The 57,671-nt window shown below is 70.6% G+C and carries 45 protein-coding genes, 1 tRNA gene, 3 pseudogenes and 1 riboswitch (1 of these 50 only partly in view); of the genes and pseudogenes, 24 read left to right on the forward strand and 25 right to left on the reverse strand.

Going from position 1 to position 57,671, the window contains the following annotated elements; translation table 11 throughout:
• Window positions 1–155 precede the first annotated feature (155 nt).
• Both ACH427_RS08410 and ACH427_RS08415 read right to left on the reverse strand, forming a co-directional pair.
• Window positions 156–1,061 carry a transketolase family protein gene (locus tag ACH427_RS08410; RefSeq protein ID WP_398868645.1) on the reverse strand — a complete coding sequence of 302 codons (906 nt, stop codon included), beginning with the start codon at window positions 1,059–1,061 and terminating at the stop codon, window positions 156–158.
• A gap of 20 nt (window positions 1,062–1,081) precedes the next feature.
• A complete protein-coding gene (locus ACH427_RS08415; RefSeq protein WP_398868646.1) occupies window positions 1,082–1,789 on the reverse strand; it encodes a transketolase in 708 nt (235 codons plus the stop codon).
• Between the two features lie 148 nt (window positions 1,790–1,937).
• On the opposite strand from ACH427_RS08415, the gene ACH427_RS08420 reads away from it, so the two are divergent.
• Window positions 1,938–2,014, forward strand: a tRNA-Pro gene (locus tag ACH427_RS08420).
• A gap of 326 nt (window positions 2,015–2,340) precedes the next feature.
• Here the strand turns inward: ACH427_RS08420 and ACH427_RS08425 are convergent.
• Window positions 2,341–2,496 carry a hypothetical protein gene (locus ACH427_RS08425; RefSeq protein WP_398868647.1) on the reverse strand — a complete coding sequence of 52 codons (156 nt, stop codon included), beginning with the start codon at window positions 2,494–2,496 and terminating at the stop codon, window positions 2,341–2,343.
• A 379-nt stretch (window positions 2,497–2,875) separates the two neighbouring features.
• Between ACH427_RS08425 and ACH427_RS08430 the strand changes: the two genes are divergently transcribed.
• From ACH427_RS08430 to ACH427_RS08450, 5 genes are read left to right on the forward strand one after another with little or no spacing between them, the layout of a single operon-like run.
• Window positions 2,876–4,009: a ComEC/Rec2 family competence protein gene (locus ACH427_RS08430; protein WP_398868648.1), complete on the forward strand. Its 1,134-nt coding sequence runs from the start codon at window positions 2,876–2,878 to the stop codon at window positions 4,007–4,009.
• Between the two features lie 15 nt (window positions 4,010–4,024).
• Window positions 4,025–9,421: a DUF6603 domain-containing protein gene (locus tag ACH427_RS08435; RefSeq protein ID WP_398868649.1), complete on the forward strand. Its 5,397-nt coding sequence runs from the start codon at window positions 4,025–4,027 to the stop codon at window positions 9,419–9,421.
• Window positions 9,418–11,772 (forward strand): hypothetical protein, encoded by a 2,355-nt coding sequence (locus ACH427_RS08440; RefSeq protein WP_398868650.1) that lies wholly within the window; start codon window positions 9,418–9,420, stop codon window positions 11,770–11,772. The genes ACH427_RS08435 and ACH427_RS08440 overlap by 4 nt, the downstream gene beginning before the upstream one ends.
• Window positions 11,765–15,379, forward strand: a complete 3,615-nt coding sequence (locus ACH427_RS08445; protein ID WP_398868651.1) for a hypothetical protein — start codon at window positions 11,765–11,767, stop codon at window positions 15,377–15,379. The genes ACH427_RS08440 and ACH427_RS08445 overlap by 8 nt, the downstream gene beginning before the upstream one ends.
• 53 nt (window positions 15,380–15,432) lie before the next feature.
• Window positions 15,433–16,671: a hypothetical protein gene (locus ACH427_RS08450; RefSeq protein ID WP_398868653.1), complete on the forward strand. Its 1,239-nt coding sequence runs from the start codon at window positions 15,433–15,435 to the stop codon at window positions 16,669–16,671.
• A 197-nt stretch (window positions 16,672–16,868) separates the two neighbouring features.
• Here ACH427_RS08450 and ACH427_RS08455 read toward each other — a convergent pair whose 3' ends face one another.
• Window positions 16,869–17,015 carry a hypothetical protein gene (locus ACH427_RS08455; protein ID WP_398868654.1) on the reverse strand — a complete coding sequence of 49 codons (147 nt, stop codon included), beginning with the start codon at window positions 17,013–17,015 and terminating at the stop codon, window positions 16,869–16,871.
• Between the two features lie 122 nt (window positions 17,016–17,137).
• On the opposite strand from ACH427_RS08455, the gene ACH427_RS08460 reads away from it, so the two are divergent.
• The 3 genes from ACH427_RS08460 to ACH427_RS08470 all read left to right on the forward strand — a co-directional run bounded on the left by ACH427_RS08460 (window position 17,138) and on the right by ACH427_RS08470 (window position 19,834).
• Window positions 17,138–17,758, forward strand: coding sequence for an MAB_1171c family putative transporter (locus tag ACH427_RS08460; protein ID WP_398868899.1), 621 nt, complete (start codon window positions 17,138–17,140; stop codon window positions 17,756–17,758).
• Window positions 17,759–17,777: 19 nt separating this feature from the next.
• Complete coding sequence (locus tag ACH427_RS08465) at window positions 17,778–18,983, forward strand: cytochrome P450 (protein ID WP_398868655.1); 1,206 nt, start codon at window positions 17,778–17,780, stop codon at window positions 18,981–18,983.
• Between the two features lie 284 nt (window positions 18,984–19,267).
• Window positions 19,268–19,834, forward strand: coding sequence for an RICIN domain-containing protein (locus ACH427_RS08470; RefSeq protein WP_398868656.1), 567 nt, complete (start codon window positions 19,268–19,270; stop codon window positions 19,832–19,834).
• A gap of 332 nt (window positions 19,835–20,166) precedes the next feature.
• On the opposite strand, the pseudogene ACH427_RS08475 reads toward ACH427_RS08470, so the two are convergent.
• A pseudogene (locus tag ACH427_RS08475) lies at window positions 20,167–20,316 on the reverse strand (IS5/IS1182 family transposase); the annotation flags it as partial.
• Between ACH427_RS08475 and ACH427_RS08480 the strand changes: the two are divergent.
• Complete coding sequence (locus ACH427_RS08480; RefSeq protein WP_398868657.1) at window positions 20,316–21,911, forward strand: hypothetical protein; 1,596 nt, start codon at window positions 20,316–20,318, stop codon at window positions 21,909–21,911. The pseudogene ACH427_RS08475 and the gene ACH427_RS08480 sit on opposite strands and share 1 nt — an antisense overlap.
• Window positions 21,912–22,748: 837 nt before the next feature.
• On the opposite strand, the gene ACH427_RS08485 is transcribed toward ACH427_RS08480, so the two are convergent.
• From ACH427_RS08485 to ACH427_RS08505, 5 genes are all read right to left on the reverse strand, one after another.
• On the reverse strand, window positions 22,749–23,480 hold the full coding sequence (locus tag ACH427_RS08485) for a trypsin-like serine protease (protein ID WP_398868658.1): 732 nt from the start codon (window positions 23,478–23,480) through the stop codon (window positions 22,749–22,751).
• 84 nt (window positions 23,481–23,564) lie between these two features.
• Window positions 23,565–24,164 (reverse strand): RICIN domain-containing protein, encoded by a 600-nt coding sequence (locus ACH427_RS08490; protein ID WP_398868659.1) that lies wholly within the window; start codon window positions 24,162–24,164, stop codon window positions 23,565–23,567.
• A 1,419-nt stretch (window positions 24,165–25,583) separates the two neighbouring features.
• On the reverse strand, window positions 25,584–26,192 hold the full coding sequence (locus tag ACH427_RS08495) for a Fic family protein (RefSeq protein ID WP_398868660.1): 609 nt from the start codon (window positions 26,190–26,192) through the stop codon (window positions 25,584–25,586).
• The gene (locus tag ACH427_RS08500) at window positions 26,179–26,979 is read right to left on the reverse strand and encodes a hypothetical protein (RefSeq protein WP_398868661.1); all 801 of its coding nucleotides are present in this window, start codon (window positions 26,977–26,979) and stop codon (window positions 26,179–26,181) included. The genes ACH427_RS08495 and ACH427_RS08500 overlap by 14 nt, the downstream gene beginning before the upstream one ends.
• 108 nt (window positions 26,980–27,087) lie before the next feature.
• Entirely contained in the window at window positions 27,088–27,258 is a 171-nt protein-coding gene (locus ACH427_RS08505; protein WP_398868662.1) for a hypothetical protein, read from the reverse strand.
• Window positions 27,259–27,629: 371 nt separating this feature from the next.
• Here ACH427_RS08505 and ACH427_RS08510 point away from each other — a divergent pair, with 371 nt between their 5' ends.
• The 7 genes from ACH427_RS08510 to ACH427_RS08540 all read left to right on the forward strand — a co-directional run bounded on the left by ACH427_RS08510 (window position 27,630) and on the right by ACH427_RS08540 (window position 34,475).
• Window positions 27,630–28,589, forward strand: coding sequence for an acyl-ACP desaturase (locus ACH427_RS08510; RefSeq protein ID WP_398868663.1), 960 nt, complete (start codon window positions 27,630–27,632; stop codon window positions 28,587–28,589).
• Window positions 28,586–28,879: an acyl carrier protein gene (locus tag ACH427_RS08515; RefSeq protein ID WP_398868664.1), complete on the forward strand. Its 294-nt coding sequence runs from the start codon at window positions 28,586–28,588 to the stop codon at window positions 28,877–28,879. The genes ACH427_RS08510 and ACH427_RS08515 overlap by 4 nt, the downstream gene beginning before the upstream one ends.
• Complete coding sequence (locus ACH427_RS08520; protein ID WP_398868665.1) at window positions 28,869–30,092, forward strand: beta-ketoacyl-[acyl-carrier-protein] synthase family protein; 1,224 nt, start codon at window positions 28,869–28,871, stop codon at window positions 30,090–30,092. Before ACH427_RS08515 ends, ACH427_RS08520 begins: the two co-directional genes overlap by 11 nt.
• A 47-nt stretch (window positions 30,093–30,139) precedes the next feature.
• Window positions 30,140–32,284 carry an MMPL family transporter gene (locus ACH427_RS08525; protein WP_398868666.1) on the forward strand — a complete coding sequence of 715 codons (2,145 nt, stop codon included), beginning with the start codon at window positions 30,140–30,142 and terminating at the stop codon, window positions 32,282–32,284.
• Between the two features lie 49 nt (window positions 32,285–32,333).
• Window positions 32,334–33,398 (forward strand): type III polyketide synthase, encoded by a 1,065-nt coding sequence (locus ACH427_RS08530; RefSeq protein ID WP_398868900.1) that lies wholly within the window; start codon window positions 32,334–32,336, stop codon window positions 33,396–33,398.
• Window positions 33,399–33,447: 49 nt separating this feature from the next.
• A complete protein-coding gene (locus tag ACH427_RS08535) occupies window positions 33,448–33,987 on the forward strand; it encodes an isoprenylcysteine carboxyl methyltransferase family protein (RefSeq protein WP_398868667.1) in 540 nt (179 codons plus the stop codon).
• 158 nt (window positions 33,988–34,145) lie between these two features.
• Complete coding sequence (locus tag ACH427_RS08540; protein WP_398868668.1) at window positions 34,146–34,475, forward strand: hypothetical protein; 330 nt, start codon at window positions 34,146–34,148, stop codon at window positions 34,473–34,475.
• Here ACH427_RS08540 and ACH427_RS08545 read toward each other — a convergent pair.
• Both ACH427_RS08545 and ACH427_RS08550 read right to left on the reverse strand, forming a co-directional pair.
• Window positions 34,435–34,713, reverse strand: a pseudogene (locus tag ACH427_RS08545) (transposase); the annotation flags it as partial. The gene ACH427_RS08540 and the pseudogene ACH427_RS08545 overlap by 41 nt on opposite strands.
• A gap of 39 nt (window positions 34,714–34,752) precedes the next feature.
• A complete protein-coding gene (locus tag ACH427_RS08550; protein ID WP_398868669.1) occupies window positions 34,753–35,853 on the reverse strand; it encodes a bile acid:sodium symporter family protein in 1,101 nt (366 codons plus the stop codon).
• 110 nt (window positions 35,854–35,963) lie between these two features.
• Here ACH427_RS08550 and ACH427_RS08555 point away from each other — a divergent pair.
• Window positions 35,964–36,125, forward strand: a pseudogene (locus ACH427_RS08555) (IS630 family transposase); the annotation flags it as partial.
• 99 nt (window positions 36,126–36,224) lie between these two features.
• Here ACH427_RS08555 and ACH427_RS08560 read toward each other — a convergent pair.
• The 6 genes from ACH427_RS08560 to ACH427_RS08585 form a co-directional block, all read right to left on the reverse strand.
• On the reverse strand, window positions 36,225–37,016 hold the full coding sequence (locus ACH427_RS08560) for an enoyl-CoA hydratase (RefSeq protein ID WP_398868670.1): 792 nt from the start codon (window positions 37,014–37,016) through the stop codon (window positions 36,225–36,227).
• A complete protein-coding gene (mmsB, locus tag ACH427_RS08565) occupies window positions 37,013–37,960 on the reverse strand; it encodes a 3-hydroxyisobutyrate dehydrogenase (RefSeq protein ID WP_398868671.1) in 948 nt (315 codons plus the stop codon). Before mmsB ends, ACH427_RS08560 begins: the two co-directional genes overlap by 4 nt.
• Complete coding sequence (locus ACH427_RS08570) at window positions 37,957–39,033, reverse strand: enoyl-CoA hydratase/isomerase family protein (protein ID WP_398868672.1); 1,077 nt, start codon at window positions 39,031–39,033, stop codon at window positions 37,957–37,959. The genes mmsB and ACH427_RS08570 overlap by 4 nt, the downstream gene beginning before the upstream one ends.
• The gene (locus ACH427_RS08575; RefSeq protein WP_398868901.1) at window positions 39,030–40,178 is read right to left on the reverse strand and encodes an acyl-CoA dehydrogenase family protein; all 1,149 of its coding nucleotides are present in this window, start codon (window positions 40,176–40,178) and stop codon (window positions 39,030–39,032) included. Before ACH427_RS08575 ends, ACH427_RS08570 begins: the two co-directional genes overlap by 4 nt.
• Window positions 40,179–40,201: 23 nt before the next feature.
• The gene (locus tag ACH427_RS08580; protein WP_398868673.1) at window positions 40,202–41,701 is read right to left on the reverse strand and encodes a CoA-acylating methylmalonate-semialdehyde dehydrogenase; all 1,500 of its coding nucleotides are present in this window, start codon (window positions 41,699–41,701) and stop codon (window positions 40,202–40,204) included.
• Window positions 41,702–41,931: 230 nt separating this feature from the next.
• Window positions 41,932–42,110: riboswitch (cobalamin riboswitch) on the reverse strand.
• A gap of 83 nt (window positions 42,111–42,193) precedes the next feature.
• Window positions 42,194–43,597, reverse strand: a complete 1,404-nt coding sequence (locus ACH427_RS08585) for a short-chain fatty acyl-CoA regulator family protein (RefSeq protein WP_398868902.1) — start codon at window positions 43,595–43,597, stop codon at window positions 42,194–42,196.
• Window positions 43,598–43,976: 379 nt separating this feature from the next.
• Here ACH427_RS08585 and aceA point away from each other — a divergent pair, with 379 nt between their 5' ends.
• Together aceA and aceB are read left to right on the forward strand one after the other, a co-directional pair.
• Window positions 43,977–45,257 carry an isocitrate lyase gene (aceA, locus tag ACH427_RS08590; RefSeq protein WP_398868674.1) on the forward strand — a complete coding sequence of 427 codons (1,281 nt, stop codon included), beginning with the start codon at window positions 43,977–43,979 and terminating at the stop codon, window positions 45,255–45,257.
• Between the two features lie 162 nt (window positions 45,258–45,419).
• Window positions 45,420–47,012 (forward strand): malate synthase A, encoded by a 1,593-nt coding sequence (aceB, locus tag ACH427_RS08595; RefSeq protein WP_398868675.1) that lies wholly within the window; start codon window positions 45,420–45,422, stop codon window positions 47,010–47,012.
• A 344-nt stretch (window positions 47,013–47,356) separates the two neighbouring features.
• Here aceB and ACH427_RS08600 read toward each other — a convergent pair whose 3' ends face one another.
• From ACH427_RS08600 to ACH427_RS08610, 3 genes are read right to left on the reverse strand one after another with little or no spacing between them, the layout of a single operon-like run.
• Window positions 47,357–48,493, reverse strand: coding sequence for a bifunctional 2-methylcitrate synthase/citrate synthase (locus ACH427_RS08600; RefSeq protein WP_398868676.1), 1,137 nt, complete (start codon window positions 48,491–48,493; stop codon window positions 47,357–47,359).
• Between the two features lie 27 nt (window positions 48,494–48,520).
• Entirely contained in the window at window positions 48,521–49,426 is a 906-nt protein-coding gene (gene prpB / locus ACH427_RS08605) for a methylisocitrate lyase (protein ID WP_398868677.1), read from the reverse strand.
• Window positions 49,426–50,946 carry an MmgE/PrpD family protein gene (locus tag ACH427_RS08610; RefSeq protein ID WP_398868678.1) on the reverse strand — a complete coding sequence of 507 codons (1,521 nt, stop codon included), beginning with the start codon at window positions 50,944–50,946 and terminating at the stop codon, window positions 49,426–49,428. The genes prpB and ACH427_RS08610 overlap by 1 nt, the downstream gene beginning before the upstream one ends.
• A gap of 194 nt (window positions 50,947–51,140) precedes the next feature.
• Here ACH427_RS08610 and ACH427_RS08615 point away from each other — a divergent pair, with 194 nt between their 5' ends.
• From ACH427_RS08615 to ACH427_RS08630, 4 genes are all read left to right on the forward strand, one after another.
• Window positions 51,141–52,571 carry a short-chain fatty acyl-CoA regulator family protein gene (locus ACH427_RS08615; protein ID WP_398868679.1) on the forward strand — a complete coding sequence of 477 codons (1,431 nt, stop codon included), beginning with the start codon at window positions 51,141–51,143 and terminating at the stop codon, window positions 52,569–52,571.
• Between the two features lie 263 nt (window positions 52,572–52,834).
• Window positions 52,835–53,005 (forward strand): 50S ribosomal protein L32, encoded by a 171-nt coding sequence (rpmF, locus tag ACH427_RS08620; RefSeq protein ID WP_391906274.1) that lies wholly within the window; start codon window positions 52,835–52,837, stop codon window positions 53,003–53,005.
• 5 nt (window positions 53,006–53,010) lie between these two features.
• On the forward strand, window positions 53,011–54,192 hold the full coding sequence (locus ACH427_RS08625; protein ID WP_398868680.1) for a GTP-binding protein: 1,182 nt from the start codon (window positions 53,011–53,013) through the stop codon (window positions 54,190–54,192).
• A gap of 533 nt (window positions 54,193–54,725) precedes the next feature.
• Window positions 54,726–55,025: a hypothetical protein gene (locus ACH427_RS08630; RefSeq protein WP_398868681.1), complete on the forward strand. Its 300-nt coding sequence runs from the start codon at window positions 54,726–54,728 to the stop codon at window positions 55,023–55,025.
• A gap of 3 nt (window positions 55,026–55,028) precedes the next feature.
• On the opposite strand, the gene ACH427_RS08635 is transcribed toward ACH427_RS08630, so the two are convergent.
• The 4 genes in view from ACH427_RS08635 to ACH427_RS08650 are tightly spaced (at most 54 nt apart) and all read right to left on the reverse strand, a layout consistent with a single transcriptional unit that may run on beyond the window.
• Window positions 55,029–55,493, reverse strand: coding sequence for a Fur family transcriptional regulator (locus ACH427_RS08635; RefSeq protein WP_398868682.1), 465 nt, complete (start codon window positions 55,491–55,493; stop codon window positions 55,029–55,031).
• A gap of 54 nt (window positions 55,494–55,547) precedes the next feature.
• Window positions 55,548–56,417: a metal ABC transporter permease gene (locus ACH427_RS08640; protein ID WP_398868683.1), complete on the reverse strand. Its 870-nt coding sequence runs from the start codon at window positions 56,415–56,417 to the stop codon at window positions 55,548–55,550.
• Window positions 56,414–57,301, reverse strand: coding sequence for a metal ABC transporter permease (locus ACH427_RS08645; protein ID WP_398868684.1), 888 nt, complete (start codon window positions 57,299–57,301; stop codon window positions 56,414–56,416). The genes ACH427_RS08640 and ACH427_RS08645 overlap by 4 nt, the downstream gene beginning before the upstream one ends.
• A protein-coding gene (locus ACH427_RS08650) for a metal ABC transporter ATP-binding protein (RefSeq protein ID WP_398868685.1) crosses the window boundary here: on the reverse strand, window positions 57,285–57,671 show its final stretch. 480 nt of this gene lie beyond the right edge of the window; 387 of the gene's 867 nt are visible here — the last part of the coding sequence; its start codon lies beyond the right edge, outside the window; it ends in the stop codon at window positions 57,285–57,287. Before ACH427_RS08650 ends, ACH427_RS08645 begins: the two co-directional genes overlap by 17 nt.

Consider the following 57,671-nt stretch of genomic DNA (forward strand, 5'->3'; position numbering starts at 1 on the left):
GACGGCCCGATGGTTGCACGGGGGACGGGTCATGGGTCAACACCGCGCCCGACCGGTGCGGAGTCGCCCGCCGCCCCCGTCACGGGTGAGGCGGGGGAGACGGGTGCGGTCCGCTCATCGATTCATCGGACGGGGCGGCGTACCCGCCCACGCCCTCAGCGGTTCAGGAAGGAGACGATCCGGTCCCGGAGTGAGCGTGGGTCCAGGCCCTGCCCCTTCAGGTGCTCGTCGATCGAGCCGTAGCGGCGCAGCTCCCGCCGCCCGATGCCCAGGCCGAGCACGCGGTGCGGCAGATCGGCGAGAGCGTCGTTCACGGCCGCTGTGGACGTACCGGCCAGACAGGGCTCGACCAGCACGACGTCGGCCCCTTCCGCCCTCCCGCCGAGCGCGGCCCGGAGTGCGACGCCGTCGAAGGGCCGCACCGTCGCCGCGTACAGCACCGTCACGTCCAGCCCCTCGACCGCGGCCAGCACGTTGTCCAGCATCGGCCCGACCGCGACGACCACCCCGCCGCGCCCCTCGCGCTCGGTGTGGAACCCCAGGCCGGAGACCGGCCGGGCCGCCGTGTTCGCGTGCGCCGAGAGCCGTACGTACACCCGGTCGTCCCCCGCGGCGACCGCGTGCTTCAGAAGGGTCTCCGTCTCGTCCGGGTGGCCGGGGATGTGCACGGTCCAACCGTCGAGGGTGTCGAGCAGCGCCACGTCCCCGGGCGCCATATGGGTACGGCCACCGGCCGGCCAGTCGTACGAGCCGCCCGTGCTGACCAGCACCCCGCCGGTGCCCTGGTGCTCGAAGTCCAGCTTGACCTGCTCGAAGGCGCGCTCCACCAGGAAGCTGGCGAAGGTGTGCAGCACCGGCCGCATCCCGGTCAGGGCCAGCCCGGCGCCCGTGCCGACGAGCAGCTGCTCCCGGATGCCGACGTTGATCACGCGGTCGGGGTGGGCGCGCTGTGCGTCCGCGAACCCGGCCACGCCGATGTCGGCGAGCACGAGGGCGAGGCGGGGGTCGGTGTCGAGCAGCTGGGAGAGGGTGGAGGTGAAACGCTCGCGCATGGTGTCCATCGGGGATGCCTTCCTGGGCTTCAGGCGTTCTTGGGGGCGACGCGGGCGACCACGGCGTGGGGCCTGCCGGGGTGCGGCGCGGTGCAGGCCGCGTGGAGGGCGTCGTGATCACGGCCGTCGACGGTGGCGGTGGACCACCCGGCGGCCTCGAAGCGGGACGCGATGCCGCCGCGCCAGCCATGGGTGGCCGAGGTGTTGTCGATGATCAAGGTGTGGAGCGTGTCGAGCCCGGTGGCCCCGGCGTAGGCGAGGGCCTCGTGGTTGCTGCCCTCGTCGAGCTCCGCGTCCCCGATCAGCACCCACACCCTGGCCCCGCCCAGGCCCTGCGCCCGCAGCCCCAGCGCGGTCCCCACGGCCAGCGGCAGCCCGTGCCCGAGCGACCCGCTGCCGATCTCCACGCCCGGCACCAGCATCCGGTCCGGGTGGTGCCCGAGCGGCGACTCGTACCCCCCGAACCCGCTCAGCCACTCCACGGGGAAGAAGCCCTTGGCGGCGAGCACCGCGTAGTACGCCATGGGCCCGTGCCCCTTGGACAGCAGGAACCGGTCCCGGCCCGGCGCCTCCCGCAGCTCCGGGGAGACCCGCAGCACGCGGTCGTAGAGCACCCAGAGCGCGTCGAGCGTCGAGGTCGCGGCGGGCCCGTGCTTCTCGTCGCCACTCATCAGGGTCATGAGCCGCAGGAGGTCGTCATAGGTGAATACAGGGGTGGTGCCGGTCGATGTCGTCATGTTGATCAGCGTGCGACCTCAACCAAACTTGAGGTCAATCCCCGCCGACGATCAGACCCCCGCAAACCCGTGCGCGCCCACCCGCTGAAGTGCGGTATTGTTCTCGTGCGCGGTCGGCGAGGGATCGAAACCCGAGCCGGACAAGCACCGGGACGTGGCGCAGTTTGGTAGCGCACTTGACTGGGGGTCAAGGGGTCGTGGGTTCAAATCCCGCCGTCCCGACCAGCGATTTTCGCAGGTCGGAGGCCGTTCTCGCATGATGCGAGGACGGCCTTTCTGATGTTTCGTCGGCTTGTGATCGCAAGGTGGTCGCAGGTCCGGGGGATCTGCGGGGTTGGGCTGCTTCGGCGGTTGAGGGGCATTGCTCGTGTCTGCGGCGTCGTAGGGCGGTGGCGACGTGGCCGGAGATGGCGACCCAGTTCTTGCTGCTCCTGGTCTTCGGCGTTGTGATCACCAGGTGGCTGTTGTCGATCGCGGACAGCGTCGTGTGTATATAGAGGACGCGCTTGTCGAAGTGGATGTCCTCCCAGCGCAGGGCGAGCGCTTCCCCCTTACGAATGCCGGCCGATGAGGACTTCGACGAGGTCGGCCATGGCGGCGATGTGGCCGTAGCCGAGGTCGTCGAGCCTGATCTTCCCGAGCGCGGGGATGAGGTCATCGACGACGTAGTGGTGGTAGTGGACCGTGGTCGCCGGCTTCAGGGTCATGGCCTTGGCGTGGGCGTCTGACCTGCACATATCCCTTGGCGGCGCGACAAGCGCGCTGCCGAAAGGGGAGACCCGGTGTCGCCTCTATCGCTGGGTGTTCCGGTGGTGTACCCAAGGGGCGATGTTCGGTCAGGTTTCCCGAGGTGAGAGCGGAGGCCCCAGGCGTTGCCGTGAGCGCTCGGCCCAGTGGCTTCGCGGAAACCGTCGCGTCAACTGTCCGTGACGGTGCGTGCGCGCGTGCGGCAGGCATGGCCGAAAGACGGCATGGCCGTGAAACGGCCGCTCCGGGGCGGGTGATCATTCTGCCTCGGCCCGGCTCCGGGGGAGCGGTGGAGAGATCGGGCGGTCCCGTTTCTTTCCTCGTGGCACGGAGAGGTTCATGCCGGTTGAAGCCGTCTTCTTCAATGTTGGCCAGGGCGACTGCACGCTGCTGTGGTTCTACGACTGGCACGGAAACGTGAAGAAGGGAAAGCACGCGATACTGATCGACTGCGGCTCGACCGGGCCGGTGCCGCACCACGGTGCCCCGCCCTCGTCGGCGACGCCCAAGGATCAGCTCGTCGAGCGGCTGCGGAGCAAGATAGGCGGCTATCTGGCCAACCTGCCCACGCCGGACCTTCTGGACTGCCTGATCATCACGCATCCCGACGAGGACCACTTCAACCTGCTGCGGGACGTCCTGGAAGGCGTGAACCCCCAGTACACCCTGAATTTCAGCATCGACCGGATCCTGTACGGACTCGACCTACGGGACTACAAGGACCGCACGGAGTTCTTGGAGCGACTCTTCGACAACTGGCAGCGCTTCGAGGACCTCAACGGCCGTAAGGCAATCAAGAGTCGGCCTGAGGTCGTCAGCATGCCGTCGACACCGGTGGCTCTGCTACCAGGCACCGGCGCCAATCTGTACCTGGTCGGGGCCGCCTACGACGGTGGGGACAAGCCGGCAAAGTTCGAATCCGGCCCCAAGGAACCCATCGCCAACATGTCGAGCCTGGTGACCGTCCTCGTGGACGACGGGCCCGTGGGCAGTCGGCAAAAAGTGCTGCTGATGGCCGACGCGGTGGCACTCAACGAGCAATGTCTGGAGGGCGCGGCGGCCGATCTGGTCAAACGCGAGGGTGAGCTGTGGCTCAAGCTCGGCCACCACGGCAGTAACACCTCCACGACCGATGACTGGCTGGACTACACGAAGCCGAGCGGCCTGTTCGTCAGTACCGGGGTGAAGAAATTCCGGGGGTCGGCGACCTGCCGGGTCAAGAACATGAACCGTGTGATGCCGTACTGGAACAACGTACGGGCCAAGAACAGGATAGGTCTTCCCGTCGCCACGGTGCCGGCCTCCTGCGGATACGTCGCACAGGACGACCGGACAGGTCCCAATGGGCCCTTCGTCCACACACCCGCGCAGGGGATCTTCAGCTCGATGGCGGTGCCCAGCCAAGAGGGCGTCGACTGGCACCTGACGTTGGACGCCAACGAGCCCAATGGCTACGCCATCAGCTTCGCGTAGAACAGGAATCGGACCATGCCCCTCACCCTTGCCGAGCTACGCGACACCCTGACGCAGGCCCAACACGACGGCTCCCTGCACCTGAGCGCAGAGTTGCTCCAACTCGACGCCGCCGCCGACCTCTTCGCCCGCTTCCTGCCCGACGCGACCCTCACCGTCACCGACCCGACCGTCGACTCCGCCGCGCTCCAGGTCACAGGTCAAGCCACTCTGCAGGGCCAGGCCGCCGCCCCGGCCACCGTTGTCTTCCTGCCTTCACGCGACGGGAAGACCCTCGCCGGCGTACGCGTCGACGTCGTCCTCCAGGCGGGCGGCCCCGGGCTCCCGGACGATCTGGCCGGCATTCCCTCCGTGCTGGAGTCCATAGGACTGGGTCCGCAGCACCTGGTGTTCGGTGTCGAGCCTGCCGTCGACGGTACCCCGGTGGCCGAGGTCGGCTGCGGCGTCGAGCTGCTCTTCCCCGACCGGAACACCTCACCCCGGCCTTACCTCTGGGGCTATCCGCCTCAGAGCGGGCTGCGGAGCTGGCGGCTCACCGGCGACTTCCCCGGCATCCCGCTGACCGGTCCGGACGCGCTGCTGCCCTGGGCGCCGGCACTGAGCGGGGCCTTCGGCCTGCTGGACGGCATCGCCCCCGAGGGAGCCGCCCTCGAACTGACCGGGCTGACCGTCAACTTCGCACCCGACGGCGCCCAAGGCGGCTCCGGCGCGCGCCGGCTCGCCCTCGGGGTCCGGCTCGCGTTGAGCGGCTCGTGGACGGCCCTGCCGGACCTGCTCACGGTGGACGACCTGCACGCGGAGCTCGTCGTCGGGAACCCGCAGGGCAAAAGCCCCGCCTTCACGACCGTACTGGGCGGTCGGGTCACCTTGGCCGACGAGGTGGTCGTCGACGTTGCGGTGAGCCTGCCCGACCGCAACCTCACCGGTGTTCTGGAGAGCCCGCTGCCGCTGGGCAAGCTGCTCAACGCCCGCTTCCCGGCCATCCCCGTGCCCCAGGGACTGACCGTCGACCGCCTGACGGTGGGCGCGGAGCTCGGCCGCGGCTCCGACTGGGGCTACGGCATCGACGTGGAGCTCGGCAACGTCTGGCAGGTCAGCGACGATATCGCCCTCTCCGAGGTCACGCTGAGTCTCCTCCACGCTGGAGGCGCCTCGACGGCCGAGGCGTTCGCCACCTGGAAGTTGGGCGAGGCGACCGTGGACGTCCACGGGACCTGGGCGACCGGGAACGGCTGGCAGTTCGAGCTGGACGCCACACACCTCGGGCTGGGCGACGCCTTCGCCGCGTTCGGGATTCAGCCGCCGCCCGTCCTCCAGGGTGTCACCGTCGAGCAACTGCGGGTCACGTACGACAGCGCGGCCGAGAAGTTCACGCTTCATGTGAAGGCCGAGTTCCCGCTCGGAGCGATGGGCGCGGCCCTCGGCGTCTCCGTGGAGCTCACCAAGCGCACCGAGGGTGAGCCGGGCTACGACCAACGGTACGAGGCCACCCTCACCCTGGAGGTCGCCCCGGAACACGAGCTGACGTTCACCGTCAAGGATGTCGAGCAGGCCGAGTTCAGCGCGACCTGTGAGGACTCCAAGGGTGTGTCGTTCGCGGATCTCGCCGGGGTGCTGGGCGTGCCGGAACCGCCGGAGTTCCTGGACGATGTAGTCATCTCCGGCCTCACGGTCGGGTACGCATCCGCCCGCAAGTCCATCGTGCTCGCCGCGAAGGAGAAGGGCGGCGGCTCGCTCGTCGTCGTCTCGGACCAGCCGAAAGGCGGCACCCGGGCCTGGGCCGTGCGCGCCGGTGTCGGGCTGGACGCCAAGCTCTCGGAGCTGCCGTTGCTCCAGGGGCAGATACCCGAAGGCCAGGACCTCGGCGTGTGCGGACTGGGCGTGCTGCTCGCCTCCGACGAGGTGAAGGCCGACCGGATCACTGAGCTCAACAAGGCCCTCGCGGCGAGCGACGGGACGCTGCCCCTGCTGCCCGCCGACGGCCTGGGCAGGGGATCGGCCTTCACGGTCGACCTCCGGCTGCCGGGGCACTCGGAGACCACCTCGGTCGTTGTCCGGGGGGACCACCGGAAGACCAAGGCCCTCGCACGCCCGCGGCTGATCACGCAGGACGGCACGCCGGTCGCCGAGACCCTCACTGGGAACGCGGCAGCCACCGCCACCGGCCTCCCTCTTGTCGCCTGGCTCAAGGTCCAGCGCGACATCGGCCCCCTGCACCTCAGCCGCGTCGGCGCCGGCTTCGCCGACGACACCGTGTGGGTGCTGTTCGACGCCTCCCTCGGCATGGCCGGGCTCACCGTCGGGGTCGACGGACTGGGGATCGGGATCCCGCTGTCCAAGACGCTGAAGCCCATGTTCCGGCTGGACGGGCTGAGCGTTGGTTACTCCCGGCCGCCGCTGGCCGTCGAGGGCGCGCTCGTCGTCAAGGAGAGCGAGGACTACGACCCGCTGATCGAGGGCGTACTCGCCGTCAAGGCCGAGGAGTTCGGCCTCACCGCCCTGGGAGCGTACGCGAACCCCACAGACTCCGACCAGCCGTCGCTGTTCCTCTTCGGTAAGGTGAACGGCGAGTTCGGCGGGCCGCCGCCCGTCCAGATCACCGGTATCTCCGCCGGCTTCGGGTTCAACACCGATCTGCGGCTGCCCGAGGGCGACCGGGTGCTGGAATTCCCGTTCCTCCAGAACCTGGCGGCCACCGATCCGCTCCAGGTCCTGGAGCAGCTGATGAGCGGCGACAAGGACGCCTGGGTGCGTCCAGCCTCCGGGCAGCTGTGGTTCGCGGCCGGGCTCGAGTTCAAGGTTTTCGAGTTCGTCACCGGTCAGGCGCTGCTGGTATTGGAGGTAGGCGACGATTTCGCCGTCGCGGTGCTCGGCACGGCGGAGGCGCAGTTCCCCAAGGCGTCCGTGCACGCGTACGCGAAGGTGCGGCTGGGCCTGTCCGCCAAGTACCGCGCCAGCGAGGGCGTGCTGAAGCTGACCGCGCAGCTCGCGCCTGGCTCGTTCCTCCTGTCCGAGGACTGCGTGCTGACCGGTGGGTTCGCGCTGTACACCTGGTTCGACGGCGCGCACGCCGGTGACTTCGTCCTGACCCTGGGCGGCTACTACCCCGGCTACCCGGTGCCCGGCCACTACCCCCAGGTGCCGCGGCTGGGCTTCAACTGGCCTGTCACCTCCGAGCTGACCATCAGCGGCGGCTCGTACTTCGCGCTCACCCCCGGCGCGGTCATGGCCGGTGGCGCGCTGGACGTGAACTTCCGCTCGGGCGACCTGCACGCCTGGCTGACGGCGCAGGCCGACATGCTCATCGAGTGGGTGCCGTTCCACTTCGACGCCCGGATCGACGTGAGCATCGGCGTCAGCTACGTACTCGACCTCTGGCTGGTGCGCGAGACGATCAGCGTCGAGGTCGGCGCGTCCCTGCACCTCTGGGGTCCGCCGACGGGCGGCGAGGTCACCGTCCACCTCTGGTTCATCTCCTTCACCATCGGCTTCGGTAACGGCAACACTGACGGCGACAAGGCCGCGCCCTGGAGCGACGTGGTCAAGCAGCTGCCCGCCGCGCAGGACGCTGTCCGGCTGGTGCCCATGGACGGGCTGACACCGGTGAAATCCACGGACGAGCCGGACCTGTGGACCGTCGGCACCGGCGCCTTCTCCTTCGCGGTGCGTACGGCCATCCCGCTCTCCAAGCTGAGCCTCACCAAGGAGAGCGGCACCCAGGACATCACCACCGACCGGATCAACATCCGGCCGCGCCGCGACGACGGCAAGGACCTGGACTCCGTCCTCACCATAAAGCTCACCAAGGGCTCGGATACTCACGACCTCAGTGCCTGGTACGCCGGCGAGGCGGCACAGAACCGGGCGGGCATGCCCGCCGCGCTGTGGGGCTCGTACAAGGACAAGCTGGGCAGCAAGCAGCGCGTCGACAACCAGCTGACGGGCGTCGACCTGCGGCTGCCGCAGCCCACGCCGGGCAGTACGCCCGGCCCCGTCAAGGCCGGGACGATCGCGCACGACGACCGGACGCCGAACGGCAAGCTGCCGCTGGTGCGGCCGGCCGTGGTACGGGCCGTCACCGCCGCGCGGACTGTGCCCGCGCGGACCGGGGCACCACAGCCGGTCGCCGTCGAGCTCGTCGCCGAGGCCGCACCGGTGCCGCAGGCCCGTGCGAACGTGGCCGCCGTCACCGGCAGCCAGACCGGCGCACTGGTCGACCAGTCCCGCGACCGGCTCTTCGCCGCCATGGACTACCTAGGTGTCAGCCCCGGCACCAACGAGCGGCTCGTCACCACGGACGGGCTCGTCGCGGGCGACATCGACGCGAAGCCCGTGCACACCATCCCCGGCACACCAACTGCGAGCGAGCGGTTGTACGTGCTGGGCGCCGCGTCCGTGACACCGGTCGACGCGCAGAGCCTGACGGCGTACGAGCCCATCACGCTGAAGAACGCGGGCTCGGCGTACTTCTCCGTCCGCCCCGACGGAACCCGCCTGTGCACCGCGGCCCTGAGCTCGCAGCATGTCGAGTCCTTCGAGATCACGGCCAACCCACCCGGCAAGGCCGTCGACCTGAACGGCAACTCGCCTGCCTGGTTGCCCCAGAACGCGCGGGGCTTGTCGTTCTCACCGGACGCGGGCTGGGACTACGCCTACGCCACCTACGCGCAGCCGGACCAGATGGTGCTCCTCAAGTTCCAGAACGGAGCTCCGACGGCGGGCCACACGTACGGCACGCTGGCATCCGACCGGGTAACGATCACTGAACCGGCCGACGTGGTCCCCGCTCTGCCGTGGGACGAGACCGTCTACATCGCGCTGCCGCAGGACAACACCGTGGCGAAGGTGGACGTCGGCAACCTGGACAACCCCACCGCCCGGACGTACTTCCCCGCCGGCCTCTCCCCCACACGCCTCGCCACAGACCCCAAGGGCCGCTGGCTGTATGCGCTCAACGCGGGCAAGTCGACGGTGACTGTCATCGACGTCGCCGCGGAATCGATCGCGACCACCCTGCGAACCGGCACCGGACCCGTCGCCCTGGCCGCCTCCGCCGACGGCAGGCGGCTGTACGTGGCGAACGCCGTGACCGGCACGGTGTCCGTGTTCGACACCAGTGGCGACCTGCCGCGGGAAGCGGCCGAGCCCGTGTGGGTGGGGGCGCGGCCGATCGCGCTCGCGGTGTCCGCCGTGGGTGACCGGCTGTATGTCGCCCGGTCGAAGGGCCCGGACGATCAGGAGATCCCACCGCTCCAGGTCGTGGACGTCGCGTCGGACCAGCCCGTCCTGCTCCCCGTCACCGTCCCCCTCAAGGACGACCCGGTGGCGCTCGCCGTCACCGTACCGCCGACCGTCACCGGCCCCGCGGCAGCCCCCAGCGTCACCCGAATCACCGAAGGCGGTGCGGCATGAGCCACCCCCAGTACGCCCCGGACCCCGACCCGTCGCTGAACGTGCAGTTCGTCGACTCGCTGGTGCCCACGCTCACCGCGGGGCGGTACACGCTCACCGCCCATCAGTCCCTCACCAAGGGCGGCACCCGGGTCGACACGGACAACTACCTGGACGTCCACGCGACCGAGCAGCAGGTGGAGGTCCGCGCGCCGCGCTTCACCGTGCAGCCGGAGTGGATCCACGGCGCGTACCCGACTCCGGGCGCCAGTGGCCTGTACGACGACGTGCTGCCCCATGTCACGCTCGACCGGGCGACCCTGCCGTGGGAGCGGGAGGCGAAGGCGAAGGACGGCACACGCCTGCCGTGGCTGACCCTTCTCGTCTTCGGCGAGGGCGAGCTGCCCGACACCGACCCGCACTGCCTCGGGCGGACGGACGCGAAGACGGTGGCCGACCTGACCGGCTCCGAGAGCGGCGTCGTACTGCCCCCCTTCGACCAGGCCACGGACCCCATCACCGAGGACGACAAGCGGCAGGTGTGCCGCACCGTCCTGGTGCCCGCCGCCGTCTTCCACGCGCTGGCCCCGACCGAAGCGGAACTGCCGCTCCTGACCCACGTGCGCCGGGTCAACGAGCAGCACCAGCGCGTCGCGCTGGGCGACGACCTGATCCAGGTCGGCGACTACGCGGTCGTCGTCGGCAACCGCCTGCCCCGCGCGGCGGGCGGCCGCTACGTCGCCCATCTGGTCTCCCTGGAGGGCTGGCAGTCCCGCCTGCCCGACGGCACCAAGGAGGCGTACGACGGGCCCGACGAGAAGCTGCGGCTGATCTCCCTGTGGTCGTGGGCGTTCGAGACGATCCCGGACCACGCCCCCGGATTCGCCGCGCTGACCGAGCACTTCGTCGACACCGAGGGCACGGACGGCTCCGCGCTGCTGCTGCGCGTGCCGCTGCCCGAGCGGCCACTGTCCGGGAACGACCAGCAGGAGGTCGCCGACCGGCTCGGCCAGGGCTACCTGCCGATCTCGTGCCGCACCGAGTCCGGGCGCTCCACCTTCGGCTGGTACCGGGGGCCGTTCACCGCCCAGTACGTCACGCCGGAGACGGACCGTGAACGGCGCCGCTGCGCGGCGGAGGCGCTGATCCATCTGGAGCAGTACGGCGTCTTCGACGTGAGCCTCGCGACCGCGTTCACCGCGGGCCGGGGCGTCGCCCTCGCCGACCACCAGTTCGGCGCGGCGCTGCTGCGCCTGCGCGGCAAGGTGCAGCGGGCGGCGGAGAAGAAGAGCCGTGCGACGGCGACCGCCGGTGCCCGGGCCCGTATCGAGCAGCTGGCGGCGAACGGGCTCGCCGGCCACCTCGGCGAGGTCCTGACCGCACCGGCCCGTGCCGAGGGCGTCGCCGGCCCCGCGCGGCGCCCCGGTGTCACCCCCGGACCCGCCGCGACCGAACTACCCGCCACCGCCGGGCTCACCCTGGAGCGCCTGCGCGCCGACGCGGACCTGCACGCGCGCCTCACCTCGGACGACAAGCCCCTGGTGGACCCGCACGACGACGACCTCACCCTCGTCCGGAACCGGCTGCTCGACCTGCGGAACCTGACCGGCGTGCCGTTCGCGCACCTCGTGCCCGACACCCGGATGCTGCCGACGGAGAGCCTGCGCTTCTTCTACGTGGACGCCAACTGGACCGCCACGCTGCTCGACGGCGCCCTGAGCGTGGGGCTCGCCCACACCTTCGACCTGACTTCGGACGACCTGGTCTTCGGGCCCAAGGGCGTGGCCCCGCTGCCGCCGTCGGCCGCACCGGTCACGGGTCTTCTGCTGCGTTCGGAGCTGGTCAGCGGCTGGCCCGCGCTGGAGGTCCGCCCGTACGCGAACCCGCGGGCCACCGAAGGTGAGACGGCCCTGCCGGTGCTGCGCCGTGAGGCGCTCGCCGACGATGTCCTGCTCGTCCTGGTCGAAGGCGTGCCGGGCCGGGTCGAGCTTGCCGAACCGCAGCAGGGCGTCCACTTCGGCATCGACGAGCCGGAGGAGGGCGGCAGCGACGACCCCCTCGACGACGGCATCATCCGGCTGCGCGAGATCGACCCGCAGAGCGGCACTCCCCTAGGGAAGGAGACCGGCGAGCAGTTCCCGACGCAACCAGGGCTGCGCTCCTGTCTGCGTGCGACGGGCGCCGGCGCCCCCGACACCGTACTGAGCGTCACGCGCCTCGCCGACGGGCTGAAGGGAGCGTTGCGCCTGAACCGTCCGCTGACCCCCAGCGAGTTCGCCATCCAGATGATCAATGCCGCGCAGCGCCGCACCTTCACCACCGCTTCCACCGCGCATACCCCCTTCACGACAGGAGACCATCTCAATGGCTGACCGCGACGACACCCTCATCGTCCCGGTGAACGTGGACGCCCTGGTGGTCAACCAAGACCTGCGCCAGCGCGACGGCCAGGGTTTCCGGCGCTGGCGGCCCAACTTCAACCTGCTGCGCCACAGCCTCAGCCCCGAGGTGCCCCCGTTCACCAACGAGGACGAGTGGAACAACACGACGGGCGACGACGACGGTCCCTACAAGCAGTACGACGGTGTGTATGTGCGCTGGGAACTGCCCGACGCGCTGCGCCAGGGCGCCGCCCGGGCCGAGGGCGGGCGTACGGAGTTCCCGCTCGTGCCCAACCGCTGGCTCGTCGTCCGGCAGGTGCCGGACAAGCCGGAGCTGACCGCCGGCTGGGTGGTGGAGAGCGACTTCCTGGACCCGGAGGACGGCACGTCACGCTTCATGCACCCGGTGCGGCCCGAGGCCGGGGCTCCGGAGACGACGCCGTACCGCTCGACGATCGTCACGACGCGGATCGGCAGGAAGCAGAGCGTCAGCGGCGGCGGCACGTGGAGCGAGCCGACGGACGCCTCGCGCAAGGAGCTCTTCCTCACCGCGGTCGGCCCTGGCATCATGACTTTCCACGTCTACCAGCCGTACCACGAGAACGTCTTCTCGCTGCACGACCCGCTGGAAGGCGTCGTCAGCGCGACCGTGAACTACCAGGTCGTGGGCTGGTATTCGGACCCGAAGCAGGAAGAGCTGCGCCGCCGCCTCGACATCGCGGGCGCGACGGTCACGTCCGTACTGGCCGGGCTCGGCTGGACGGTCGCCGACCTGCCGGACACCTGGACGCCCGACAGCACCACCTACTGCGGCCGCGCTCTCGAAGTGAAGTGGAACCGCGACGGCAGCGCCCCGGACTCGGACCGCCCGGAGAAGACGGACGTCCGTGACCGGATCGCCGTCGGCAGCAGCGCAGACGAAGCGCACGCCGCACTGGTCGCCAAGGCCCGCGCGGCCCTGCCCGACGGCTCCGGCAACGCCATCGACCACACCACCGACCCCGCCCTCCTGCACGTCCTCGGCAAGGGCCTGCTGAACACGCTCGACGAGCCCGACGGCGACGTCCTCGCAGCCCAGGCCCTGCACAAGGGCTGGTTCCAGCAGATGCCGGGCGGCTATGTATGGCGGCTCGCCGACACCGCCGACAAGGGCATTCCCTCCGGCGACCCGAAGTCGGTGACGTGGTCCGGCGTCGCGCCCGAGCACGAGGCATGGCTGGCGGAGCTCAACGGCCACCAGAGCGCGTACGACGCGGCGGAACGCGAACTCACGGCCCTGCAACAGCGGCTGTACGCGCTGTGGTGGATGCACAGCCTGCCGCTGATCCCGCCGCAGTACCGCCGCGAGCAGCTGTACGCCGAGATCGACCCGAAGAACGCGGACGGCCTGGCCGCCCGCGTGGCCGCCGCGCAGGACGACCTGAAGAACAAGAAGCTGAAGGCCGTCACCGACTGCCTCAGCGGCCACCGGCTGCCCGAGGGTTACGAGCTGCGCAAGGAGACCTTGCCGCCCTTCTACCAGGTCACCGACCCCACGATGGTGCTGGCCGGCGCAAAGAGCCACACCGCGCACAAGCCACTGACCGGCGACGGGGCGCTCATCTGCCGCACGCCGTCGCAGATCGTCACCGACGGGCGCGCGAACCCCTTCACCTCGCTCCAGATGAGCGGGCTGCCGCCGGTCGCGTCGGCCCTGCTGATCGAGTTCGCGTGCGTGCTCGACCCGAAGAACGCGGGGAAGTACACGCCCGACATCGCCCCGGATGCCTGGCGGCAGCCATGGAAGCCGCTGCTGTTCCAGTGGCGGATCGAGCACTGGCAGGTGCCCTACGGCGACCTGAACAGCCCCAACTGGACGTTCGACGGCAGCCACTACCGGTGGACGAACGGATCCGGCGCCGCCAACGCCATCGAGGTGACCGGCCGTCGCTTCCTCGTACCGCTGCCGCAGCACACGGCGAGCAGCGGGCTCGAACAGCACGCCGCCGGCCACCCCGACGCGGCGACCGCCGAGGCACTCACCGCGGCGGCGGCGCAGATCAAGGACCTGGACCTGCTCTCGCAGCGGCTGGACGGGCTCACCGACGCCTTCGCCCTGCGCGACCCCGCGCCCGGCGTCAGCCCGCCCGGCGAGATCGGCAAGCTCATAGGCGACGCGTTCCGCCACCTGCCCGACCCGGGCATGCTGCCCGAGCCGTTCAAGGGCTGGCAGGACTCCGGCTTCACCCAGATCCGGTCAGGGCAGTTCGCGGTGAACAGACTGAGCGTCATCGACGAGTTCGGCCAGAGCCTCGACGTCCTGCTGCCCGGCGACGCGCCGACCTTCGCCCCCAAGGTGGGCGACAGCCTGCACCCCCACGACAGGTTCGTCCAGCCCACGGACACGGGGCGGTTCGTCCAGCTGCCGCCGCGCCTGCTCCAGGCCGCACGGCTGCGGTTCGACTTCGTCGCCGAGCACGACGACGAGCGGCTCGTCGACCTCACCGCGAACACCACGCCGGTGGGCGCGTGGATCGTCCCCAACTACGTCGACCGATCGCTGCTGTGCTACGCGCCGACCGGCGAGCCGCTCGGCGAGCTGCGCCTCGAGCTCCGCGAGGGCGAAGGCGGCAACGTGACGACCGTGGTCGGCTGGGGGCCCCTGCCGGATTCGCGGGTGAACACGATCGACGCCCTGCGGGACGCCCGGCCGCAGCTCTACGCGTTCACCCGCGAACTGACCGCGAAGGGGCCGGACGCCTTCGCCGACCTGCTGGCCACCGTCGACCACGCGCTCGCCGGCATCGACCCGGGCGACCCGTACGGCGACGAGGTGCTGGGCGCGCTGCTCGGGCGCCCGCTCGCGCTGGTCCGCGCCCGGCTCGGCTTTGAGCTGGACGGCCTTCCCGTCGCCGACGGGGGCTGGCAGTATGCGCTGGACTGGAAGACGCAGGAGGCGTGGGCCACACGTCAGGGCGAGAAGGCGCCGGCCGAAATGGCCCACCTCGACTACCAGTGGCCCATCCGGCTCGGCAACGCCGGGCAGAAGGGCGACGGCCTGGTCGGCTACTTCTCCGAGGCCGACTACGGCACGTTCTACTCGGTGGCCACACCGGGCGAGCACCCGCACACGGACTACGTGGCGCGGATCTCCGATGCCAACTGGCCCACGCTCCGGGCGGACTCGACGGACCGGACGCATCTCACGCTGCTGCTCGACCCGCTCGCCACCGTCCACGCGACCACGGACATCCTTCCCGTGACGGGGCTTCAGCTCCCGTCGCGCTTCACGCGGACGGCCATGGCCGCGATGCGGGTGGCGCTGCGGCTCAGCCCGGTGCTGACCACGACGCGAAAGGTCCCGGCCAAGGAGGTGGGCATGGGCGACGCGTCGTCCAGCTTCGTCAACGCTCTCGCCATGCCGCATCCCACGTCCCCGCAGGGCACGTGGGACTGGGCCGAGCTGGTCGTCCCGGACGCGCCCGCCGGCGCCGACCCCGCGCCGCAGTGGAAGCACGACTCGATCGTGCAGATCGACCAGATGGCCCGGCTGGACGAGAACAGCCCGACCGTACGCACCGGCTTCCTGCGCCTGTCCGGCGGCTTCGTCACCAAGTGACTCCGCTGCACCCGCACCCGATCCCGCACCCGATCCTGAAAGGAGCCGACTCCGTGAGCGAGCCGGACGCCCCCCTGCCCCTGCTGGACTACGCCATCATCAGCGAACCGTTCCCGCTGTACGCGACGAACGGTACCGACGACCCAGCCACCGCCCTGCACATCGTGGTCTCGAACGGCAGCGGCGACACCGTCTACTGCCGGGAGATCGTCTTCTCCCTGCCGGAGGGCGACCTCGCCCAGAGCCTGGTTTCGGCCGACGCGGGCGACGGACAGGCCCCGGGCTGGGACGTGACGCGCCTCCAGCCCGGCACGCAGACCGCCCTGCCGTCGGGTGACTACGCCCGCTTCCAGGCCACGCCCACGGGTGACGACAAGAAGAAGGGCGTCCCCGTGGACGCCTCCGGCCTCGTCATCACCCTGGAGAACCTGAAGATCAGCTCTCGCCCTGGCACGGCGAGGATCGAGATCCGCGAGGTTGCCACCACCGACACGAACAAGTGGCCCGAAAACCCGCGCTTCAAGAAGCTGGAGATCACGAAGTTCCCGGCGCCGAAGATCCCGGCCATGGCGGTCTCCGACTTCACGGCGGACGACCTTGAGGTCGAGGTGAAGGAGAACGCCAGACCCAACGTCCGCCTCACGTGGAACGGCCCGTCCACCCTCGACTACACGGTCTCGCACGGCGGCAGCGCGTACCCGGTCGGCAAGAACCACGAGTACAGCGCGACGATCGACCGTGACACGACCTTCCAGCTCTCGTACGTCACGGGCGAGCCCGAGACCACGCACTACCTGACGACCACGGTCACGGTGAAGAACCCGAAGCTGACGGGGCTGGAGGTGGATGGTGACGTGACGGTCACCGGTTCCACCGGTGTCCAGGGGCTGACGGTGGCCAAGGACCTCAGCGTGACGCAGGCGCTGACGGTGACCGGCTTCACAGACCTTCAGGGTCTCACCGTGAACAAGGACCTCGACGCCAAGGCCGCGCTCACGGCGGACCACGCGACCGTGAGCAATGCCCTCACTGTCGGTGGTTTCCTCCAGGCGAACAGCGACATCACCGTGTCGTGGGGTGGGACGACCAAGTTCACGACGTCCGGCCTGACGGGCATCAAAACACCGGGCATCTCCGTGGACGGCAAGAGCATCGTCTTCACGGGAGAAGCTCGCCGTTTGATCTACAGTGGCTCATACGGCAAGGGCACCGGAATGAACGTCAACTACATAGGTGCCTCCATCTACATGGACGAAGCTGGCGATGGCGCCACCCGGTTCTATTTCGAGTAAAACCCCTATCGGGGACGAGCACTTCGCCCTCAGCACGTCAACACCGCCGGAATGTTCCGCCCAGCAGCCCCCCGTATTCGGCAGAACCCATAACCCTCCCCCCGGAGGTTGCCGATGATGTCCGGCAGTACCTCTGGGTAACGGTGACATAGGCCCGAGCACGACCCTGCCCCGCTTGTCCGCCGCCGGGGCGTCCCTCACCGCCGCGCGGATCTGGGACGCCGTCCGGCCACCCTCCGGCCGTCCCAGTCGGGCGTGTCGATGGTCCAGGTGCACATGCGGTAGCCCGGCTCCGCGGCGACGCGGGTCTCGCGCTCGCCGAAGTCGTGCCGTTGCCGTGACACGGGCTGCCGGGCGTAGCGCAACACATGCCGTGCCCGGTCGTGGAGCGGGCTCGCGTTGCCGGAGTACGTCGAGATTGCCGCTTACTGCGGGACGGCGTCATGCGAAGGCACTCGGCGGTTCGATGCGGGCGGCGTTACGCTGGACTTGTGGCTGGCTGACAACCCCTACCCCTACGCGTCGCACGTTCAGCGTCGTGGCTCCGGTCGTCGGCGTTCTGCTGATCGTCGCCGGTCTGACGCTGCCGGCCCTGGCCTGGCCCGTCAGCCAGCCGGCCCGCAAGCGCTGGGAGGCACGGTCCTACAAGGCCCTCGGGCCCTTGTGGAACGAGCTGGTGGAGGTCAGCCCTGACATCGTGCTCACCTCCACCGGCACCGGTGAAGGGGCGGAAGCCGACTCGGACTTCATGCTCCACCGCCGGGTCATCGAGATCAACGACGGCATTTTGACCCTGCGGGCCTACCGCTCAGGCCGCGTCCAGCAAGCCACCCGACACGCCCTGGCCCAGCTCGACGAAGCCGATGCGCTCCGGGGGCGTGCCACGGTGGAAGCCGCTGTCTCAAGGACGCCGTCAGGGCCAGGCACCGCGGCCTGCGACCCAACGGCGACATCGCCCGGCCGGCACCCGGCACCGATGAACGCGAGGGCAACCTCCGGGCCGAGACCGAGTGGCTGCTGCTTGTCTCGCAGGCGTACGCCAACAGCGACGCGGTACGCGCGGCCCCCGATGAGACCGCACAAATGAAGGAGGCTGTCCCGACACCATGAGCGACCCGCTGTCCTGCCCGGAGTTCCTCCACAACCCGTATCCCGTCTACGACGCACTGCGGTCCGCGGCGCCCGTGAGCCGGGTGACCACCGGATCCAGCAGCCGGCCCAGCTACCTCGTGACCGGCTACGCCGAAGCGAAAGCGGCCTTCACGGACCCGCGCCTGTCCAAGGACACCGCGCGCTTCTTCGCCGGCCTCCCCTCCCACCGCAACCTGCACCCCGCCGTCGCGCACACCATGCTCGCCACCGACCCACCGCAGCACACCCGGCTCCGCCGCCTGGTGACCAAGGCATTCACCACCGGCGCCGTCGCCCGGCTGCGCCCGTACATCGAGCACACCGTCGACCGCCTCCTCGACGACCTCCCGGTGGAGGGCGAAGCCGACCTCGTGGCCGCCCTGGCCATCCCACTGCCGGTCACGGTCATCTGCCAGATGCTCGGCGTACCCGAGTGCGACCGCGCACAGGTCCGTGCCTGGTCGAACGACCTCTTCGCCGCCGGACAGCCCCAACGGATCGACGCCGCCTCCCACGCCGTGGCCGGCTACATGGCCGACCTCATCGCAGCCAAGCGGACCGAGCCGGACAACAGTCTCCTGCGCGACCTCATCACCGTCCGGGACGAAGGAGACCAGCTCAGCGAGGAAGAACTCGTCTCCCTCGCCGTCCTCCTGCTCGTCGCCGGCCACGAAACCACCACCAACTTCATCGGCAACGCCATCCTGGCGCTCCTCCAGCACCCCGATCTCCTCGACCGCGCACGCGCCAACCCCGGCCGGATCGGCAGCATGCTGGACGAACTGCTGCGCTACGACTCGCCCGTCGGTATCGCCACCTTCCGCTACAGCACCGAGGCGCTCACCCTTGGCGACACCGAGGTCCCTGCCGGAATCCCGGTACTCATCTCGCCCGGCGCAGCCAACCGAGACCCTTCCCGGTACCCGAGGCCCGACCATCCCGACGCGGACCGCGACGCCAGGGCGCACCTGGCCTTCGGCCACGGCATCCACCGATGCCTCGGCGCGCCACTCGCACTGGCCGAGGCAGAGATCACCCTCCGCGCAGTCCTGACCCGGTTCCCTGGACTTCGCCTCGCGGTAGCGCCGGAAGGTCTTCAGTGGCGTCGTACGCGACTGATGCGAGGACTGGAATCGTTGCCGGTGATCAGGCAGGTCGAACGCCCAGTGCCGCTTGGCTAGAGGGCGTCTCTGAAGCCCTGAACAGGGCATCTCGGACACCTTCTCGGCCGTGTGCACCGCTCCAAGGTCACCCGTCGGACAACGACCGTGTCCTTCTGACGGGGCTTTGCGCTCTGCCGCGCTGCGAGCCAGACGCTTTCCTTCGCCGCCCCTGCGGTCATGTAAGCGCACTTTCGCACTCTTTGGGGTGAATTGCATGCGCGACCCCTGTTTATGGTTGCCGAGAAGCACTGTTCTGGTCCTGCTCCCCGGAACAGGGGAGTCCGCAGGGGAGAGGGCCGGTCATGAATCTCAGGTTCAGGGCGCAAAGGCATGGTTTCGCCGCGGCGACAGTGCTGTGTGCAGCCGCTTTGACGTTCACCCAGGGGGCGGCGTTCTCAGCCGCCCAGGCGTCCACTGCCGAAGCCGGCAATGGCGAATCTCGCAGCGCGGCGCAGTTTCCCTTCCAGGTCATCTCGCTGGTGAACGTGCAGTCGGGACGCTGTCTGGACATCCCGAACTCAAACACCAACAACGGGACCCCGATGGAGATCTATGACTGCAACGGGGGAAGTAACCAGCAGTGGCAGCCCCAATCGAATGGGCAGCCCACCTCCCTCATCAGCAGGGCCAGCAACTACGCCAAGTGCCTCGATGTGAACGGGGGCTCCGTTGCCCCGGGCACGAGGGTCGTCATCTCGGACTGCAATAACACGGAGAGCCAAGAGTGGCAGTTGCAGTCAGACGGAACCATCCAGACCGTGGTGCCACCCGGCCTGTGCCTGGACTTGGCCGGAAGCACCGCTAATGGTGGCGGAGTGCGCCTGTGGTACTGCGATGGCAGGTCCACTCAGCAATGGAAAACCCGGTGATGCGACGCCTGTCGGCCGGGGGCATGCCGTGATCTCGGCCTTGAGCATCCGGAGTGTAAGAGAGTGAACCTCCGCCAACTTGAAAGCCGCTGGTCAGGAGTTCTGGCGTGATGGTCGTTCGGGGCGCTCGTGCTGGTCGTGGGCGGCAGTCTGCCCTGTAGATCGTCTGCCGGCGGTTGACTTCGAGGTTCGTCAGGATGAGCAGGGCGCCCACGAGGCGGGTGGCGCGGGCGGGGCGGTGCCGAGTTTGGTGAGGGTCCGCCAGTTCTTCAGATGACCGAATCCGTGCTCGGATTGAGCGTGTCCGGCGGCCAGGACCCGGTTGGCGTTCTTCAGTTCGGGGTGGATTCGCCGGTGAGTCGGCGGGTCATGAGGTCGGTCATCGCGAGGTGGATCAGGGCTTCGGAGCGGTGTGGGTGGATCTCGTAGTCGCGGGCGAGGCGGCGGTGGTGCATGAGCCGGCCGAAGGTGCGCTCGATGGTTGGCCATCGCAGACCTGACGAACGAGCTGCCGCACTTGGTGAAGGCGGTGAAGGCGGCGCCGAACGTGTCGCTGGTGTCCCGTGAGGACCTCGCCGCGGGCCGGCCCATCGAGAGCTCGGCGTTCGTGGAGGCCATGCGGGAGAGGGGTTTCGCCGTCACCGGCGTGGCCCGCTACCCCGACGGGGAGGCCGCCACGCGTGCCGGAGCGGTGCCGGAGGCCGCGGAGTCGTGGCGGGTGAAGCTGGAGATGGACAGCTTCCACGTCGTCCGCGCGGTCGGGGACCAGTGGGGCGGCAGGGACGAGATCTACTTCACCTCCGCCGCCAGCGTGGGGGGTGACGACGGCGGCCAGACGTTCCGCTCCGAGGAGTTCGGTGCGGTCAAACAGGGTGATACCCGCACCTTCTCCGCCAACAACCGGGTGTTCCTGGACAAGCAGACCAGCAGTGGCTCCGTGATCGCCAGCGTCCAGGTGTGGGAGGCCGACCAGAGCGGCTCCGGGTGGTACAGCGCCCTGCAGCAGGCCCTGAACACCGCGGTCGAGAGGATCGACGCGGTCCTGGGCAACCCGGCCGCGATCATCGTGGACCCGACCCCTCTGCCGGTGACGATCGGATACGAGGTCGCCAAGATCTTCATCTCCCTCATGGACCTCCTGCGCAACAACGACGACCTCTCCTGCACCCGGATGTTCGCTCTGAGCCGGGACGACCTGGCCGTCCTGCACCACCGGCCCGTGGAGTGGAACTTCAACGGCGACGGCCACCACAAACTCACCGTCCGCTACACCGGCGAACGCCCCGTCTATCCAGCGGGCAGCATCGAGGTCATCGTCCGCAACCACGGCCTGACCCCGGACAAGGCCGGCCCCTGGAGCGCGCCCATCCCGCTGGGGTGGAAGACCAGGGCCACCCCCGCCCTCACCGAATACCGCAACGCGCTGTACACGGTGTTCGCGCGGGCCTCCGACAACCAGCTCATGTGGAGCCGTTACGACGGGGCGGCCTGGACCACCCCGAGCCTCATCGTCGGGCACGCCAGCGACAAGCCTCCCGCGCTCGCCGCTTACCAGAACAACCTGCACCTGCTGTACACCGGAGCGGGACGGACGTATCTACCACGGCTGGTTCAACGGCCAGGAATGGTCCGCCATTCAGCCGGTCAGCGGCTGGACTTCCGCCCTCGGCCCGGCTCTGGCCACACTCGACAGCGCTCTGTGGGCGGCTCGCACCGAAGGCCAACGCGTCCACGTCGCCAGCCACTCCTCCGGCTACACCTGGAACGCCTCGGAAGAGGTCAAGTACTCCAAGCAACCCAACCTCAAGGCCCTCAGCGCCCCCGCACTGAGCCACATGCGGGGCCGCCTCGGCGTCGATGTGCGCGGGGACGAGGACCATCTCCACACCTTCACCCAGAACACCGCCCCCGGAGCTGTCTACCGTTGGGAGTTCTGGGACACCGACTTCCGCACCCGTCACGCCCCCACCGTGCACCACGCGATCAACTACGAATGGTTCGCCCACGTCGGCGGCTCAGGCCGTGGCGCCAACCTGTCCTGGCGCAAACTCGACTCCACCGGCTATCGGTGGAGTGAGGTCGAGGCCATCGCAGAGGCAGCAGGTGCGTTGGCCGCCCCCGTCTTCACCACCCACCAGCGCCGCCTCTACGGCATCTACCACGCCTGAACGCCAGGCGCCCCTCGCCCGGGACGCGACGGCTCGCCATGACCGGTCGGTGCTCTGACCACCACGGGGCCCTCGCTGCATCTCCGCAAGAACAGCCCACCCACATCTGGAGGTGTGGCGGGGCACAGACCCCCGACGCACCCCCAGAGCCTGTGATGGCCACCGCCCACGATGCGCGGCAATGACACCACACATTCCAGTTCGCCGAGTCTGTGATGGGGCCACACACCATCACAGCGTGTGATGGTGAGACCGCCTATGGGGAATCGACGTGTCCACTTCCACCTTGCCCCGTGTCCGCCGCCGGGAAATCCCGCAGTCCGCCCACACTGGGCCGCCGTGCAGGGCACCAGGTCCTCCAGTCCGCGCACGCCTCGGCCGCCTGCCCCAGAAGGGGGCCACGCTCAACAGCGGGCATCGGCACCAGGCACGGGCCTGTCGGGCACGCCGTAGGCCGGCCGGGCAGCCAGCGTGCGGAACGGTTCCCCGCCGTGAGAAAGGCCCCCCAGGTGAGCCAGGACGAGAAGGCCAGGGATCCGCCCGCAAGCGCGGCCGGACCGGAGGGCGGCCGCCCTCCCTCGACGAGGGCGTGACCCGCGCGGAGGCGGGCCGCCCGGGGCCGGAGATGTTCACGCTCCGCATCCACGAAGACGGCCAGCACCTGCGGCACCCACAGCTGCCCGATCTGCCGCTGCCCCGGACGTGAGCCGTTGAACCGATGCCCATGCGGAGCGACCCCTGGAGGATCAAATGCCGGTTGTCGACTTGATCCAGTCACGCTGAGGGACGATGTTGGAGGCTTCCGAATCGCAGTGGACCCGGTCGTCGACGGTCGAGAAGTCGATGGATGTGGCGACCACCTTCGTCGTGCCGTTGACGTTGTGGAGGATCGGACTGCCGTAGTCCGCGGGGCCCAGGCAACCTCCGGATTTGCAGTCGCTCCCCGAGATGTACGGGAACGGGCCACCAGGTTCCGTACCGAACCTGGTGACTTTCACATTGAGCTTGTTCAGCGATGACGGGTCCCAGCCGTAGACGAGTTCCGTATCCCCCATTGCGGGGAGCGCGTCGGTCTTGTCGGTGAGCACCATGTAGCCGCTCGCCGCGGGGTCGGATGGTGGTCCTGTGGGCGCGGGGACCGCTTGGCTGATGTGAAACAGGGCGACATCAGAGTTGGAACTGGGGGAGTTGTACGCCGCGTCGACGTTGTAGGCCGTGCCGTCCCCGCGGTCGATGGTGGTGGGGTACTTCGACAAGTCGCCGAAGTTGCATCCTGATGCGCTCAATACCCAGTGCGGGCCGATGAGCGCGCCGGTGCAATCGAAGTTGTCGGGCGGATAGGAGACGTGGAGGTGGACCGCGGCGGAGGGGGCGGGGGCTGGAGTCCCACCGCTGATCGCGAAGGCGCCGGCATTGTTCACGGCACACAGTGCGGCGGCGGCGCCCGCCGCGACGGCGGCGGTCTGGATCTTTCGCATGGCGGTTACTCCCGGTTTCATGGGGGACTTGTCGACGCGCCCTTGCTCAGAGACCGGGCAGTCCGGCCCGGAGTGACGGCAGGCTCACGAGAGCACGGTCCACTTCTGGGTGGTGGACTGGGTGTTCGGGTCCACCACTACTGTTGAGCCGGCCGCCCAAGTGCCACAGCTGTCCAGTACGCTGTGGCTTTGCGTGCCGTGCGTGTCGGTGACCGTGATCGCGCTGGTGATGGTCAGTACACCGTTCGCGTCCTGGGCGACCTGCCACTCCTGCTGGGGGAGGATCTGGCTCGTGTCCCTGTGGGTCAGGGTGGCGGGGCCCCCGGCGTAGGTGGGAGCGGTGAGAGCCAGGGATGGATCGCAGCTGTCCTGGATGTTCGCGGTGCCGTCCGGGTCCAGGAAGAACTTCCACTGCTGCGAAGCGTGGGTCGGGTCATAGGTGTTGATGTCGACGTAGCCGGTCTGAGCGCCGCACTGACCTTCAACCTCCAGTGCCAAGTGGCCACCACTGCTCGTGGTGCCGCCATTGGTGATGCTGTGATAGTGGTTGTCACCGACAATGGATGCCGGAGAGGCAGCAGAGGCGTGAGCGGAAGCCTGAGCGCTTTGAGCGGCCACCAGCAATCCGGCCGCGAGCAACGTCGGCAGGATGCGAAGCCTCTGGCGGATCACGTAGTTGGACATGACATGCCCTTCTGTGAGGTGCGGGACCAGGCACACGGAATGGCAACCAGCCGTCATGACGCCAAGAGAAAGCGCATTCCGCAGACGGCTGTTGGGTTCCGTGGAACATTTCAACCGCGCCGGCTGCGATGGCTCGACCCTTCCGAAGGTCGGCGCAGCGGCGGCAAAATGGCCGATACGGCAGGCCTTAATCGATACTCGCGCACACGTGAGGGCGCATAACCGGCCTATTTTGTCGAGTAGTTCCCCTGTTCGGGGCAGCAAAGCCAGGACAGCATGAAGCGTTGAATCCTGGATAGGGGTGCCACACACAGTTCACCCGGACGGGTGTTTAGTGTGATGGATGCGGACCGCTGTCCAGAAAGGGGCGCATGCTCTGACACGCGATGGAATCCGTCGTATACCAGGCGCGCCTAAGGATGTGTCCGGGAGGGGCGGCTCGTTACCCGTTCGGGGGGAAGTCGGTCAGGTTGTTCTCCCACGTGTCGACTGGGAGCCGTCGCGGCCACCGGCCAGGCCCGGAGCAACTGGATGGGAACCAACCACTCGCCGAACACAGACTCTTCCACGCGGGCGGAAACGAAGACGGTCGGCACCGGGGGTGATCGGGTGAACCGGGTGCTGTGCGAAGTGGGCGCGTACCTGGTCGAAGGGGACCTCGCCTTCCTGGTCGGTGCCCTCCTGCGCAACCGGCCCGCCGAGGCCGTCCACTGCTACCGCGAGCTGAACGGCTTCTCCTTCCTCGCCGGCGAGGACTGGGAAACCCCCTCTTCCCGCCCCGCGCACCAGCACCTCCACTGGCGCGAAGTCACGGACCCCAGACCTCGGCGGCCGCATCTGCGAGGTGACCACCGGACCGGCAACCGCCCGGTCCCCATCCCCGAGGGCTACCTTCAGGACGCCTCGCAGGCCGAACGCGAAGAACTCCTCCGCCACCACTGCCCCCCGGCTCCGCCCCTCCGTGTGCCCTGCGACCCGACGGCTGCAGGGCACACCCATACCCGACGCCCGCTCCGCGAGAGGAAGCCCCCATGCGCCGCCCCCGCCGGCTTCACCGCCGCCACCCCCGAAAGCCCCGGCCGCGACGGCCCCGGCCCTGCCGGGCCCAGTTCGCCGCCGCCCTCCTCTGTTGTATGGGGCACGATGAGGGGGTGTGGACGAGCCGGTGGTCACGATCGAGTTGTCCCGTGATGAGGCATTGGCGCTGTCGCACTGGCTGGAGCGGGTGCAGATGACGGATCCGAGCAACGTGGTCGATGATCCGGCTGTGTGGGCGCCGGTCCGTAAGGGCGGCGGCGACTCCATCACCTACCTGCTGGGCTTGTCACCTCTCGAAGGGGGCCCTGGAGTAGCCGCCCCTGGGCCCATCCGCGGCTACTCCAGGCCGGGGAACGCTCTCGGTGCTCTCGCCCGGACGCTTCAGTGTCGACGGCGGTTGAGCACCCCGATGAGGGTGGCAAGGTCGGCGGCACCGGCTGGGTCATCCGCGTAGCGGGTGATCTGAAGTGGGCCGACCTCAGGAAGGACGATGTCCTCCCGGGCCAGAACATAGACCAAAGTCAACAGCGCGGCGCGGGCGTTGCCATCGGTGAAGGGGTGGAAGAACGCCACGTCGAGGTATGCCCGGGCCGCGCGTGCCGCCAGTGGGATGTCCGGGTCGGTCGTCTCGCGCAGGCAGGAATCGAAATGGGCCCGGGTACGCGGGGTCAGGCCATAACGCTCGCGGCCGGCCTTCGCATAGGCGTCGCTCACGCGGAACGGTGTCCCTGTCGCGGCGAGGACTTCGCGCTGCCAACCGGCGAGCAGAGCGAAGTCCAGCGGGGTGTGGCGTGCGGCATCTTCTCGGGCCAGGGCATGCGCGGCGAGCAGACGCTCGGCGCGCATCGGGTCGCGCCGGCGTACCGGCCCCTCGCACCAGGACCGGAACCCATCGCGGTCGGGCGGGACCCGCTGTAGGGCCGGTGCGTGCTGCCAGTCGGCCTCACGGCGCACGCGCAGCCAGACCGCAAGGCTGTCAGTAGCGGTCATGGAGCTCCTCCAGAGCCTCCCTCTCACGGTGGTCCCGGTACGGGGCGTGGCCGGTGAGGCCGGTGGCCAGGTCCTCGCCGACGGATTCGATCAGCGTCCGTTCCGGGGTGATCCAGCTCTTGAACCGGCCGCCGATCGCGCTCTCCACCGCTCGCTCGGCGTTGGCTCGGTCCATGCCGGTACTGGTGAGGAACCAGCACAGGACGATCGATGCCTGCCCGTACCAGCCGCCCTCCGCGCCCGAGTCCAGCGTGGAGGTTACGAGCCGGACGCAGGCCCGCTCCAGGTGCCAGCTGCGATCTTCGGGTGAGGCGTCCGGCGGCGGCGTCAGTTCGGCGAAGCGCCGGGCCGTTCGCTCCAACCACTCCCGCCACTCCAACAGCGCGGATACGACGCGTTCTGCGGTCTCGTCGGGGGTCGTCACCGAGGCCGGCCCGCTGACCCAGTTACCGATGGGCCCGCCGTGGTAGTGGCACCAGTTCCATCCCCAGGCCCAGGTGCCGTATCGCTCCCGGATGATCGCGTCTATCTGCCCTGCACACCAGCGTTCGCCTTCCCACCAGCCGGCCCTGCCGGAGGGCACGGGTGGCACCCACTCGCGGACCAACGAGCGGAGGCGGGCTTCCTCGTCCTCGTCCCAGGCGAACGGGTGGCGGGCAGGGTCGAACTCATCCCAGTTCCGAATGCCCTCGTAGGTGACCGGGGGCACACGGTTCTCGGGGAAGGGCAGGGTGTCTCGGTTGTACGTCAGCGCTGGCCACTCTTCTTGTCCGATGTGATCGGCCATCAGTCTTGCCCCGAAGCCCCATGGACCGCGAACGGATTTTCGGACCGCATCCCGTGCGGCCATCCGTGCAGAGCCTCTAGCCCGCTCTCGTCGTCGCCGACCGATGGTTCACGCGGCGGCCGGCGCCGAGCCTCGGCCGGGCGGGGAGAACGCGTACCGGCCGAGGAAGCTGATGTGGTCGTACTGGAGCGGTGAGAGGCGGGCGAGGAGGTCACCGGTGACAGGGAAGCCATCGGCGGCGAGCTGCTTCGCCGCCCATCGAGGCAGAGGCTGTTCCACGGGACCACGGCGTTGGGTGCCAGGCCGGGCATGGCCCTCCATGCCCTCGCGGTTGTTCTGCCGCAGTTCGCGACGCTGGCTGAAGGGCTGAGTCCGGTACCGCCCGGCCGCTGCTCGCCCACCGAGAGGCCGGACGAGGTCGCCACCCTGACTGACGGGCAGTCGTATGCGCCCGGAGCACGCCTGATTCGCGGCACAGCGTCGGGTCCCTCGCGCGGGGGCCATCGACCCTCCTGGCTGCCTCACCCCTCCCCGACTGTCAAACAAACCGATCATCTTCCCTCGATCGCATGGATCACCGTGGCCTCTCTCGCGGAGGTGCGTTCACCAGTAGGCGTACGCGATCGACCGAGACAGCAGAGGTGAAGGGTGTGTCCCCTGGCACGGCGGAAAGCGTCCTGCGGGAGTTGGAGCCATCTGTCGAGCGGTTGCTGAATCAGCATCTGGCGGCTGCGCGTGACTGGTTGCCCCACCAGTACGTGCCGTGGAGTGCGGCGAGGGACTTCGACGGGCCGCTGGAAGGCTCGGGCTGGGGTCCGGGGCAGTCGGAGCTGCCGCATGCGGTCCAGGACGCCCTGGTCATCAATCTGCTGACCGAGGACAACCTGCCCAGCTACCACTTCGAGATCGCCTCACGGCTCGGCCGTGACGGCGCCTGGGGCACGTGGGTCCACCGGTGGACGGCGGAAGAGGACAGGCACTCGTCCGTCCTGCGTGCCTACCTCCACGCCCGGCGGGGCGTGGACCCTGTCGCCCTCGAGGACCTGCGGATGCGGCACGTGGGCAACGGATACCGCAACGACCTGCCGACTCCGCTGCATCTCCTGGCCTACGTCACGGTGCAGGAACTGGCGACCCGGCAGGCGCACCGCAACACCGGCGCGGCGTGCGGGGACCGCGTCGGTGAGGTGCTCATGGCCAGGATCTCGGCCGACGAGAACCTGCACATGCTCTTCTACCGGGGCCTGTTCGAGGACGCGGTCCGGGCGTTCCCCGACGACGCCCTCGCCGCCCTCGCCGACGTGATCCGCGGCTTCCGGATGCCTGGCACCGAGATCCCCGGCTTCCGGGCGCGCGCCGCCCGCGTGGCCGCAGCGGGCATCTTCAACCTGGACGTCCATCTCGAGTACGTGCTCCAGCCGCTGCTGCGGGCGCTCGGCGTGATGACCACGACCGGGCTGGGGCCGACCGGGCGGGAGGCGCAGGAGCACATCGGCCGGCAGATGGAACAGCTCAAGGCCCAGGCATCCCGCGCGCGTGACATCTACGTCCGCCTCAACGCATGCAGGGCGTCCGGCCCGGCAACGGAAGAACAGGAGATCCCGGCATGACACAGTCACCGGACCAGGCGGAGCCGGCGGACCGGGCGGAGCAGTCGGCGCTCCCCGAGAACCTGCTGGCCTTGCTGACCGACCACCTGGGCGTGCGGGCACACCCCGAGAACCTCTCCGCCGAGACGACGTTCGAAAGCCTCGGCATGGACTCGCTGTCGCTGATGGAGCTCGTGGTCGCCGCGGAGGAGAAGTTCGCCGTCGTCCTGCCCGAGGACGCGCTGGACCTCGCTCCCTCCTCGACCCTCGCCGAGGCGGCTCGCGCCTTCCGGAACGCGCGTGCGGTCTGAGGTAGCCGTCACCGGCCTCGGCCTGGTGACCCCTGCGGGGCACACGGCGTCGGCGAACTGGGAGGCCCTGTGCCGGGGCCGTTCGCTCGCCGCGACCGACCCCGAACTGGCGGGCCTTCCGGTCGACTTCTCCTGTCAGGTCCGCGACCTGGACGTCGACGGAGAGCTCGGCCGGCCCCGTGCCCGCCGAACGGACCGTTTCATCCAGTTCGCCCTGATCGCCGCACGCCGGGCCGTCGCCGACGCCGGGCTCGATCCGTCGTCCTGGCGGGGAGAGCGGATCGGAGTGATTCTCGGCGTCGGGTCGAACAGCCTGAGTTCCTACGTCGACGAGTTCTGCCGTCTTGGCGCCGGAAAGCCGGAGCGCGTCTCGCCGCTCGCCCTGCCGCGCAGTGTGCCCAACATGGCCGCGAGCGAGGTCGCGATCGATCTCGGGGTCCGCGGCCCCAACTTCACCACCTCCAGTGCCTGCGCCTCGGGTGCGACCGCCATCGGGGTCGCACGCGACCTGCTGCGCTCGGGGACCTGCGACATCGTCCTCGCGGGCGGCAGTGAGTCGGCCCGCTCCCGTATGGCGACGACGTGCTTCACCCGGATGCGGGCCCTCTCCCGGCGGCGCGAGCAGCCGGCTCTCGCCTGTCGTCCGTTCGACGCCGAACGGGACGGAATGGTCCTGGGCGAGGGCGCCGCCGTTCTCGTCCTGGAGCGGCCCGCCACCGCGCGCGCCCGTCGGGCACGGGTCCTCGCCCTGCTGCGCGGCTACGGCGCCGGATCCGACGCGTACCATCCCGTGGCTCCCCACCCCGGAGGGGAGGGTGCGGCCCGGGCCATCTCCGCCGCCTTGGCGGACGCGCGGTGCGGCCCCCGGGACATCGGGCTGGTCAACGCGCACGGCACCGCCACCGTCCTCAGTGACGCCTCCGAGGCGGCGGCCCTCACCCGTGTCTTCGGAGCCGACGCACCACCGGTGACCGCGTCCAAGGGCGTCATCGGCCACACCCTCGGGGCGGCCGGGGCGGTCCAGGCGGCCTACACGGTCCTCGCGCTGCGGCACGGAGCCGTCCCGCCGGTGGCGAACTTCGCGCACCAGGAAGGGGACCACAAGCTCGACATCGTGGCCGGGCACCCTCGCGCGACGGGCGCGGAGGCGGGAATCAGCTGCTCCTTCGGATTCGGCGGCCAGAACGCGGTCCTGCTCTTCACGGCTCCCTGAGCGGATCCGACGACGGTACGGGCCCAGCGGGCGGGAGGGATGCACGGGTGGACGCGGTACGGCTGCGGGCGTGGCTCGTGGTGGTGTGCGCCGTGCTCGCCGCCGTGTGCGCCTGGGCACTGGCCCCGGTCGCGCTTTCGGCGCTGGGCACAGGCGGCGCGGTCGCCACGGGAACCGAGGCCGGGCGAGCCGGGCGGCAGGCCGAGCGGCTGGGCGTGCCCTCGCCCGATCTGCTGCTCACCGTGTCCCGGCCCGGCGAGGGAGGCGGGACGGGGGCGGTCCGGGAAGACGCCGGGGCCGTGGTGAAGACCCTCTCCCGGCATCCGGCCGTCTGGGCGGCGTGGTCCGCCCAGACGACCGGCAACACCTGGCTGCGGTCGAAGGACGGCCGGTCCCTGCTCATCGGCGTGCGGCTGAGAGGGACGGACAAGGAACGCGAGACCGCGGCCCCCGATGTCGTGGCCGCCGCACGGTCCGCCGCTTCGGGGGCCCGCGTGGAGCCGAGCGGTGAGGTCTGGACCAACCGGGAGATCGACGAGACGATCGAACGCGATCTGCGCCGGGCCGAGTTGATCGCGGCGCCGGTGCTCTTCCTCCTCCTGGTCCTCGCCTATGGATCGGTCGTTGCCGCCTTGCTGCCGGTCCTCGTGGCCGTGACCGCCGTCGGCTGCACGCTTCCGGTCCTGGGTGTGCTGGCCCAGTGGACCGACGTGTCACGGGTCGCGGTGAGCGCCGCCTCCGCCATCGGGCTCGGCATGGCCGTCGACTACAGCCTCTTCCTGCTGGCCCGGGTACGGGAGGAGACGGCACGGGGCGTGGACCGGGAAACGGCGCTGGCTGCCGCTCTGCGCTCCAGCGGCCGTTCGGTCGCCTTCTCCGCAGCCGCCGTCACCACCTGTCTGGCCACCGCCATGGTGGTTCCCGTTCCTCTGCTGCGCGGACTCTCCCTGGCGGGGATGGTCGTCACCGTGCTGTCCGCGCTCGTCGCCCTGCTGGTGCTGCCGTCCTGTCTCCGGCTGCTCGGCCCGCGCGTCCAGGCGTGGGATCCGCTGGCGCGGTGGCGGCGTACGGACACCGGGGACGACAGCCGCTTCTGGCGGAGGACGACGTACACGGTCACGGCGCGGCCTCTCCTCGCCGGCGGCCTCGCGGTCCTCGCACTGGTCCTGATGGCGGTCCCGTTCACCCACGCCAGGCTGGGCCTTGTGGACGAGCGCACCCTGCCCCCGTCCGCGTCGGCGGCCTCCGCCGCCGCCCGCGTGGGCCACGAGTTCGCCGTCCCGCCCGAGCGCGTCCTGTCCGTGGTGGTGACCGGCCCCGGGGCGCGGGACGCCGCGTCGGCCTACGCCGCACGGCTCAACGGTCTTCCGGGCGTGGCGGGCGTACGCGTGGAACGCACCGTCCGGTCCGCCGCGGCAGGGGGTGGGGAGGCCGCCGTGCTGTTGGTCGCCTCTGCCGCGCCACCCGGCACGTCCGAGGCGGAGACGCTGGTGCGGAGGGTGCGGGAGGAACCCGCGCCGGGAACCGTGGCGGTCGCCGGGCGGGCCGCGCAGATCGCGGACAGCTCGACCGCGGTGTGCGGCGCCCTGCCGACGTGCGGGCTGCTCCTGGCGGTGGGACTCATGGTGCTCCTTGGGCTGTTCACCCGCTCTCCCGTCGCCCCCCTCAAGGCCGTGGCCGTGGCGGCCGTCAGCCTCGGTGCCGGACTGGGGGCGATGGTCCTCCTCTTCCAGGACGGCCACGGCCGTGCCGTGCTCGGCGATTTCACCGCACCGGGTGCGCTGGACGCCTCCACGTTGCTGTTCGTCCTCTTCATCACGCTCGCCCTGTCGGTGGACTACGAGGTCTTCCTGCTCGGCCGCATCCGCGAGGAGTACGAACGCAGCCATGACAACCGCGGCTCGATCGTCGACGGCATCGCGCGCACGGGCCGGCTGATGACCTCGGCAGCCGCGGCCGTGGCGGTCTCGACCGCCGCCATGGGCATGTCCCATGTCGCGCTCCTCAAGCTCATCGGCATCGGTATCGCTCTCGGTGCCCTCGTGGACGCCGTACTGGTACGCGGCGTCCTGGTCCCCGCTGTCATGGCGGCCCTGGGGCCGGCCAACTGGTGGACACCACACGGCAGTCGGACCGCACCGCGGACGGCTGTACGCGGGATGACCGCATACGCGAAGGAAGGAGAAGGCTGAGTCAATGAGTCGGTTCACGGAGGGCCTCGCCTGGGGCCCGGACGAACCCTTGCCCCGGGTGACTGCGATCGAGACGGCCGTACCACCCCATCGGTATCGCCAGGAGGACATCATGGCCGCCCTGGCGCGCACCACACTGATGGAATCCCAAACGGGGATCTTGATGCTGCGCAAGATCCAGGCCAACGCCGGGGTGGCCACACGGCACTTCGCCCTGCCGCTGGAGCGGCTCATCGAGCTCGACGACTTCACCGAGAACAACCGCTTGTGGCTCGACACCGCCCTGGAACTCGGGGAACGCGCGCTCATCGGCGCCCTGCGGGCGGCCGGGGTGGAGCCGGGCGAGGTCGACGCGGTGATCAGCACCACCGTGACGGGCCTCGCCGTGCCTTCGCTGGAGGCCCGCCTGGCCCACCGGGTGGGCCTGCGGCCGGATGTCACACGCATTCCCCTGTTCGGGTACGGCTGCGCGGGAGGAGCCGCCGGACTCGCCCGGCTGAACGACTACCTCCGGGCCCACCCGGACCATGTGGCCGTCCTTCTGGCGGTGGAACTGTGCTCGCTGGCGTATCAGATGCAGGACACCTCGATGGCGAACATCGTCGCAGGCAGCCTCTTCGGGGACGGTGCGGCCGCGGTCGTGGCCGTCGGCGGACACCGGCGTGCCGAAGCCGAAGCGGCGGGCCCTCAGCTCGTGGATTCCCGCAGCCGGCTGGTCCCCGACAGCGAGGAAGTGCTCGGCTGGGACATCGGATCCCACGGCTTCAGGATCCTTCTCGCCCCCGAGGTGCCCACGCTCACCGAGGAGCATCTGCCCAAGGCCGTCCACGACTTCCTCGGCGCGTACGACCTGCTGCCGGGCCAGGTCGGAAGCTGGATCGTCCACGGTGGCGGCCCGAAGGTCCTCACCGCCGTGGAGAAGTCCTTCGATCTGCCGCCCGCGGCTCTGGAGCCCACGCGCCGGTCCCTGTCGGAACGGGGCAACCTCTCGTCCGTCTCCGTCCTGGACGTCCTGCACACGACGATGCGGACACCTCCACGGCCCGGTACGCCCGGGCTCGTCGCGGCCATGGGTCCGGGGTTCGCCATCGAACTCGCCCTGGTCCGCTGGTGAACCGCGGCTGCCCCGCCCCCTCCCGACGCAAGGAATCGAAAGGAATGGCATGGTGACGGTCCTGGGATCGGGCCAGCTCCCCGCCGGGTTGCTGGCACTCATCGCCTTGATCACCGTGGAGCGCGGCTTCGAACTCCTCGTGGCACAGCGGCACGCGCGCTGGGCCGCCGCCAACGGCGGGGTGGAGTACGGCCGCCGGCACTATCCGGTCATGGTCGTCCTCCACGTCGGCCTGCTCGTCGGCATCCTGGCCGAGGTCGCGGCGGCCCACCGGCAGTTCGTACCGGCGGTCGGCTGGCCGGCCCTGGCCGTCACCTCCCTGGTCCAGGTGGCCCGGTGGTGGTGCGTGCGGTCGCTCGGCCCGCGCTGGAACACGCGTGTGATCGTGGTCCCGGGCATGCCCCTGGAGACCCGAGGCCCCTACCGCTGGCTCCGCCACCCGAACTACGTCATCGTCGTGACCGAGGGCTTGGCCCTGCCCCTGGTCTACAACGCCTGGCTGACCGCGCTCCTCTTCACCACCGCCAACGCAGCGCTGCTGGCCGTACGGCTGCGGGTGGAGAACAGGGCGCTGGGGCTCGCGTCCTAGGGCGCGTATGTGGCTGCGATCAAGGGCTGCTGAGGTCTGAGAAGCCATCCGCATTCCGAAGGTGATCGTGGGGTTTCTGCTGCTCAGGCATGAACTCCGAGTCAAGGTGGCAGAGTTCGGGCGTTCGTCTGCTCGCGTCACGTTCATGAAGGTGGCTGATGCCGTCGGTACTCGGTCTGCTGGAGGCCCGGCAGATGAAGGTCCGTGAAGAGGTGGCCCGGCTGCGCGAGGAGGCCGAGCGGGTCCAGGCCGCACTCGACGCTGCGGAACGTGCGTTTCCGAGGCTGGCCGATACGCGCGAGACGGTCGCCGAGGTGCTGGCCGGGCCGCCTGCCGGGGAGACGGGCCAGGCCCAGGCGGCGGTGGCGCGTTCGACCGTGCCGCATCGCGCACCAGGCGGCGCGAGCGCGCCAGCCAGCTCAGCGTTCTCTCCACGACCCGCCTGCGCGGCAGCACCACGAGGCCCGTGGTGTCGTCGGAGCGTCTGACGGTCTCAAGGGTGAGGCGGAGCTTCTCGGCGGCCCAGCCGTCCAGGCGGCCCGCGTAGCCGGAGTCCGCCCAGACCAGGCGGATGGAGAAGTACCGCTCCCGCAGCTGCTCGAGCAGGGGTACCGCGGCGTGGCGGTCCTGCACGCTCGCAGCGGTCACCAGCACCGCCAGGACCAGGCCGAGGCAGTCCACCGCCACGTGCCGCTTCCGGCCCGCCACGTTTTTCCCGCCGTCCACGACGCAGGCGGTCGACCGCAAGTCCGTTGGTGCGGACGGTCACTTGGTGGACGCCCTAGCCGGTCGGGCCCGGGGCGTCGGGCCGGAACGCTCACCGGAACGGCCGTCACGACCCGGACGGCCGGCCACCGTTCCGGCCACGATCTTCTGCAGGAGGCTGTAGGACAGGATCGGCAACAGCACCTCGGGGCGGTGCGAGAACCAGACCGCGGCCAGCACCGCCGCCGCGCTGCTGTTGTTCATCCCGGTGGCGAAGGTGAGCGAGACCTCGTCCGGACCGTCACACCGGGCCCACCGGGACATCCACCGGCCGAGCAGGAAGGAAAGACAGCACACCGCGCCGGACACACCAAGGGCCAGCACGAAGAGGTCCGGGTCCGGGTGGGACACCGCCCGGCCGAGGGCACCCGCCGCGTTGACGTAGCAGAGCAACAGGATATTCAGCAGGTTGACCGCCTTGACCGGCGGCAGTACCCGGACGATCCGGTGCTCGCCGAGCAGGGCCCGCAGCGCGATGCCGATCAGGGACGGCAGCACGACAGAAGCCAGCGCGAAGACGCCGACCCCCGATCCGGCGAGCCCGTCCAGCCGGGCCGTGTCGTCCAGGGCTCCGGTGCCGCCCGGGCCGACGAGGCGGCCGGTCAGCCGCAGGCCGAGGGGAACGGTGAACGGGCTGAGCACCGTCGAGCCGACCACCATCGCCACGGCCAGCGGGACATTGCCGCCGGCGTTCTGCCCCCAGGACGCGGCTCCGCCCGCGATCGGCATCGCCAGCACCAGCATCAGACCCACCAGCAGGGCCTCCACCTCGGCGGGATCGGGCCAGGAGTGCAGGCAGAGCGCGACCACCGGGAGCAGGATCGTGGGCAGCAACGCGTTCGCGGCAATGCCGAGCGCCAGCCGCAGCGGCCGCCGCACCGCCCGGCCCAGGTCGGCGATCCGCACCCCGAGTCCGGCATTCACCAGCATCACGGCCAGCAGCACCATCGGCAGGGTCACCGAAGCTCCGCCGACCGGAAGCCGTAGCGTCAGTCCCCGCAGCCACTCCCCGGGCCCGGGGACCACCCCGGCCAGCAGATAGCAGGCCAGCATCATCCCGAGCAGCCACCGCTGCACCAACGCCACCACGCCGATAATCACGCAGCGGAGCGTAGCGGAAACCGAGCGCGACGCCGTGGCCGTCGGGGCCGGGCGGGTGCTGTCCCGGCCTGGTCCGGACAGCCCGGATCCGGCGGGCTTTCGGGCCGCCGCCGCACCGGGCTGAGACGTTCGAGCTGTCCACCGACCCGTTCCTCATCGACAAGGTCCACGACGTGGTCGGGCTCCGCCTCGATCCGCCCGGACGGGCCCTGGTTCTCCGTGCTGATGAGAAGTCACGGTTCCAGGCCCTGGACCGGTCCCGGCCCGTCCTGCAACAAGAAGCTCCGCCGCTGATCGCCGCGGCGGTGGCGCCGTCAGCGCTCGGCGCCGCTCCTCACGAACCGGGCGCCGAGCAGCCGTGCCGCCCAGGACTACCGGTGGGTGAACTCGGGCGGGCGCTTCTCCACGAAGGCCGCCATGCCCTCCTTCTGATCCGCGGTCGCGAAGGCCGCGTGGAAGAGACGGCGTTCGAAACGCACGCCCTCGGCGAGGGTGGTCTCGAAGGCGCGGTTGACGGCTTCCTTGGCCATCATCGCGATGGGGGCCGACATGCCCGCCACGGTCTCGGCGACCGCCAGCGCCTCGGGGAGGAGCTTGTCGGCGGGCACGATCCTCGACACGAGGCCGGCGCGCTCGGCCTCGGCGGCGTCCATGGTGCGGCCGGTCAGGCACAGCTCCATGGCCTTGGCCTTGCCGACGGCGCGGGTCAGGCGCTGCGAGCCGCCGATGCCCGGGACGACGCCGAGCTTGATCTCCGGCTGGCCGAACACGGCGGTGTCGGCGGCGAGCAGGATGTCGCAGAGCATCGCCAGCTCGCAGCCGCCGCCGAGGGCGTAGCCGGACACGGCTGCGACGGTGGGGGTACGGAGCTGCGCGAGCCGGTCCCAGGCGGTGAACCAGTCGCTGAGGTACATGTCCATGTAGCTCCGCGGGCGCATCTCCTTGATGTCGGCGCCCGCGGCGAATGCCTTCTCGGAGCCGGTGAGGACGATGCAGCCCACGTCCGGGTCGCGGTCGAGGGCCTCGGCCGCGGCCACGACCTCGTTCATCACCTGCAGATTGAGGGCGTTGAGGGCCTTGGGACGGTTGAGGGTGAGGAGGGCGGTGCGGCCCTTGCGCTCGACCAGGATGGTCTCGTAGTCGTGGCCGGTGGTGTCGGTCATTCCGGGGTTCCGTTCTCGTCGGTGGGCTCTGTGGTGGCCTGGCCGGTCGGCCTTGCGGACCGCTGCCGGATGGCTCGTACGATGCCGGAGAAGTCCCGGTCGGCTCCCTCACCCCCGGCGAACGCGGCGTACATCCGCGCCGCGCTCAGCCCGAGTTCGGCGTCGACGCCGCCGGCCCGGGCGGCGTTCGCCGCGAGGCCGAGGTCCTTGGCCATCAGGGGCGCCGCGAAGCCGGGGGCGTAGTCGCGGTTGGCGGGGCTGCCCGGGACGGGGCCGGGTACGGGGCAGTTGGTGGTCAGGGCCCAGCACTGGCCGGAGGCGGTGGACGCGACGTCGAAGAGCGCCTGATGGGTCAGGCCCAGGCGCTCGCCGAGCACGAACGCCTCGCTGACGGCGATCATCGAGATCCCGAGGATCATGTTGTTGCAGATCTTGGCGGCCTGCCCGGACCCGGCGGCTCCGCAGTGCACGGCCTTCTTCCCCATGGCGGACAGCAGGGGCTCGGCGCGGGTGAAGTCGTCGGCGTCTCCGCCGGTCATGAAGGTGAGTGTGGCGGCCTCGGCGCCCATCACCCCGCCGGAGACCGGGGCATCGAGCGCCCGGTGGCCGGCGGCGCGCGCGGCCTCGTGGGCCGCCCGGGCGTCGGCGACGTCGATCGTGGAGCAGTCGATGAACAGGGTTCCCGGCTTGGCCGCGGCGAGCAGGCCCTCGTCCTGGTAGAGGGCGAGGACGTGCCGTCCGGCGGGCAGCATGGTGATCACCACATCCGCCCCGGCGGCTGCCTCGGCTGCCGAAGCGGCTGCCCGGACGCCCGATCGCCCGGCGGAGGCCAGCAGTTCGGGCAACAGGTCGTAGCCGGTGACGCGATGTCCGGCCTTGACGAGGTTCGCGGCCATGGGGCCGCCCATGTGGCCGAGCCCGACGAACGCGATGACGCTGGTCACCAGGGCACCTCCTGCGGGGAATCGGTGGCGGCGAGGCGGAGCTCGCGCTCGCCGAGCGGTGCGAAGTAGCGGGCCACGTTTGAGCCGGTGACCTCGGTGAGCGTGGCGGGGGACCACCGGGGGGCGCGGTCCTTGTCGATGACCTGGGCCCGGATGCCCTCGACGAGGTCCGGCGAGGCCAGCGCGGCACAGGAGACGCGGTACTCCTGCTCCAGGGCCCGCTCCAGGGGCCCGAGCTCCCGGGCACGGCGCAAGGCGGCCAGGGTGACCTTCAGCGCGGTGGGCGACTTGGCGATGAGCGTGCCGGCGGCCTCCCGCGCGGCGGGGGCGCCGCTGCCCTGCAGCCGGTCCACGATCTCCTCCACCGTGGAGGCGGCGTAGCAGTGGTCGATCCACTCCCTCTGGGCGTCCAGTACGCCGGGCGGCGCCTGACGGACGTGCGCGGCGAGGACGTCGTGCACGGACGCCTGCGCCAGGCCGGCGACCAGCTCGGGCAGCAGCGCCGACGGGACGTAGTGGTCCGCGAGCCCGCACAGCAGGGCGTCCGCGGCACCCACCACCGCACCGGTCAGGGCCAGATGGGTGCCCAGCTCGCCGGGGGCCAGCCCGAGCAGGTACGTGCCGCCGACGTCGGGGACGAAGCCGATGCCCGTCTCGGGCATGGCCACGCGCGAGCGCTCGGTGACGATCCGCACGCTGCCGTGCGCGGAGACGCCGACGCCGCCGCCCATGACGATGCCGTCCATGACGGCCACGTACGGCTTGGGGTAGCGGGCGATCAGGGCGTTGAGCCGGTACTCGTCCCGCCAGAAGTCCGCCGACGCCGACCCTCCGGTGCGCGCGTCCTCGTAGATGGACCGGATGTCGCCGCCGGCGCACAGTCCCCGCTCGCCCGCGCCCGTGACGACCACCGTCTCGACAGCGGGGTCCTTCGCCCACTCGGCCAGGGCCTCGTCGATGCGGCACACCATGGCGTGGGTGAGGGCGTTGAGGGCCTTGGGGCGGTTGAGGGTGAGGTACGCCGCGCGTCCCTCGGTGCGCAGCAGGACGCTGTCGGTGCCGTCCGTCGTCATCGCACGGCCTCCGTGAGTCCGCGGACCACGATGAGGCGCATGATCTCGTTCGTTCCTTCCAGGATCCGGTGCACCCTGAGATCACGGACGATCTTCTCGATGCCGTATTCGCTGAGGTACCCGTAGCCGCCGTGCAACTGGAGGGCGTTGTCGGCCACCGAGTAGCCGGTGTCGGTGGCGAACCGCTTCGCCATCGCGCACAGCTGTGCGGCCTGCGGGAGCCCCCGGTCCAGGGCGTCCGCCGCCTGGCGGACGAGCGCCCTGGCGGCCGTCAGCTCGGTCGCCATGTCGGCGAGCCTGAACCGCAGGGCCTGCGCGTCGAGCAGCGGCGCTCCGAACGCCTCACGGTCCGCGAGGTATGCCAGGCTGCGGTGGAGCGCGCTCTGCGCCCCGCCGAGGGAGCAGGCGGCGATGCCGAGCCGGCCGCCGTTCAGGCCGTGCATGGCGATGCGGAAGCCGTCGCCTTCGGCGCCGAGCCGGCGGTCGGCCGGGATGCGCACGCCGTCGAGGACGACCTGGCGGGTGGGCTGGGCGTTCCAGCCCATCTTCCTCTCGTCCGGCCCGAAGGACAGCCCGGGGTCGTCACGTTCGACGATGAAGGCCGTGACACCCCTGGGGCCCGGCTCGCCGGTGCGGGCCATCACGATGTAGACGTGCGAGGTGCCCGCGCCGGAAATGAACTGCTTGACGCCCGTGAGGACGTAGTGGTCGCCGTCGCGCTCGGCGCGCGTGCGCAGCGCGGCCGCGTCGGACCCCGTGCCCGGTTCGGTGAGGCAGTAACTGCCCAGGAAGTCCATGGAGCACAGGGCCGGGAGCAGGCGGGCGCGCTGGGCCTCGTCGCCGTAGCGGTCGATCATCCAGGCGACCATGTTGTGGATGGAGAGGTAGCCGGCGATGGATGGGCAGCCGGTCGCCAGGGTCTCGAAGACCACGACGCCGTCGGAGCGGGTCAGGCCGGAGCCGCCGGAGGACTCGCGGACGTAGACGCCGCCCAGTCCGAGGCCCGCGCCCTTGCGCAGGACGTCGACGGGGAAGTGCTTGTCCCGGTCCCAGGCGACGGCGTGCGGGGCGAGGTGTTCCTCGGCGAAGTCCAGCGTCGTCTCGGCGATTGCCAGCTGCTCCTCGGAGAGCATGGTGCCGGTCATGGTCAGTGTCGTCGTCACCGTCGTCACCGCATCGTGGGGATGGTGAAGCTCGCGCCCTCCTTGACCCCGGAGGGCCAGCGCGAGGTGACGGTCTTCGTACGGGTGTAGAAGCGGATCGCGTCCGGGCCGTGCTGGTTGAGGTCGCCGAAGCCGGAGCGCTTCCAGCCGCCGAAGGTGTGGTAAGCCACCGGTACGGGGATGGGCACGTTGACGCCGACCATGCCGGTGTTCACCCGCCGGGTGAAGTCGCGGGCGGTGTCCCCGTCCCGGGTGAAGAGGGACACGCCGTTGCCGTACGGGTGCTCGCTGGGCAGCCGCAGGGCCTCCTCGTAGTCGGCGGCGCGGACGACGCAGAGGACCGGGCCGAAGATCTCCTCCCGGTAGACGCGCATGCCGGTGGAGACGCGGTCGAAGAGCGTGGCCCCGGCGAAGAAGCCGTTCTCGTGGCCCGGGAGGACGAAGTCGCGCCCGTCGACGACCAGTTCGGCGCCCTCCGTGGTGCCGATGTCCACGTAGCGGCGCACGCGGTCGAGCGCGTCCCGGCTCACCAGCGGGCCGAAGTCGGCGTCCGGGTCGTCGGAGCGGCCGATGCGCAGCGCGCCGATGCGCTCCTTGAGCTTGGCGACCAGGGCGTCGGCGGTCTCCTCGCCGACGGGGACGGCGACGGAGATCGCCATGCAGCGCTCGCCCGCCGACCCGTACCCGGCGCCGATCAGGGCGTCCGCGGCCTGGTCGAGGTCGGCGTCCGGCATGATGACCATGTGGTTCTTGGCGCCGCCGAAGCACTGGGCGCGCTTGCCGTGGGCGGCGGCGGTGGCGTAGATGTGCGCCGCGACCGGGGTGGATCCGACGAAGCCGATCGCCTGGACCCTGGGGTCCTCCAGCAGGGTGTCGACGGCTTCCTTGCCACCGTTGACCACGTTGAGCACGCCCGGGGGCAGCCCCGCCTCGAGGAAGAGCTCCGCGAGCCGCAGCGGCACGGACGGGGCGCGCTCGGAGGGCTTGAGGACGAACGTGTTCCCGCAGGCGATCGCGGGCGCGGCCTTCCACAGCGGGATCATCGCGGGGAAGTTGAAGGGGGTGATCCCGGCGGTGACGCCGAGGGGGCCGCGCAGCGAGTGGACGTCGATGCCGGTGCCCGCGTTGTCCGTGAACTCGCCCTTGAGCAGGTGCGGGATGCCCGCGGCGAACTCGACGACCTCCAGGCCGCGCTGGATGTCGCCGTGGGCGTCGGCGATCGTCTTGCCGTGCTCGGCGGACAACAGGCGGGCGAGCGCCTCCCGTTCGCCCTCGATCAGCTGCAGGAACCTCAGCAGGACGCGGGCGCGGCGCTGCGGGTTCCACTCGCCCCACTCCGGCTGCGCGGCCGCCGCGTCGGCGATCGCGGCCGCGGTGTCCTCGCGCCCGGCCAGGGGCACCCGGGCCTGTACGGCGCCGGTGTTGGGGTCGTACACGTCGGTGAAGAGCCCCGACGCCCCCGGGGTGTGCTTGCCGGCGATGAAGTGTGTCAGTTCGCGGACCATGGAAGCCTGCTCTCGTCAGGTCGGATGAGATCCGGGGATGGCACGGCCGGCCGGCGACGGCACCGGGTGAGGTGCGTCGCGTGCGGCTGCCGTGGGACGCGAAGGCTCGAAAGCCGTCGGAGCGTCACGAGAACGCGTTACGCGTAAGCGGACATGCGTGCGTGCCCCGCCGGATCACCAGGGTCGTGGGTACGGACCGGTGCCATGCGTGTCTGCTCCATCCTCGTGGACAACACGGAACACCCCGCGGCCGGTATCCTGACTCCCGGATCACCGCATGCCGCCCGCCTTCCCGACGCGTCGCGTCAGTGGCGTGCTCTGGACGGCACACTTCCCGGTCACAGTGGCGGGACCGTGCCGGATTCACACCGGCTTCCCTGCACCGCGGGCCTTGGTCACGAAGATATAGTTGGACGTCCTAGTAAGTCCAGCCTCGTCGCCCTGCCGTCCTGTGCATGGGCAAGGCCCGTCGTTCCGTGCGCCCCCTCCGTATTACCGCTCGGCCACGGGGTAGGGCACGAATGTGCTGCTGTTCTCGTCGATGGCCAGTGGCCGGCCCAGCGGCGGTACGGCCCGCTGCGGGCATTCGAGGCGTTCGCAGACGCGGCAGCCCATGCCGATGGGGGTGGCGGCGGAGGCGTTGTCGAGGTCGAGGCCGTCGGAGTAGACGAGCCGGGCGGCGTGCCGGATCTCGCAGCCCAGTCCGATGGCGTACGTCTTGCCCGGCTCGCCCCAGCCGCCGCGCTGCCGGGTGACGGTGCGGGCGGTCCACAGGTAGCGCTGTCCGTCGGGCATGGCCGCGATCTGCACCTGGATGCGGCCGGGAGTGGTGAATGCCTCGTAGACGTTCCACAGGGGGCAGGTGCCGCCGGCGCGGGAGAAGTGGAAGCCGGTGGCGGACTGGCGCTTGGACATGTTGCCGGCGCGGTCGACGCGGACGAAGGAGAACGGCACGCCGCGCAGGTGAGGGCGCTGGAGGGTGCTGAGGCGGTGGCAGACGGTCTCGTAGCCGACCCCGAAGTGGTCGGTGAGGCGTTCGATGTCGTAGCGCATCTCCTCCGCCGCCGCGTGGAAGGCGCGGTAGGGGAGGATCAGCGCGGCGGCGACGTAGTTCGCGATGCCGATGCGTGCGAGTCGCCAGGTGGGGGAGGTCTGGTCGTAGTCCTCCGAGGCGAGCGCGGAGAGCTCCGGGGAGAGTTCGAGCAGGGCCAGTTGGGTGGCCATCCGGAAGGCCCGCTGGCCGGGGCGCAGCCGGCTGGACAGATGCAGGGTCCGGCGCGAGGGGTCGTAGTGGTGCAACTGGTCGGAGTCCGTGGCGAGCCGCACGGCGTGCTTGTCGGTGAGCCGGGCGGACAGCGCGGTCAGGACTCCGCCGGGGCGGATGCCGAGGTCGGTCGCCAGGTTCTCGGCGGCCAGGTCGAGGTCGTGGAGGTAGTTCCGGCGGCGGTAGAAGAACTCCCGGATCTCCTCGTGCGGAGCCCGGGGCGCGGGCGGGGCCGCCGCGCCGCGCCGGTTGTCCGCGGCCTCGGCCAGGCGCTCGGTCAACGTCTGGTTGCGGCGGCTCAGATCGAGCAGGACGTCCGCGACAGCCGGCAGGCGGGAGGCGAGTTCTGACAGGTCAACCGGCGAGATGCGGGCGTCGGCGATCTCGTCGGCCAGCGCCTCCCGAAGGTCGGCCAGGACCCGGGTGGTGTCGAGCCCGGAGAAGAACCCGGGTTCCACGCCGAACGCCTCGGTCAGGCGCAGCAGTACGGGGACCGTCAGTGGCCGGGAGTCGTGCTCCATCTGATTGAGGTAGCTGGGGGAGATGGCCAGGACGTGGGCGAACTCGGCCTGACTGAGCCGCCGCTCCTCCCGCAGCCTCCGCAGCCGGGCTCCGGCATAGGTCTTGCTCACCGCCGTCTCCCGTCCGCCGTCGAGGATCCAAAGCTCGCTCACGTCCTGTATGGCGGCGAGTCTATGCACGGGAGGCACGGAAGCGAACCTTCGCAGACTTGGCAGAACGCGCCGAAAAGATTTGCAACAGTTGGCAAAGAGCCACGGTTGATGGCACTCAGTGCCACTGCCAGAGTCGTAACGCGGCCCGCCGGAACCACGGCGGAGAACCGGAACCGGGCCTGATTCATGCCCTGACGTCGGAGATCCCGGCACTTCCGGCAGCCCGACCGCCATCAGCACGCGGCCTTCGCGCATGGTCGAGGGCACGGCGGGCCGCACCCGAAGGGGAGCGATTCCCCTTCGCAGAATTGACGGAACGCGACAGCGGGAGACGATCATGGCTCAGGCACGGACGGCGGCGGAAGCACTGGCGGAGCGGTGGGCGACGGACCCGCGCTGGAAGGGCATCGAGCGGACCTACGGCGCCGAGGACGTGATCCGGCTGTCCGGCAGCGTCCGCGAGGAGCACACCCTGGCCCGCCGCGGGGCCGAGCGCCTGTGGCGGCAGCTGCACGAGCGCGACTACGTGCACGCCCTCGGCGCACTCACCGGCGGCCAGGCCGTGCAGATGGTCAAGGCCGGACTGCAGGCCATCTACCTCTCCGGCTGGCAGGTCGCCGCCGACGCCAACCAGGCCGGCCACACCTACCCCGACCAGAGCCTCTACCCGGTCAACTCCGTGCCGCAGGTGGTCCGCAGGATCAACAACGCCCTGCTGCGAGCCGACCAGATCGCCACCGCGGAGGGCGGCACGGACGCCACCGACTGGCTGGCCCCGATCGTCGCCGACGCCGAGGCCGGCTTCGGCGGGCCCCTCAACGCCTTCGAACTCACCAAGGCGATGATCGCCGCCGGTGCGGCCGGCATCCACTACGAGGACCAGCTCGCCTCCGAGAAGAAGTGCGGCCACCTCGGCGGCAAGGTGCTCGTCCCCACCGCCCAGCACATCCGCACCCTCAACGCCGCCCGGCTCGCCGCCGACATCGCGGACGTGCCCACCCTCATCGTGGCCCGTACCGACGCGCTGGCCGCGAACCTGCTGACCAGCGACGTGGACGAGCGCGACGCCCGCTTCGTCACCGGGGAGCGCACCGCCGAGGGCTTCTACCGGGTCGAGAACGGCATGGCCCCCGTCATCGCCCGCGGCCTGGCCTACGCCCCCTACGCCGACCTCATCTGGGTGGAGACCGGCACCCCGGACCTGGCCCAGGCACGGGAGTTCGCCGAGGCGATCCATGCCGAGCACCCGGACCGGATGCTGGCCTACAACTGCTCGCCCTCCTTCAACTGGAAGGCGGCCCTCGACGACGACCAGATCGCCAAGTTCCAGCGGGAGCTGGGGGCGATGGGCTACCGCTTCCAGTTCATCACCCTGGCCGGCTTCCACTCCCTCAACCACGGCATGTTCGACCTGGCCCGCGGCTACGCCGAGCACGGCATGACCGCCTATGTCGACCTGCAGGAGCGCGAGTTCGCCGCGCAGGAGCACGGATTCACCGCGGTCAAGCACCAGCGCGAGGTCGGCACCGGCTACTTCGACCTGGTCTCCACGGCCGTCAACCCCGCCTCCTCCACCACCGCGCTGACGGGCTCCACCGAGGAAGAGCAGTTCCACTAGGAGCCCGGCCAGGGGCGTGCGCGGGTCGGTGCCTCCGGTCCGGATCCGAGTCGGACCGACCGCGCGGCGCTCGCGCACGCCTGTTCACGTCCCGGTCAGGGGCGGACGACCGTCCCCGTCCGCCCCGTGCCGCTCGCCTGAATCCGCTCATGGAGATACCACATGCCCACCACCGAACTGACCAGTCGTGTCGACGTCCTCGGCGCGCCGGGTGATCGTCACGACGAGATCCTCACCCCCGAGGCCCTGGACTTTATCGGCCGGCTCGACGCGGCCTTCGCGGGCCGGCGCCTCGAGGTGCTCAAGGAGCGGCGCCGCCAGGCCCTCCTCCTCGCTTCCGGCGCGTCCCTCGACTTCCCCGTCGTCACCTCGGCCGTCCGTGCCGATGCCGGCTGGCGCGTCGCGCCGCCCGCGCCGGGCCTGGCCGACCGCCGGGTGGAGATCACCGGGCCGCCCGAGCGGCGCATGACCGTCAACGCCCTCAACTCCGGTGCGAAGGTGTGGATGGCCGACTTCGAGGACGCCACCTCACCCACGTGGGACAACGTCATCGGTGGCCAGCTGAACCTGCTGGACGCCATCGAGCGGCGCATCGACTTCACCACCCCCGAGGGCAAGGAGTACCGCCTTGGCGAGCGGCCCGCGACCATTATGGTCCGCCCCCGGGGCTGGCACCTCACCGAGGAACACCTGAGCGTCGACGGCCGTCCCGTGTCCGCCTCGCTCGTGGACTTCGGACTGTACGTCTTCCACTGCGCCCGGCGGCAGATCGATACCGGGCACGGCCCGTACTTCTACCTCCCCAAGCTGGAGAACCGCTACGAGGCCCGCCTGTGGAACGACATCTTCATCCTCGCGCAGGACCTGCTGGGCATTCCGCGCGGGACGATTCGCGCCACCGTCCTGATCGAGACGATCACGGCGGCGGTCGAGATGGAAGAGATCCTCTACGAGCTTCGCGAGCACAGTGCCGGCCTCAACGCGGGCCGCTGGGATTACCTCTTCAGCCTGATCAAGAACTTCGCCCACCGCCCCGACTTCGTCCTTCCCGACCGGGCGAAGGTCACCATGACGGCCCCGTTCATGCGGGCCTGCACCGAGCTGCTCGTGCGCACCTGCCACCGGCGGGGCGCCCACGCGATCGGCGGGATGGCGGCCCACGTCCCGAGCCGGGACGTGGAGGCCAACGAGGCGGCCCTCGCCAAGGTGCGGCTGGACAAGGAGCGCGAGGCCGAGGACGGCTTCGACGGCTCCTGGGTCGCCCACCCCGGCCTCGTCCCCGTCTGCCGCGATGTCTTCGGCGCGGTCCTGGGCGACCGGCCGCACCAGATCGACCGCACCCGGGAGGACGTCGACGTCAGTGCCGCCGACCTGCTCGCCGTACGCCGCATCAGCGCTCCACCGACGCGCGAGGGCGTCCGCGCCAACATCGCCGTCGTGCTGCGGTACTTCGACGCCTGGCTGCGCGGCAGCGGAGCAGTCGCCCTGTACGGACTGATGGAGGACGCCGCGACCGCCGAGATCGCCCGCTGCCAGATCTGGCAGTGGATCCGCCACGGCGCCGTGGACCGCGATACGGTGCTCGCCCTCCTCGACGAGGAGGCCGCCGCCCTGGCCGGCGAACAGCCGGACGCGCTCACCGCACGGGCCCGCGCCGTCTTCGAACGCACCGCCCTGGGGAAGCACCTGCCGGCTTTCTTCACGGCCGACGCCTATGCCCAATACCTCGTCCGGCACACGGAGGCGCGATCGTGAACGCGATCATCAGCTGAGCAGGGGTGGTCGGGGGCGGGCAGATGGGTGCCGGCATCGCCGAGGTCCGCGCCCGCGCCGGCCGCGCGCCACCGCGTCACGGTCAGCCGGGTGGGGCATCCAGGCCAGATCACCACGGGTCGGCGTTCGGCCGAGGGACCGCCCGCCGAGGCCGACGACATCGTGGTGATGCCCGACGGCCGGCAGGAAGCCCGCGCGCGACATGGCTGGATCATGGACTCCCGCCTGCCGCGCCCCGTCGAGGCGGTGACGGAGGCGGAGCACTTCATGGTCCGGACGGCTGACCAGGCCGGCGAGCCCTCCGGCGCAGGTGGAGGCCCGGCCGGTCACGCATGTGCCGGGACCGCGCGCTGGTCCGGTCCGGTGTAGGCCCCAAGGGGGCGGATGAGGGCGTTGTGGTCGAGCTGTTCGGTGATGTGGGCGGTCCAGCCGGTGATGCGGCTCATGACGAAGATGGGGGTGAAGGCGGGGATGTCGAAGCCCATCAAGTGGTAGGCGAGACCGGCGGGGTAGTCGAGGTTGGGGTGGATGCCCTTGCGGCGGAACATGGCGGTCCGCAGGGCGGTGTGGAGGGCGGCCAGACGGGCCGCCTCCTGGTCGCCCGCCCGGGCGACCAGGAGATCCGTCGCCCTCTGCATGATCGGTACCCGGGAGTCGCCGTGCTTGTACACGCGGTGCCCGAAGCCCATGATCTTGCGCTTGGCGGTCAGTGCTTCCTCCAGCCACTGCTCCGCGCCCTGCGGGTCGCCGATCTCGTGGAGCATGTGCATCACGGCTTCGTTGGCGCCGCCGTGCAGAGGGCCCTTCAGGGCGCCGATGGCGGCGGTGACGGCGCTGTAGAGGTCGGAGAGGGTGGAGGTGACGACGCGGGCGGTGAAGGTCAAGGCGTTGAAGCTGTGTTCGGCGTAGAGGATGAGGGAGATCTCGAAGCAGCGGACCACTTCGGGGTCGGGGACGGTGCCGAAGCACATGTGGAAGAAGTTCTCGGCGAGTCCGAGCGAGGAGTCCGGTCGGATGGCGGCGAGACCGCGCCGCCGACGGTGGTCGGCGGCGACCACCACGGGCAGTTTCGCCAGCAGGGCGAGGGACTTGGCGCGGTTGGCGGCCGGGCTGCCGTCGTCCTCGGCGGGGTCCTCGGCCCCGAAGAAGCTGACGGCGGTGCGCAGGACGTCCATGGGATGGCAGGTCTCCGGCAGCCTGGCCAGCAGCTCGGCCGTGGTGCGGTCCAGCGGCCGGAGAGCCCGTTCACGGGCCTGGAACTCGCGCAGCTGTTCGCCGCCGGGGAGCTCGCCGTACCACAGCAGGTAGGCGGCCTCCTCGAAGGAGCAGCGGGCGGCGAGGTCCTGTACGGGGTAGCCGCGGTAGGTCAGGGAGTTGGTCTCCTGGATCACGGTGGAGATGGCCGTGGTGTCGACGACGACACCGGCCAGTCCCCGGTGGATCTCCGGTGCGGTAGTGGTCACGGAAGTCTCCGGTGCGGGTGGGCAGGGTCAGGTGCCGGGCGGAAGGGTGAAGTCGAAGACGGCCGAGTCGAAGGCCGCGTACTGCTCGTAGCCGAGGAGTTCGTACAGGCGCGAACGGGTCTGCATGCGGGGGAGGAGCGACTCCTGGGTGCCGTCGGCGGCGAGGGTGCGCAGACCGTCCTCGATCGCGCCCATGGCCAGGCGGAGCAGGGTGACGGGGTAGAGGGCGATGTTGTAGCCGAGGTCCTCCAGCGTGCGGGCGCTCAGCAGCGGGCCCTTGCCGAACTCGGTCATGTTGGCGAGCAGGGGGACGTCGACGGCCTTGCGGAACGCCTCGAACTCGGCTTCGTCCGCGAGGGCTTCGGGGAAGATCGCGTCGGCTCCCGCCTCCACATACGCCTTGGCGCGGTCGATCGCCGCGGCCAGGCCCTCGGGGGCGCGGGCGTCGGTGCGGGCCATCAGGAGGAAGTCCGGGTCGCGGCGGGCGTCGGCGGCGGCCCGTACCCGTCGGACCATGTCCTCGCGGGGCACCACGGCCTTGCCGTCGAGGTGGCCGCAGCGCTTGGGGTTGACCTGGTCCTCCAGGTGGAGGCCGGCCAGGCCCGCGTCCTCCATCAGCTGGACGGTCCTGGCGGCGTTCATCGGTTCGCCGAAGCCGGTGTCCGCGTCGATCAGCGCGGGCAGGTCGGTCACCCGGGTGATCTGCTGGGCGCGGGCGGCGACCTCGGTGGAGGTGGTCAGCCCGATGTCGGGCAGGCCGAGGTCGGCGGAGAGCATGGCCCCGGAGAGGTAGACGGCCTCGAAGCCGGTCTCCTGGATCAGGCGCGCCGAGAGGGGGTTGACGGCGCCGGGCACGCGCAGCAGCCTGCCGGAGGCGAGCTGTTCGCGGAAGGCGCGCCGGCGCCGGGAGGCTGTGGTGCGGGTGTGCAGCATCAGAACAGTCCCTTGGGCAGAGTGGCGTCGGATGTGTGGACGGCCTCCGTGTCGACGGCGGGGAACAGCGCGTCCAGGCCGGTGCATTCGAGTTCCGTCAGGTGCTCCGCGGCGTCCAGGAACCGGTCCTGTGCCCCGGGGGTCACTCCCTCTTCCGCCAGGGTGCGGAACTTCGCCGTGTAGCCGGACCGGTCGAAGGGCCGGGCCCCGGCCGGGTGGGCGTCCGCGACCGCGAGCTCGTCCTCGATCACCGAGCCGTCGGTCATGGTGATCACGGCCCGGCCGCCGAAGGCACGGCGTGCGGGGTCCGGGTCGTGGTAACGACGGGTCCACTCCGGGTCCTCGACGGTGGAGATCTTCTTCCACAGCGTGACGGTCTCCGGTCGCCGGGCCCGCTCGGGCGCGTACGAGCGCTCGTGATGCCAGCTGCCGTCCTCCAGCGCGACGGCGAAGATGTACGGCACCGAGTGGTCGAGGGTCTCGCGGCTGGCCGTGGGGTCGTACTTCTGCGGGTCGCCCGAGCCGGATCCGATCACCTGGTGCGTGTGGTGGCTGGTGTGCAGCACGATGTCACGTACGTTCTCCAGCGCCCCGGTCTTCTCCCGCATCCGCCGGGCCAGGTCGATGACGGCCTGGGCCTGGTACTCGGCGGAGTGCTCCTTGGTGTAGGTGTCGAGGATGGCGCGCCGCGGTTCGCCGGGCTCCGGGAGGGAGACGGTGTACGCGGCGCCGGGGCCGTCCAGCATCCGGGCGAGGAACCCGTCCTCACCCTCGTATACCGGCGAAGGGGACCCCTCGCCGCGCATCGCACGGTCCACCGCCTCGATCGCCGCCTTTCCGGCGAAGGCCGGTGCGAACGCCTTCCAGCTGGAGATCTCGCCCTTGCGGGACTGCCGGGTGGCGGTGGTGGTGTGCACCGCTTGTTGCACGGCCCGGTAGACCGTCTCGGTGGGCAGCCGAAGGAGCGTGCCGAGGCCGCAGGCGGTGGCCGCGCTCAGGTGGGCGACGTGGTCGATGCGGTGTTCGTGCAGGCAGATGCCCTTCACCAGGGCGACGTGGACCTCGTACGCGGCGACGATGCCGCGCAGCAGATCGGCGCCGGTGCGGCCGGTGTGCTGGGCGACGGCGAGCAGGGGCGGGATGTTGTCACCGGGGTGGGAGTAGTCGGCTGCCAGGTAGGTGTCGTGGAAGTCCAGCTCGCGGACGGCGGTGCCGTTGGCCCATGCGGCCCATTCGGGGGAGACCCGGACGTCCGGGGAGGCACCGAAGACCGAGGCGCCGGGCGTGGCGGCATGGGGGAGCGCCTGGGCGCGGGCGACGGCGACCGGGCGGCGGCGCAGGGAGGCGACGGCGACGGCGGCGTTGTCGATGACCCGGTTGACGGCCATGGCGACCGCGCCGGGGTCGAGGTCACGGGCGTCCTGGGTGCCGGTGGCGACGGCGGCGAGCTTCCAGGCGAGCTGCTCCTCGCGGGGCAGCCGGGCGGCGCTGGGGTGGACACGTACCTGGTGGTCGATCACGGGATTCCTCGCGGGACGAAGCGACGGGGACTGACGGGGACTGTGGACACGAGCCTTCCCCGCCCCGGCCCTCGACGCGAGGGCTCCACTGTGCGGAATCCGTCCAGGGAAAAGTGGTGAAACTGCAAATCTTGCGAAAGGTGCGGATGGTAGCTTCGCAAGGAGTTCCGGGGAGCGAGGAGCGTGTGCACCGCATGGGGCGACCCGAAGGCAGGAAGATCTACGCGCACGCCAAGCTGCGCAGACTGCGTCGTGAGCACGGGCTGAACCAGGTCGAGCTGTCCCGCTCGCTCGGCATCTCGACGAGCTACCTGAACCAGATCGAACACAACCAGCGCCCGCTCACGGCGCCCGTGCTGCTGCGGATAGCGGAGGTGCTCGGTGTCGACGCGGAGTTCTTCTCCGAGGCCGAGGAGGAACGCCTCACCACCGACCTCCGCGCCGCGCTCGGCGACGAGGCATGTGGAATTCCGGTGCCCACAGAGGAAGTGGCCGACGTGGTACGGGACCACCCGGAAGTGGCCCGTGCCCTTGTCGCCCTCCATCGCCGCTACCGGGACGCGGCCGAGCAGGCGGCAGCCCTCGCCGCGCCGGGTGAAGCGGCCGCACTGGTGCCGGCCGATCCGCACGACGACGTCCGGGACTTCTTCTACGCCCATCACAACCACTTCGAACCGCTCGACGCCGAGGCCGAACGCACCGCCGCCGACATGGGCCTGGCCGGAGCAGGCCGAGCGGCCGACGCGCTCGCGGGTCGTCTGGCGGTGCGCCACCAGGTGAGAGTCGTCCAGGCCGCCCCCGAGCGGTCGGCCGACGCCCGCCGCTTCGACCTGGACAGCGGCCTGCTCTTCCTCTCCCCGTGGCTCAACGACGGCCAGCGAGCCTTCCAACTCGCCACCCAGCTCGCCCTGCTGGAACAAGGCTCCCTGCTCGACGCGCTGGTCACGCGCGCCGACCTCACCCCGGGACCGTCGGCGGGCCTGGCCCGCATCGGGCTGGCCAATTACTTCGCCGGTGCCCTGCTCATGCCCTACCACGCCTTCCACGCCGCCGCCGAAGAGCTCTGCTACGACGTCGAGTTGCTCCAGGCCCGCTTCGGCGTCGGCTTCGAGACCGTCTGCCACCGCCTCAGCACGCTCCAGCGGACCGGCCGGCGCGGCGTGCCGTTCTCCTTCCTGCGCGTGGACCGGGCCGGAAACATCTCCAAACGGCAGTCGGCCACCGACTTCCACTTCTCCCGGCTCGGCGGCACCTGCCCGCTGTGGACCGTGTACGAGGCGTTCTCCGCACCCGGTCGCATCCTCACGCAGGTCGCCGAGATGCCCGACGGCAAGCAGTACTTCTGGATCGCCCGCACCGTCACCCGGGGCGGTTTCGGCCACCATGCCCCGCGCGCCGAATTCGCCGTAGCGCTCGGCTGCGAACTGCGCCACGCCCACCGGCTCGTCTACGCCGAAGGCGTCGCACTGAACGATCCGCGGGCCGCCACCCCGATCGGGCTGGGCTGCCGCATCTGCGAGCGGCGCGACTGCGCACAGCGGGCGCGGCCACCGGCCGGCGGCCGGCTGACCGTCGACCCGGACCGGCGCACGCACGTCCCGTATCCGGTGGCCGGAGCCGGGTGAACAGGGACCGATGTGTCCCATGCCGGTCCGGCTGTGGAACGTGGCTCACGACACCGGCAGTTGTGTGACCGATGTGTGAGCAAGGACGGGCTGTGTCGTGGCGCTGACTCGGGCACGGGCTTGCGCTCGCGGGGGGTGCGGGTCACCTCAGCGTGCGCGGTATGGGGGAGGGCGGTCGTGGCGGGGCTGTCACGAGCCCCTCACTTGGTAATGGTTTCCGTTTTCGGATAGCGTGACGGCACGTACCGACGACGGAGGTTCCCATGGCCGTGCCCAAGCGGAAGATGTCCCGCTCCAACACCCGACACCGCCGCGCCCAGTGGAAGGCGAGCACGCCCCACCTGGTGCCCGTCACCGTGGAAGGAGCCGTGCACCTGGTGCCGCAGCGCCTGGTGAAGGCGTACGAGCGCGGGCTGCTGCGCCCGGAGGGCTGACGGCCATGGCTGATCGACGGCTGCCGGTGACCGTTCTGTCCGGCTTCCTCGGCGCGGGCAAGACGACCCTGCTCAACCATGTCCTCGCCAACCGCGACGGGCTGCGCGTCGCCGTGATCGTCAATGACATGAGCGAGATCAATATCGACGCCGCGCTGGTGCGGGGCGGAGAAGGCGCGTTGTCGCGGACCGAGGAGCGCCTGGTCGAGATGACCAACGGCTGCATCTGCTGCACCCTGCGGGACGATCTCCTCGAAGAAGTGGACCGGCTGGCCCGCGAAGGCCGCTTCAACCACCTGCTCATCGAGTCGAGCGGGATCTCCGAACCGATGCCCGTCGCCGCCACCTTCGCCTTCCCCCGGGACGACGGCGCGACGCTCGGCGACCTCGCCCGGCTCGACACCATGGTCACCGTCGTGGACGCCGCGAGCTTCCTCCCCGAGCTGGAGGGCGGTGACGGCCTGGTGGAGCGCGGCCTCGACCAGTACGAGGACGACGAGCGGACGGTGAGCGATCTCCTCATGGACCAGGTCGAGTTCGCCGACGTCATCGTGGTCAACAAGCTCGACCTGGTGGACGCGGCGGATGCCGACCGGCTCGGGGCGGCGCTCGCCCGTCTCAATCCGGCCGCCCGCATCGTGCCGGCCGAGCACGGCCGGGTGGCCCCGGCGGCGATCCTCGGCACCGGCCTCTTCGACCTGGAGCGCGCCCAGCAGGCGCCCGGGTGGGTCAGGGAACTCAACGGCGACCACACCCCCGAGACCGAGGAATACGGCATCTCCTCCACGGTCTTCCGCGCCGAGCGGGCCTTCCATCCGCAGCGGCTGTGGACGTTCATCACCGAGGATCTCGACTCCGGGGCCTACGGCCAAGTGCTGCGCTCCAAGGGGTTCTTCTGGCTGGCCGGGCGTGACCGGGTGACGGGGCTGTGGTCACAGGCCGGGGCCGTGGCCCGGTTCGAGCCCGCCGGTGCCCGCGAGCCGGGCGGGCAGAGCCAGGAGCTCGTCTTCATCGGCACCACGCTGCGCCCGGAGGCGCTGCGACAGGCGCTGACCGCATGCCTCGTACGGCCGGACGAGCCGGGAACGTCATGGTCCGATCCTTTCCCCGCCTGGGACGTGCACGGTCTGGACGACGCCGATGCCGTGTGCGAGCACGACCACGGGCTGGAGGCGGCCCGCGCATGAGAGCCCGGGCATGAGGCCCGGACGTCAGCCGTCCCGCCAGGGTTGCCCCGGCAGGACGGCACTCGGCGATCCGACGTCGGCATCTGTCTCGTTGTGGCCCCTCGGCACAGTGACCGGTGCTCGGCTAACCGCCGCACTGGCACGGGCCGCCGGACTGGCATCCGCAGCCGCAGCCCGGGCCACAGGTGCAGCCTGAACTGCACGTCGGGGATGGCGTGTGAACGGTCATGGTCTGCGCTCCTTCTTCGTTCGTGTGGCTTTCCCATCGAGCGAACACCCGGCCGGTTCTCGGCCGCAAGAGGGCGGACACGGGTAACGGCCGTGAGAATGGAGAACCAGACCCTCTCGCCCGGATCCATGTCGGCGGACTGCGACGGGACCGGCCATGTGATGCCCGAGTCGCCTTCCGCCGCGTGGTGTGGTTCCAGCCGAGTTCTGGCAACTTTCGCGAATTCCCGGCGCGGTTAACACTGGAAGGGCAGGCTCTCCCGTCGGACAGACCCGATCATGCGGGGGAGAAGGAAGGCTTTGCCATGCTGACCAGCGCGCACACTTCTCACACCGACCACACCCACCAGCACGGTGCCGGGTGCGGGCACGTCTCCGTACCGCACAGCGACCATGTCGACTACGTCCACGACGGGCACCTGCACCGGATACACGAGGACCACACCGACGAGTGCGAGCCCACCGGCCACACCGTCCACCAGGACCACACCCACCAGCACCAGCCGGGGTGCGGTCATGTCGCCGTGCCGCACGGCGACCACGTGGACTACATCCATGACGGGCACCGGCACGCCCAGCACGACGGGCACTGGGACGACCACTGACCTTCAGCCTGTCGGCGGTGTCTGCGCCTGATCGGCCTTCCGGCCGCAGTCCGGACAGACGCCGGAGAGCTCGACGGCGTGCCGGACGTCGGCGAACCCGGAGGTCCGGGCGATCCGGTCCGCCCATTTCTCCACCGGACCGGATTCGACGGGCAGGCTGAGCCCGCACTCGGTGCAGATCAGGTAGTGGCGGTGGTCGGGGCCGGGGCGGTGGCGGAAGAGCCGCTCGCCGTTGGTGTCGCGGACGACGTCCGCGCGGTCGGCCCCGGCCAGCGCGGTGAGGGTGCGGTAGACGGTGGAGAGGCCCACCGGCGAGCCGGCGGCGACCAGGCGCTTGTGCAGGGCCTGGGCGCTGATGAAGCCTTCCGCCACCGCGAGCGCGCCCAACACCAGGGCGCGCTGCTGCGTGGAGCGTCCGATCGGTGCCACGTCCCCCGCTGCGGTGGTGTGCGGTCGATTGCTCACCATGCGCGATGCCTTCTCTCGATGCCCCGTCGCAGAGCTTTGTCTCAGAGCTTTGTCTCAGGCCCCCGTGGGGGCCGGCGTGCGGATGCGGGCGCGGTGGGCGGGGCGTCGTATGAGGAAGGCCGCGGCGTACACGGCGGTCGCGGCGGCCATGATGGCGAAGCTCGGCGGCATCCTGGGTACGGCGTACGAGGCGAACAGCCCCGCCCACGTCTCCCCCACGGCCAGGCCGGCCGAGAGGGCGAGCGCCCGGTAGGGACGGTCGGTCAGCCGGGTCGCGGCCCCGGCGGGGGCGGCGAGCAGGCCGAGCAACAGCAGGGAGCCGACCGCCTGGGTGGCTTCGGCGGCGCTGACGCCGGCCATGGCGAGGAAGCCGTAGCCGAGCAGGCGGACCGGAACCCCGCGGGCCGCGGCCACGGCCTCGTCGACGGTGGCGAACAGCAGCGGGCGCGCGACGCACAGCATCACCAGGCACACACCCGCGGCGACCAGTGCGTCCGTGGCCGCGCTGCCGGCGGACAGGCCGAAGACCGAGCCGAACAGGACGCTGACCCCGGCCGTGCCGTCGGCGGTGCTTCGGGAGGTGGTGTAGAGGGTGACGAAGAACGCACCCAGGCCCAGGACCCAGGAGAAGACGCTTCCTATGACGACGTCGTCCGGGCGGGCCCGGCGGCCGAGGCTGCCGAAGAGCAGCGCGATGGCAACCGTTGCGGCCAGCAGCCCCAGGCGCAGGTCACCGCCGAAGGCGAGCGCGGCCATGGCACCGGTGAAGGCGACATGGCTGAGCGCGTCGGCGGTGAAGACCTGAGCACGCAGCACAAGGAAGTAGCCGACCAGCCCGCAGGCGGCCGCGATCGACGTTCCGGCAAGCAGGGCGTGTTGGAAGAACGGCTGGGAGAGCGGCGAGGACGCCGACAGAACGGTCATGCGACAACCCCCCTGACCCTCAAGGCCCCGCGCAGGGCGCGTGTGCCCAGGGCGAGGACGTATCCGGCGAAGGCGAACGAGGTCACGAAGAAGCCCAGCGGGTAGGGCGAGTAGTAGGCGGCGATCAGTCCCGCCCAGGTGGCCGTGAACGAGAGCAGCACCGCCAGGACGAGGCTCGCGGCCGGGCGGGCGGTGACGGTCTGGGCGGTGGCGGCGGGGATCACCATCAGGGCGAAGACCAGCAACGTTCCCGTGATCTGGCTCGCCTCGGCGGTCGCCGCCCCGAGCAGCACCAGGAAGGCGACGGACAGCGCCCGCACCGGCACCCCGCGCGCGGCGGCGACCCGCGGGTCCACGGAGGCGAACAGCAGCGGCCGGCCGATGAGCGCCAGCACCGCGAGGACGGCCACGCCGACGCACAGCAGCACGGTCACCTGGGTGGTGGTGATGCCGAGAAAAGTGCCGAACAGGATCGTCTGCGGTCCCTCCAGCAGCCCCTTGTACAGGGCGACGAAGAGAAACCCGCAGGCGAGGAGGAACGCCTGGACGGTCCCGGTCAGCGCGGACTCCTCACGGTCACCACCGCCCCGCACGATCGCGATGATCAGGGCCGCGGCGACGCACAGCGTGAAGTACCCGTAGACCGCGCTGAATCCCAGCAGCACCGCCCCGGCGGCCCCGGGGAACGCCACCGCGGAGACGGTGTGCGCGGCAAAGGTCTGCCGCCGCAGGACCACGAACCATCCGACCGCCGCCGCGACCACGGCCACGATCGCCCCGGCGCGGAAGGCGTCGACCATGAACGGGTACGCCCACATCTGCCGGAAGTCCGCGACGAGGTTCCACGACCAGGGCGGCGAGGCGTCGTCAGCCGGCAGCACCATGGCTGCCTCCGGTCGTCTCCGGCCGGCCGACCACGACCAGTTGCCCGTCGGAGGCGCGCAGCACCTCCACGCGCGTTCCGTAGAGCCGCGTCAGGGTGGCGCGGGTGATGACCTCCTCCGGCGTTCCACTGGCGGACCCTCCCTCGGCCAGGTACAGCACCTTGTCGAGGTGATGCAGTATCGGGTTCACATCGTGCGCCACCATCACCACGGCCACGCCCTCCTGATGGCAGATGCGCCCTGTCAGCGCGGCCACCCCGCCCTGGTGGGACAGGTCCAGGCTGTCCAACGGCTCGTCCAGCAGCAGCAGTCGCGGACGGCGGACGAGGGCCTGGGCGATGAGCAGGCGCTGCTGCTCGCCACCGGAGCA

Origin of the sequence: Streptomyces sp. NPDC020379 (assembly GCF_044387105.1) — a bacterium.
GTDB lineage: Bacteria > Actinomycetota > Actinomycetes > Streptomycetales > Streptomycetaceae > Streptomyces.

Excerpts from the sequence above, each read along its gene's own strand:
- ACH427_RS08410 (WP_398868645.1), bottom strand. The coding sequence starts at position 1,061 with ATGGACACCATGCGCGAGCGTTTCACCTCCACCCTCTCCCAGCTGCTC.
- ACH427_RS08415 (WP_398868646.1), bottom strand. The coding sequence starts at position 1,789 with ATGACGACATCGACCGGCACCACCCCTGTATTCACCTATGACGACCTC.
- ACH427_RS08425 (WP_398868647.1), bottom strand. The coding sequence starts at position 2,496 with ATGACCCTGAAGCCGGCGACCACGGTCCACTACCACCACTACGTCGTC.
- ACH427_RS08430 (WP_398868648.1), top strand. The coding sequence starts at position 2,876 with ATGCCGGTTGAAGCCGTCTTCTTCAATGTTGGCCAGGGCGACTGCACG.
- ACH427_RS08435 (WP_398868649.1), top strand. The coding sequence starts at position 4,025 with ATGCCCCTCACCCTTGCCGAGCTACGCGACACCCTGACGCAGGCCCAA.
- ACH427_RS08440 (WP_398868650.1), top strand. The coding sequence starts at position 9,418 with ATGAGCCACCCCCAGTACGCCCCGGACCCCGACCCGTCGCTGAACGTG.
- ACH427_RS08445 (WP_398868651.1), top strand. The coding sequence starts at position 11,765 with ATGGCTGACCGCGACGACACCCTCATCGTCCCGGTGAACGTGGACGCC.
- ACH427_RS08460 (WP_398868899.1), top strand. The coding sequence starts at position 17,138 with ATGCGGGCGGCGTTACGCTGGACTTGTGGCTGGCTGACAACCCCTACC.
- ACH427_RS08465 (WP_398868655.1), top strand. The coding sequence starts at position 17,778 with ATGAGCGACCCGCTGTCCTGCCCGGAGTTCCTCCACAACCCGTATCCC.
- ACH427_RS08470 (WP_398868656.1), top strand. The coding sequence starts at position 19,268 with ATGAATCTCAGGTTCAGGGCGCAAAGGCATGGTTTCGCCGCGGCGACA.
- ACH427_RS08485 (WP_398868658.1), bottom strand. The coding sequence starts at position 23,480 with ATGCGAAAGATCCAGACCGCCGCCGTCGCGGCGGGCGCCGCCGCCGCA.
- ACH427_RS08490 (WP_398868659.1), bottom strand. The coding sequence starts at position 24,164 with ATGTCCAACTACGTGATCCGCCAGAGGCTTCGCATCCTGCCGACGTTG.
- ACH427_RS08495 (WP_398868660.1), bottom strand. The coding sequence starts at position 26,192 with ATGACCGCTACTGACAGCCTTGCGGTCTGGCTGCGCGTGCGCCGTGAG.
- ACH427_RS08500 (WP_398868661.1), bottom strand. The coding sequence starts at position 26,979 with ATGGCCGATCACATCGGACAAGAAGAGTGGCCAGCGCTGACGTACAAC.
- ACH427_RS08515 (WP_398868664.1), top strand. The coding sequence starts at position 28,586 with ATGACACAGTCACCGGACCAGGCGGAGCCGGCGGACCGGGCGGAGCAG.
- ACH427_RS08535 (WP_398868667.1), top strand. The coding sequence starts at position 33,448 with ATGGTGACGGTCCTGGGATCGGGCCAGCTCCCCGCCGGGTTGCTGGCA.
- ACH427_RS08540 (WP_398868668.1), top strand. The coding sequence starts at position 34,146 with ATGCCGTCGGTACTCGGTCTGCTGGAGGCCCGGCAGATGAAGGTCCGT.
- ACH427_RS08560 (WP_398868670.1), bottom strand. The coding sequence starts at position 37,016 with ATGACCGACACCACCGGCCACGACTACGAGACCATCCTGGTCGAGCGC.
- ACH427_RS08570 (WP_398868672.1), bottom strand. The coding sequence starts at position 39,033 with ATGACGACGGACGGCACCGACAGCGTCCTGCTGCGCACCGAGGGACGC.
- ACH427_RS08575 (WP_398868901.1), bottom strand. The coding sequence starts at position 40,178 with ATGACCGGCACCATGCTCTCCGAGGAGCAGCTGGCAATCGCCGAGACG.
- ACH427_RS08580 (WP_398868673.1), bottom strand. The coding sequence starts at position 41,701 with ATGGTCCGCGAACTGACACACTTCATCGCCGGCAAGCACACCCCGGGG.
- aceA (WP_398868674.1), top strand. The coding sequence starts at position 43,977 with ATGGCTCAGGCACGGACGGCGGCGGAAGCACTGGCGGAGCGGTGGGCG.
- aceB (WP_398868675.1), top strand. The coding sequence starts at position 45,420 with ATGCCCACCACCGAACTGACCAGTCGTGTCGACGTCCTCGGCGCGCCG.
- prpB (WP_398868677.1), bottom strand. The coding sequence starts at position 49,426 with ATGCTGCACACCCGCACCACAGCCTCCCGGCGCCGGCGCGCCTTCCGC.
- ACH427_RS08615 (WP_398868679.1), top strand. The coding sequence starts at position 51,141 with ATGGGGCGACCCGAAGGCAGGAAGATCTACGCGCACGCCAAGCTGCGC.
- rpmF (WP_391906274.1), top strand. The coding sequence starts at position 52,835 with ATGGCCGTGCCCAAGCGGAAGATGTCCCGCTCCAACACCCGACACCGC.
- ACH427_RS08625 (WP_398868680.1), top strand. The coding sequence starts at position 53,011 with ATGGCTGATCGACGGCTGCCGGTGACCGTTCTGTCCGGCTTCCTCGGC.
- ACH427_RS08630 (WP_398868681.1), top strand. The coding sequence starts at position 54,726 with ATGCTGACCAGCGCGCACACTTCTCACACCGACCACACCCACCAGCAC.
- ACH427_RS08635 (WP_398868682.1), bottom strand. The coding sequence starts at position 55,493 with ATGGTGAGCAATCGACCGCACACCACCGCAGCGGGGGACGTGGCACCG.
- ACH427_RS08640 (WP_398868683.1), bottom strand. The coding sequence starts at position 56,417 with ATGACCGTTCTGTCGGCGTCCTCGCCGCTCTCCCAGCCGTTCTTCCAA.
- ACH427_RS08645 (WP_398868684.1), bottom strand. The coding sequence starts at position 57,301 with ATGGTGCTGCCGGCTGACGACGCCTCGCCGCCCTGGTCGTGGAACCTC.